This is a genomic window from Synergistaceae bacterium (genome assembly GCA_031267575.1).
Lineage (GTDB): Bacteria > Synergistota > Synergistia > Synergistales > Aminobacteriaceae > JAIRYN01.
Window position 1 is genome coordinate 1 of the sequence record JAIRYN010000034.1, and the last position, 45271, is coordinate 45271.

The window sequence follows — 45271 nt, forward strand, 5'->3', positions numbered from 1 at the left end:
AGAAGTTCGGGGTCGTCCACCTGGTCCGTCTTGTTCATGAACACCACCAGAGCGGGAACGTTGACCTGGCGGGCCAGCAACACGTGCTCGCGGGTCTGGGGCATGGGGCCGTCAGCCGCGCTTACCACCAGGATCGCGCCGTCCATCTGAGCCGCGCCCGTGATCATGTTTTTGATGTAGTCCGCGTGGCCGGGGCAGTCGATATGGGCGTAATGACGCTTATCCGTCTGATACTCCACGTGGGCAATGTTGATCGTGATTCCGCGCTCGCGCTCCTCCGGGGCCTTGTCGATCATATCATAGGCCGTGAAGTCCGCCAGCTTCTGCGTCGCGAGGCATTTCGTAATCGCCGCCGTCAACGTGGTCTTACCGTGATCGATATGCCCGATCGTGCCGATATTCAAATGCGGCTTGTTGCGATCAAATTTTTCCTTCGCCATAGTGTTTTCTCCCTCCTGCCAATATTCTCCCTGAACTACGTCCATCCAATCAGTGATCCGAGTAGACGATCTTCGGTTGCTTCCTCATTTAACATACTCCCACGACTAAAGTCATGGGATTCTAAGATCGACAAAGACAGCCGACTAAAACCGGTCTTACGTCTTCTCCTTTAAGAGTGGATGCCCCCACTCTGAGAATATTTACATCCACATTGATATCCTGGTCGTGTTCCGCCCCGCATCTCACGTTGATAAGCCATAAAAGGAGTTTAACATGAAAATAGACATATGACAAGAAACCAAATACAAAACAAACGCCGCCGTTGACGGCGTTGCGATTCTCATCCAACGGCTGAAGCCATTGGCTTTCTCATCGCTTTATCGTAATTTTAACAAAAAATTTCATCTTTTATCTATACACATATCTATACACAAAATGCCCGGAAAGAAACGCGCCTTTTCCAGACTTCGCTCACTTTTTATCCGAAGGTGATCTTAGCATAAATCATGCTAATCTTAGCATAAATCTTCGAAATTTTGGGATTCTGCTCATCGTTCTTGCGTATCAGTAAGCGATCAACGACGACCATCGCCCGTGCGAGGTGTATAATCCGTAAATCATGACTGAGAATGAATACTGACTGAGAATGAATATTGAGAATGAATATATAGAAGAGCTTCATATTTTGTTTGCTCGGACTACTCTGTGCCTGGTCCGCTTGATTGGGCGGCCATGACTAACAAGCAATGATAAATCGTTGAATTGACTATCAACTTTTCATAGGAGGAAATCATGGCACAAAAGAGAGAAAACATTCTTATTCTTGCTAAAACATACCCTACCCCCAGCGCAAAAAACGTAGAAACAACATGTATTGCTGGGATCAACGAGGATGGAGAAATGCGTAGGCTTTTCCCTGTCCCTTTCAGGTTACTGACGAAAGAGTCTCAATTTCACAAATGGCAATGGATTAATGTGGCAATTGAAAAGAGTTCAACAGACAAAAGAATAGAAAGCTACAAAATCTCTTTTGAAGATATAAGGCCGGGAGTTATCCTCAATACCAAACAAGATTGGGAAAAACGTATCGCGTGGATAAATCGCGTTCCTGTCGTTACAAAATTTTTACCCGATCGTTCTTCTCCACATCTACAAAAAGACCAGTCTCTTGTGTTGTATAAACTCCAAGAGCCAGTAAGACTCGAAATTGTCTCGTCATCTACGGAATGGACCACGGAAGAACTTCGTAAATTAAAGCAAGACGGAAGTTTGTTTTCACGTGAAGAAGCGCTTTTGCCTCCCGCGCTGGAAAAAATCCCCTTTGATTTTTATTATCGTTTCAAAGCAAACACTGCTGACGGAACAGGACATGAGATCAGAATCAAGATTACCGATTGGGAAGCAGGCGCCCTTTATCGCAATTGCTTCCGGTTTTATAGAGAACAATGGCAAAGTCAATTTCAACAAAGATTAGAGAGAGATGAATAACAAAAATCTTATGTTGTTACTTGGCAACATGCACCACTTTCAGGACCAATGGCTTATTATAAGCCTTCTCTATCCCCCTAAGCAAAGCACGGCTCTGGCGCAGCAAATATCGTTACCATTTGACGAGAATTAACAGGATGTAGATTTTGGATAACTGTCTTATATTGCACATCTATCCGCTGTGCGATAAGGAGGCGATGACATTTATTAGGATCGGCCTCAAAGCACATGAAAGCCGACGTAAATTTTTCAGAATAGCGCACAAGAGTTTCTAATGTTTCGAGATTACCTTCTAAATGCTCCTTAAATCTAAAACAATATTGCTGCCAATTACCGTTTTGGCAATATTCTTTTCTGATATCCGCGGGGCACCCTAGTTTCTGGAAATGCTTATATTGTATTCCGAGAGCGCAAAGTCTCTCAGAGAGGAGATTTTTTGAAAACCCAGGCTTCCTCGATAAAGGTTTTTCTCTTACATCCGCCAAAAAATTGATTTTATTTTCTCGTAAGCAAGAAAGAAAAATTTCTAAACTTGTTCCTTCATAACCAATTGTATAAACTTTCATACAATTCACTCTCCAGTGCATATGAGTTAAATATAATATATATCATATCGTATCGTATAAAAAGCAGTATAACAAAATTTACTGACCAATTTAATTTTACTTATAATAAGGAAACATTCCAGTTTTAATTTTGTCTCCCACTCGTGCTGTTTTTAAAATTTTTGCCCTGAGTGACTAATATAAATTCATTAAGATAAAGTGATACATTAAACAATATTCCTGAAATGCCACTTAGGATTTTTTAACCTGTACCATTTTATTTTTATTTATAGATTCTTTTCGTGTCGGGACAATGGGAAGAGGATCGTTTAGCGACCTCAGGTCAACGCGGCACGAGAACGTTGCCACGGCCCAATTGTTTCAGTCACCATCTGGCATTAGATTTGTAACCGCTTTCGTCTTTTTTCATCATCGTTCTGGGGATCGCCATAAGCGCGATTTTCTCCACACTGTGCTGGAACGTCAAAAGTTATAGATCACCGCGTCACCTCCCGCCATTCGTTTCGCGAGATTAGATCCGTTACGCGATGGGCGGCCCTTTCCACGGCTTCGGAGAGAGAGGCGCCCAGCCGCAAGGTCGAAGGTTGGATACCCAGGACGACGATCTCGATGGAATCCATGAATGGCCCCAGCAAAACCGACAGAGGAATACCGTGACTTGAGTCCATGACGGCGTTCAGCTCGCCGACGGAAAACCTGCGAAACTCGCCGGGAGCGAGTCCCATATTCGCGGCGTCCACAATCAGCAGGGTGCGAGGGGAAATCTTGCGCAGCGTCGCCACGTAGTTTTCCGGCATCGTCCCACATACAACGACCCCTGGCATTCCCCGCTCCAATAGAAGTTCCGCCACCTTGCACCCCACCGCGTCGTCTCCCAAAAGCACGTTGCCCACACCCCAAACCCACGGCTTCTCCTCGCTTGACTTCTCCGCCAACTCCTTCATCAACTCCTCCAAACTCATTAAAAGTCGCGCTCCTTTCTCTAAAAATTATTATAACTTCTTCATTAAGTTTTTGTGCTTTTCATACAGGATCGTGTATCATGGGCTCATGAGAAAAGTTGGATGAGAAAGGCTGGATGAGAAAAGCCGGAGTGGAGGAGTGGAACGAGTGCGGGAGTCTTCGCGGATGGTGCGTCATGCCTTGTTGATGATGTTGGGTACTTGTGTCAGCCGTGTGCTGGGGTTGATTCGCGAGGTGGTGACAGCGGCGTTTTTCGGCACATCCGCCCAGCTCGACGCTTTCAACGTCGCCTATACTCTGGCGAACTTGACGCGGCAACTGGTGGCGGAAGGCGCGTTGTCCGCGGCTTTCGTTCCCGTGTTCTCCAAAGTCCTGGCAACAGACCGAAAGCAGGCCATGTCCTTGGCGCGGCAAGCGATGAGCGTCCTTATCCTGACATCCTCGGCCGTAGTGGTCCTTGGCATCATAGTAGCGCCCTTTCTAACTCTCCTCATGGCTCCGGGCTTCGACGGGGAAACCGCGCGTCTGACCACGAGTTTGACACGGTGGATGTTTCCGTTCTTGTTTCTCGTTTCCTTGGCGGCGTTAGCGATGGGGATGTTGAACAGCTTGGGCTCTTTTTTTGTACCCTCTTTGGCGCCCGCCTTCAGTAACTTGGTCTTTATTGTCTCCGCGCCCTTTTTCGCGCTCCGCTTCGGAATTCTTGGACTGGCCTTTTCCGTCCTGGGGGGTGGAAGCGCTCACTTTCTCGTCCAATGGCTGTGGAGTAGACGCGTCGGCGCGTTCCTGATTCCAGAACGTCCCGACTTTTCTAACCCCGACCTTCGGCAAATGATGACTTTGTTTCTCCCTTACGCCGCGGGACTCTCCCTCAACCAGATCAACCCCATAATGAGCCGGATGCTGGGTTCTTTTCTGGAGGAAGGCAGCATTTCTGTCCTTAACTACGCCAACCGAATAGTACAACTGCCTTTGGGGCTCTTTGTCATCGCCGTGTCCCAGGCCGTGCTGCCACAGCTTTCACGCGCTCAGGACCCGGAGGATTTTACCTCGACTCTCGGCGAGGCGCTCCGTTTCGCCCTCTTCATCGTTTTGCCTGCCACCGTGGGACTGATCGCTATTGCTAAGCCCTTCGTACATCTGGTATTTGTTCGGGGCGCGTTCGGTGAACAGGCTTGGCACATGACCTCTTGGGCTTTGACTTTGAGCCTTTTGGGGCTGCCCGGCATGACCTGCTCGACGATCGTGACACGTGGGCTGTACGCGCTTTCCATGTCTCGGGTGGCTTTCGCCACGACGCTTTTCAGCGTCGGTAGTACAGTTGTTTTGTCCTTTTTCTTGATGTTTCCTATGGGATATGGAGGGCTGGCCTTGGCCCCTAGTGTCGCTTTTTCTTTCGCGGGGCTCTTGGGACTTCACTGCATCCGCAAAAAAATAAAACACTCGACGAGCGGTAGCCCTGAGAACGCGGGGTTTTTTCCGTTGATCTCGATAGTGTGGTTGACCAAGATGGTTACCGCGCTGGCTTTGATGGGCTTGGCCTTGGGGTTCTACGGCTTCCTGTTGCCTTATGCGCCTTTCGCGGGACTGGGGACGAGAGCAGGATGGTGTCTGGGGGCGATAGCTGTTGGAAGCGGAGTTTACGGAATCGCGAGCTGGATTCTGAGATTCGAGGAATGGCGCTGGATCAGCGATGCCCTCGCTAGGAAATAATCAAAATAATCTCCAAATCTACAGAATTTGAATGACATTAAAGAACTCTTTTAACTATTCTAACTTTAGTTCTTTTAATTTTATTTACTTCACTATCGGGCCGGATTGTTTTTGGGGAAACGGCGCAAAAATGACATGCAATATGGACAGCATAACTAACCGAACAAGAGGGCCGCCCAAATAATGAGCGGCCCTCTACCCAATTTTTACCCGATTTCAATCATCAACAGTCGATACGAAACTTAACTATACAAACAGAGGTGCCATTACCAGAGCGACAACCGTCATGAGCTTGATAAGAATGTTCAGGCTGGGGCCCGCCGTGTCCTTGAAGGGGTCTCCCACCGTGTCGCCAACCACTGCCGCCGCGTGGTTGGGTGTGCCTTTGCCGCCGCAATTTCCCTCTTCGATGTATTTTTTCGCGTTATCCCAGGCTCCGCCTGCGTTGGCCATGAAAAGCGCCAACATGACTCCTGTGACAATCGCGCCTCCCAGAAAACCTCCCAGCGCCGCTTTGCCCAGGATCAATCCAATAGCCAGCGGGGAAACCAAAGCCAGAATGCCGGGAATAATCATTTCTTTTAGGGCCGCGGCTGTGGAAATAGAGACACATTTTTCGTATTCGGGCTTGGCTGTTCCCTCCATGATGCCCGCGATGTCGCGGAATTGACGGCGCACCTCCGCGATCATAGACTGAGCGGCGCGACCCACGGCTTCGATACAAAAGGCGCAGAGCAAGAAGGGCAGCATTCCACCCAGCAACATTCCCACGATGACCTTGGGGTCCATCAGGTCAATGTGCGATAACTGGGCGGCTTGACTGTAGGCTACAAACAACGCCAAAGCCGTCAAGGCGGCTGAGCCAATAGCCAAACCTTTCCCCATGGCGGCGGTCGTATTGCCGATGGAGTCCAGTTTGTCCGTGATTTTCCGTACATCAGGTGGAAGTTGGCTCATCTGAGCGATGCCTCCCGCGTTGTCGGCAATCGGACCATAGGCATCCACGGAAAGAGCGATGCCCGTGATAGACAGCATTCCCACCGCCGCGCAGGCTACACCGAAAACTCCCGCTAGCCAGTGGCTGATCAAGATGGAAAGGACGATTAAAATTACGGGGCACACCAAAGATTTCATGCCCAAGGAAAAGCCCGCCAAAATAACGGTGGCCGGACCGGTTTCGGAGGCGTTAGCTACGTCTTTGACGGGGGAGTAATCGCTTGACGTGTAGAGTTCCGTGGTGTAGCCGATCAAGACGCCCGCCAGAACTCCTGACGTCACGGCCAGGAAAATATGGAAGGTCTTGGTGAAGAAGCACAACAAACTCAAAACGAAGGTGCCCAAAATCATGATTCCGCCGGCGGCGAAGATCCCCACCCTCAAGGCGAAAGCAGCGTCTCCTTCATGGATACGGTCCAAGATCTTTTTGACGCAACCGATCTTTCCGATATAGTGAAACGTCAAATCGACCCATTTTTCCAAGTAGCGGACCTTGGAGCTGATCAACAGGCAGCCGATGATGGAGGAGAAGATACCCCAACCCGCCAGGAGCATGGGAAAAGCTACACCCCGAATTCCCAAGGCCACGCCTCCGTATAGGTCTGTGCTGATGAGTCCGATAGTCATGGCCGCGATGACGGAATTAACGTAGGACTCGAACAGATCCGCGCTCATGCCCGCCACGTCCCCAACGTTGTCCCCAACGTTGTCCGCGATGACCGCTGGGTTGCGGGGGTCGTCTTCCGGGATGCCCGCCTCGACCTTGCCCACGAGATCCGCGCCCACGTCTGCCGCCTTGGTGTAAATACCGCCCCCAACCCGGGCGAAAAGAGCGATGCTACTGGCTCCCATGCCGAACGCCGCTAAGGAACTCACGCTCAGGAAAAGATACGCTACCGCGATGCCGGCCAGACCTACGCCCACCACCAGCATTCCCACGACACTGCCTCCGGAAAAGGCCATTTCCAGGGCTTCGCCCGGACTACGGGTAGCCGCAAAGGTCGTGCGTCCATTGGTCTGAGTCGCGACGTACATCCCTAGCCAACCTGTGGCCGCACTGCAAAGGGCTCCCAATAAAAAGGCAAAAGCAGGGCCGGCTCCGAAACCCACTTTCCACATCCCCAACAAAAGCACGGTAACGCCGCCGACAAAACACGCCAGCCAAGTGTACTCTTTTTTCAAAAAGGCCATAGCCCCTTTGTGGATGATTTGAGAGAGTTCCATTATTCGTGGGTCATCCACCACAAAGTTCGTTATCTTTTGATGGACCAACCACGCGTAAAGAATCGCCACCACGCCCAGGGCAAAAGTTAACAATACCAATAAAATCGTCACTTCAGAAACCTCCTTAACCTTAACAAATTTTGTTTCGTCAACATTGTTGCTTTTCGCCTTTTTATCAATTGATTTTATGATTATAGCTTAAAATTTTGCCAGAAAAAGCCCTCCGGGCCCCAAGGAGAAAAAATCATTATTTTCTCCGTAAAAATCTCGATAGGGTTTGAGTAAAAAGAGCGTAAATTTTAACATTTAGGATTGATTTAATATAACACTTTTCGCGACCGGTAGATTTTCTTGATCCTTTGCCTTAGCTTCTGATGGAGTTCCGAGTCCATAGGGCGGTCCCGGTAATAACACCCCTCGAAGTTCCGAACAAAGGGCAGGGCTAGGATCCGTAAGTTGGCGTCGTCCACGCGTTCCAGAAACTCCGAAAGCCCCTCGCTTTCGTGGCGACGGTAGCCGTTGCGCCGCATGGCGCGCAAGAAGTCATTTAGAAGAACGATCTCCGGCCGGCGTTTTTTCAGGGTATGGACGAGGATAAAAAGCGCGACGCAGGCCGCGAGAACAGCCAACACTGTGGCGGGAAAAGACAGAGCGGCTCCCAGACGCCGAAATCCATCCTGGGTGGGAGGAAGCGACGCACGCGGGTTGTGAAGAACATCTCTCAAGTTTCGCGCCAGGTCTATTTGCGTATCCCAATTGTAGTTTATCAACTTCGACCACTGGTAATCCAGCAAATCCAGATACATTGAGAAGGTATCGTAGGAGGAAAGAGCGGAGCTCAAGACGGTGCCCGCAGGGGTAGGCTCATGGCGTACCCAAACCTTTTTTTCCGAGTCCCAAGCCTCGACCCATACGTGAGCGTTCTGCTCCTGCACCATGTAATATCCGCCCGCTTCGTTATAGACTCCGCCTCGATATCCTGCCACTAATCGAGCCGGAACCCCTGCCATGCGGAGCATTACACCCATAGCCGCCGCAAAGTACTCGCAGTTGCCCCTTTTATTGACGAAGATGAACTGCTCCAGAGCATTCCCCGTGTTGGGCAACCCTTCGAGGGAATACAAAAACTCCGATGAAGATAGAAAGCCCATCACGGCGGAGACTTTTTCCCGATTGTTCATCCCTTGGATCATGTTCTCTACCAGAGAACGAAGCCGGGGAATGAAACCAACGGGCAACGTCAAATAGCGTCTAGTATCGACCGTAAACGCCGGCCTCATCTGAGATGACACCACCGACATAGCTTTGTACCGCAAGCGTCGGCCTACGTTACGGGAACGGTAGCGAAAAGCCCCGTCTCCGTCCAAGATGGTGTCCACTCCTAGTATGGCGAAGGGTTGGTCTAGGGCGAAAAGAACACCCCGGTTCCCAGCCTCCAGAACGATTTCCTGTTCTATACGAGGCGCGTCTGCCTCCGGGATGAAATTGCCTCTACCGAGGGTATTTCGAGAGGAAACCCACACCCGTCCCTCGAAAATATCCAACACCATACCGCGCCAGTAAGGGTCATTATAGTTCAGGGGCGCCATTTTCGCGCGAAAGGCCAGTTTGTTGTTGGACTGAATATGGGACACGTCTCCCAATTGGACTTGTTCGGAAAACCCCGTGGCGGCGATTCCATAGCGCCCGCGTGTTCCAAAGATAGGAGAATTGATCCGGGGCAGACCGAAGAAAAGGAGCAGACACAGTGGCAACATGGCGAGGAAGATGACCCCTGTACGCGTGAAAAGTTGCCGCAGCTCCCTGACACTCACAAAAGCGCGGGGATCCTTGTCAAGCCAAGTGGAAAGAAGCAGGATCAAAGTGGACGTTAGTCCCATTCCGAAACAGTAGACGATGAAGTCTTTCTCAGCGGAGAGCATCGAGTAGCAGAGCAAGGAAGCCACTCCTAGCAGCACGATCTGAACATAGTCGCGGGGGTGTTTGTCCTCCAGCATTTTAACGGCGACCATTAAGAGAATTGACTCCATAAGGGCCTCGATAAGGAAGTTGAACCGCACGCGGACGAAAATCGCGACTAAAGCGGCCACAGTCGTCAGGTTGATCAAAATACGGGACGGGTGAGGAAGCGCGCTGTGGTCAATGAAAAACGCGACGGCTAACAGGCCCAAAAACCCCCAGGCGTAGAGCGCCCCGATCAGCTCTCGGCCCATGAAAAAAACCAGGATCGCGAAAATAGCCACAGCGAAGTTTAGGACGCTTTTCAGGGGAAAAGACGTGCCGGTGCTTGTTATTCTCGGGGCCATCGTTCTGCTACACATATAACGCCAACCTCGTCAAAAGATTTTTTTTATGGGTGAGTCCCGGATCCGGCAATAGGGTCTCTTGGCGGCTTCGCATCCCGATGGCTAAACCCGACTTCATGGACTCCGTCACCGCGTAGGCGGCCATGGACAATCCGCGCTCCACGTCGTCGGCGGGCAAGTTGTCTAAGTTGATAACCCATCCGCTCTGGGCGGTGGCGCTCTCGTAGATCCGGCTTTGCAGCTTTCCCGTGCGGGCGGAGGATTTCCAGTGGACGCGCTTGATGGGGTCGCCTTCCACGTAGGGACGAACCTCCACAATGTCCGTTTCTTCCGCGGCCGTGGCTGCGGCGCTTTCGCCTTCGTCATCTTGAGGGAGAATATGGACAAAAAGAAGCTCTAGGTCACAGGGGAGAGGGTAGGGGAACACCGTCACCGCGGTCTTGAAGGCAACAGGCCAGTAGCGCACGAAAAAATTGAAAGGATAGACGGAGGACAGCTCCACGTTTTCGACTTTATGGGCTCCTCGGTAGGGGAAAGTGGTGAACAACGACCGGCTTTCGGTTTTCCCTGGCTGAACCACGGGGAAAAAAACGCGCTCTTTGCCCCCCGCCAGAGCCACCTCGATGAGGAAAAGGGGGACAAGACGGCTTTTATTAGAGACGTGCACGGTAACGGCACAGGGAACTTGGGCGTAGATCTCGTCGGGGAAAGATAAAGATACCGACGCGTTGCGGATGTTGCTTCGCCCGGCCAGGCCAGAGGCCAACATATACCCCAACATCACCGCCGTTCCCAGGTACAGCAGGTTGTTGCCGCTATTCACCGCCACGACCCCGACAATTATCGAGATGACGATGTAGATCATTCCCGCTCGGCGCGTCCGGACGACGCGTTTCATACCTGGTCGCCTTTCGGCATTGTCTTCATTAATATTACCTTTATTAATATTGCCTTCATTAATATTACCTTCATTAAAAAATTGCCTTCATACGATGGTTGGTACTTCCGAAAAAATCGCGCTCAGCACCTCGCGCTTAGTAGATCCCGATCCCTGGCGTAACTGTAAACGGTGGAGCAACACATCCTCCGCCATCACCTTTACGTCCTCAGGGATCACATAGTCTCGGTTCTGCATCCAAGCCAGAGTTTTGGCCAATTGCAGGAGCGACATGGCGCCCCGCGTGGAAATTCCGGCCGCAATATTGGGAAAGACGCGGGTTTTTTCGGTTAGGGTCAGCATGTAGTCCAAAATCTTGTCGGAAACCATGACGCTGCGCTCAATGTCCGAGTGGATCCTCAGAATTTCGTCAGGAGAAAACAAGGCCGAGATGTTTGAAAGTTTTTCTTTCTGGCTACCGGCTTTCAGTATTTCACGCTCGGCGGTTCTGGAGGGATAGCCAATGGAAACCTTCATCATGAAGCGGTCCATCTGGGACTCCGGAAGGGGAAAGGTTCCAGAGTGCTCCACGGGGTTTTGGGTGGCGACAATGAAAAAAGGCCGAGGTAACCGGTAGGTTTTTCCGTCGATTGTAACCTGCTCCTCCCCCATAGCCTCCAACAGGGCGCTCTGAGTTTTGGGTGTCGCGCGGTTGATTTCGTCCACCAGTACCAAATTATTGAAAATGGGGCCGGGATGAAACTCAAATTCGCCCTTTTCCGCCTTGAAGATATTGAGTCCCGTGACATCCGTAGGTAAAAGGTCGTTCGTGCATTGGACACGACCGAAACGCAACCCTAGAGTTCGAGCCATGGCGATGGCCAAAGTTGTTTTGCCTAAACCGGGCAAGTCCTCCAATAAGAGGTGTCCATTTGAAAAAAAGCAGGCCATCATTTTTACTAAAACCCCGTCCTTGCCGTGCAACAAAGGCGAAAGATGCGCAAGCGCCTCCTTGATGCGAGGGTTGACCGCGAAAAAAGGAACATTAGACATATTATACTCCTTTGTTGATTTCAGCTTGTACGCGCCTTTTCGGACTGGATTGAGTCAAGCCCTATACATTTACCATCCCGCAAATGGCGCGCGCAGCGACGACTCCGCTGGCGGCGGCTTGAACAATACCACGACTGACCCCGGCTCCGTCTCCCGCCATCCAGAGCCCCTCTATCGAAGGAACCGACAGGTTTTTGTTCAGCTCCAGGCGCAGCGAATAGAGCTTAATCTCCACGCCGTAGAGCAGTGTGTCGCCGTGATTGACGCCTGGCATGATCTGGTTCAGGGCGTCAAGAAACTCCACGATGTCCATAACGTAGCGGTGTGGCAAAACGAGACTCAAGTCACCCGGCTGAGCCGAGACGGTGGGCTCCACCATCCCCCGATCGATGCGGGACTGAGTGGAACGCCGGCCACCCCGCAAGTCGGCCAGGCGCTGCACCAGGATAGCACCCCCCGCCAGCATGTTGGCCAGTTTCGCGATATGGGTGGCGTAGCCGATGGGGTCGCTGAAAGGCTGTGTGAAGTTCTTCGTGACCAGAATCGCGAAGTTCGTATTGCCGGATTTCTTGTTCTTCAGGCTGTGCCCGTTGACCGTCACCAGACGATGGGCCTGATTGAACTCGTGCACCACAAAGCCCGATGGGTTCATGCAAAAAGTGCGACATCGATCATCGAAAGTGGGGGTGTTGTAAAGGCATTTGACCTCGTAAAACTCTTGGGTCAAGGATTCGCACACACTGTCAGGCACTTCCACGCGCACACCGATATCGACGGGCATAGAGGCGATGGGCAACTCGAGCTTACCAATGAGGCTTTCGAGCCAAGGCGCGCCCTCCCGCCCTGGAGTCACCAAAACGTTTTCGCCACGCACCTCCCGGTAGTCCTCGAACCGAACCCCCACGGTTCTTTCGCCGGAGGGGCCGCTTTTGGTCAGAATTTCCTTCACGGTGGACTCCATCTGGATATCACACTTGGTAACTAGGTCCTTGTACATGTTGTTTAGGACCTCTCGGGACGCGTCCGTGCCGATGTGGCGAATGCGCGCGGGCAACACCCGTAGGCCCACTTGGGCGCCTCTGCGAATGGTGTCGTAAACCATCTCCGCCTTGGCCTCGTAGCAATGAGGGTCCGCGCCGAAGCGAACAAAAGCGTCGTCCACGTACTTGATCATCGAAAGCAGCGCGGCCTGGCCAATGTACTCCTCCAAGTTTCCTCCGAATCCGGTGGTGAGAGTCAGCTTACCGTCCGAGGCCGAACCCGCACCCCCCCATCCAGAAACCACGGCGCAGGAGTCGCAGTGAACGCAGCTCTTTACCAGGCCGTTAACCACAGGGCACCGGCGATCACTGATCAGTTTGCCTTTATCCGCGATGAGGACCTTCTTGCCGTTGGCGATCAGCTCCGACGCGGCAAAGATCCCCGCGGGCCCGGCGCCGATAATGATGGCATCATAATGCGAGGTGGACATTTTCATTCCACCGAATTCCTGCCAGGGGGAAACTTGTCGGGGAAAAAGGCTTTGACCTCGTTCAAAAAATGATCCACCCGATGGGGTGTATGGATAAATTTGGGGTCAGAAAGGTCCAGTACCAGAAAATTCGGAATGTCCATCTCCGACTTGACAAAGTCGATAAAAGGAATATAAGCGGAGTACAGAGAACGCCAGTATTCCTCCCCGGCGTCCAGCTCGTCCCCTCGACCGCGCTCGCGGATGCGGCGCATGATTTCCTCAAAAGGGCAATAGACGAGGATCAACAACTGCGGAGCCTTGGTGTACTTAAGGAGGGAATCATAAAGGGTCAGGTAACATCCATATTGGCTGTCTTTGAAATAGCCCTGTTTGTAGTACAGCGTGGCGTAAACCTTGTCGCCGAAAATGCTGCGATCCATGATGTAGCAATTTTCCTCGGAGGCGCACAGGTACTGCGCGAAGCGCGTCACCAAAAAGTTGAGCTGCATAGGAAACGCCCAGTTTCGGTCGTGATGAAAGCGGCTCAATAGATCATACTGGTCGCGAAACTCCTCCGGCATGATCTTGAACCCCAGTCGTTCGCCTAAAAGATTGACGATGGTCGACTTTCCGCTGGCGGTCATTCCCTCTACAATAATCTGAATCTGTCCCATTTACTTCGCGCCGCCTCCAGTTTTATCGCGTTTTTGTTTTATTTTACGCTCGCTCGATTATTTGTTTACTTTGCTTATTTTGTGAATTATCGGGGTCCTCTCGGGCCTGAACGGTCCGGTTCCCGCCCTCTCGTTTGGCTTCTACCATCGCGTCATAGGCCGCGGCCACAAAAGCTGTGATATCCATGGACTTCCGGTACTCCGCGACACCGGCGCTAAAAGTCAAAGACCGGTTTTCTCCGAACACGTTGTGCTCCACCATATCTCGAAGTTTCTTCGCCAATTGGGTGGCCGCGAACAAAGGCAACGACGTCAGTAGAGCGAACTCATCGCCCCCCCAGCGTCCCAGGTAATCCACGTTGCGAATGCGAGTCTTGATGGCTATGACCACCTCTTGAAGGATCCTATCGGCGGCGGCGTAACCGATCTGCTCGTTTGCATATCGAAATCCATCGATATCCAGCACGATCAGTGACAAAGAACCATGGTATCGGACCGTTCGCTCGATCTCCATAGAGATAACACGCTCCATACCTTGACGGTTCAGGACCCCCGTGGAGATATCCGTGGTGGACACCCGCTGAAGCTGCTCTTCTGTGCGGCGTAATCGAGTATTATCCATGCAGCTAACTAGCGTCATGACGTCCGCTTCCCAGCTCATGCGTATCCCACTTAGTCCCAGAGAGAGGACTTCTCCATCTTTGGTGCATACGCGGCACTCCAGTTCTTCGAAAGATTTTCCCTGAAGCGCATGATGCAGCCTTTCTTTCAGCTTCTCGTTTACCGGGTCACTCTCCAGCGCCAGGCTCGCTAACAAATGACCCACCACGTCGTCTCGCTTCAATTTCAGTGTTTTCAAAAAATTAGTGTTGGCCTCAATACAAAAACCCTTGTCGTCCACGACGCAAAACATTCGCGGAATGATGTTCAGAAGTTCGATTTGAGCGGGTTCGAAGCGGTCGGTGGGCCGCGAGATCTCCTTCGCGCCCGATTTTTCTGGATTCACCAGAAACGGAGGGGCTTCCTGCTCTTCGTGCCGCATCATCGACGCGAGATACACAACAGCCCCCGCGACCTCGTTTGAAGGGGTCACCAGAGGCGCTACCGTCACGTTCCATCGGTTGTTGTTCTGGGCGCTTCTTTCCACCAGCACGGTGGTGGCCGTATTTCCCAAGAATGCGTCCTGTATCAGTTCCTGCAACTCCATGTCGAATACCGTTTCGAGGCTGACAGGATAAGGGAAACCCATCACGCATTCATGACCCAGGAAACGTTTGGCGATTTCCCGATACCCGCGGGTAGAGTAGAGCAAGGTTCCTTTTTTGTCCACAGCAAAACAAAGCAGTCCCGGGCAACTGTTCAAAATCCGTATGGCATAGGCAGGACTGTCCTCGGCCTCCGGGTAAGAGGCGGATACTTCCTCCGCCTTTCCCTTCATCAAATTGGTGATGTCGAACGCGATGATCTGTATTGAAGGCTCGCCCTGGTAAACGGAGGCGAAAAGCTCCATGTCCAACCATCCCCACGTGGCGTCAGCGCGGATGATAGGCAGAACGGCATGGGCGTTTTTCGCTATCGCCTCTTTTAGCATGGACTCCACCTCGCCCTCGTCTCCCGGCGTGGAAAGTGATTGCAACGTCACACCACCTCCCAATTTTACCTGGAATCCGAAGAACTCCTCCGCTCGGCGATTCATGACGCGAAAGGTTCCGTTAGGAGCGAGGAGGACATACAAAAAGACAGTGCTCTCCATAAAAATCAGATAGCGCTGCTCCATTTCGTGCAGGACCTTTTCGGTACGCCTCATCCTCATCAGTTCTCTCTCCAGCTCAACGGAATACTGGCGAAGACTACTATTTTCTCCTTCGACTTCCGTCCGATATTCCTCGGAGTAGAGAGTGTGTTCAGACATAAATATCCTCCCTTTCGGCTCCACCAAGAAACCTCGTTCTCAGAGTCTCTTGGGAAACCACCCTCCCGTACATTGCTTGACGTCGGATATTGTGACAAAACCTTGATGATCAAACAATTTCTGTATGGTCATGACATCGTGCCGGTGACAAAAGATTTCGACCATCAATTTCGGCCCGTCGCGCCCCATTCCGTTGATGACCGTCGCGCCAAGGCCCATATGACGCACTTCAGCAATCGCCGACCGACTGCCCTCGTTGTCGTCCAAGATCACTTTCGCCAAAATAAAAGAATTCAACAATCGCTCTTCCATCCAGGATCCAACGTAAGTGCCGGTGGCAAACCCTCCGCAGTAAAAAAGCAGTTCTACGTAAGTCAAACCTTTGCCACCGCCCAAAAGATAACTCAAAGCCAGCATATAGACCATAACCTCGAAAAAGCCAATGCAGCACGCGATGAAACGCCGTCCTTTTACAAGAAATAGGATGCGCACAATGTTGCAACTAACGTCAATAATGCGCGCGAAAAAGATTAGGAAAAGCCCCAGTATATTTAGCGCCATTCACACCACTCTCCCCGCTTGTCAGTGACTTGCATTTCATTTTGTACATTCTTTCTTTATGGTAACACACAAACGAGCTGTTCGGGCGCTTCGTTTCTTCCCGTGGGACTTACTCTAACTTTATGGCTTTTACATTTACAAATTCACTGTATCCCGTTGTTTGGGCTCGAACGCCTTCTCCATAAAGGGCTTCAACAAGTCGATAGGGATGGGAAAGAAGGTGGTGGAGTTTCGCTCTCCCGCGATTTCTCGAATCGTCTGAAGATAACGCAGTTGGAGCGTGACGGGGGAAACCTCCATCTGTTTAGCGGCTTCGGACAGTTTCGTTGCGGCCTGAAGTTCGCCCTCAGCGGCGATGATCTTAGCTCGGCGTTCGCGTTCGGCCTCGGCTTGACGGGCCATGGCGCGTTTCATTCCCTCGGGAAGCTCCAGCTCCTTCACCTCCACGGCACTGACTTTGATACCCCAGGGGTCAGTGCGTTCGTCAATGATTTTTTGGAGTTCGTGGTTGATCTTCTCACGGGAAGACAGCACTTCGTCCAGCTCAACGGAGCCCACCACCGAGCGCAAGGTGGTTTGGGCCAACTGACTGGTGGCCATGACGTAGTTCTCGACCTCTACGACGGAATGTGAGGGATCCATGACCCTGAAATAAACCACGGCGTTCACCTTGATGGGGACGTTGTCCTTCGTGATAACCTCTTGGACGGGGACGTCCATTGTCAGGATACGCAGATCGACGTTCATGACGCGGTCGATCATGGGGATGATGAAGACGATACCGGGGCCACGGCTTCCTGCTAGACGCCCCAGGCGGAAAACGACGAGTCTTTTGTACTCCGGCACGATCTTTACCGCGGAGGAAAACACCAATAGCGCGATGAAAATCACGCCGAACCAACTACCGATGTTGGAAAGTATTTCGAATACGTCAATCATAACAATCTCTCCTTATATTATTCCGGCTCCCGGCCGAAAAAATTATAGATGCGACCTTAAAGAAAAGCGCAACAGGCTACGCCCTTATAACTTTAACGGATTGGTGTTTTTTTCTCAAGTGTGAAAGTATGTTAAAAGTGTGAATTGGCGTCTGCCTTCATTAAACTTCATCCGTTCGTTTCTCGATTCCGACGTATCCGATTTTGAGTTTGAATATTTCATCTTAATATCCCTCCTAAAATTAAGAGCTTTACTCTATAATACAAGAATAGTCTAGTCTTCAAAAGAGACTTAAGTTGTCTCTTAACTTTAAAAGAATTTCAAGGAGACTCGTTCGATGCAAATTCTTGTAGCTCTTTTTCTCGACACACTGTTGGGTGACCCCAAGTTCATGCCTCATCCAGTAGCCGGCGTGGGGGCGATGATTCGTTTCTGGGAAGGGCGTTTTTACCCCGGACCTGACAAAAGACAAGGAGGAAGGTTTCTATGCCTTGCCGTTTTGCTCACGACGGTGGTGATCGTGGGGTTGATTTTGTTATGCGCCTCACTGAACCGATGGCTTTACGAGTTAACGACCCTTTACCTTCTTTACACGGCCTTGGCCTGGCGTTCGTTGAAGGACCACACTCTACCCGTAGTCCTGGCGTTATCGAGGGGAGACTTGGAGACCGCAAGAGGAGCGCTTTCCCTTATTGTGGGACGTGACACGGAAAACCTGAATGAGAAGGACGTGACCCGGGCCGCGGTGGAGACCTTGGGGGAGAACTTCATCGACGGGATTTTTTCAGTCTTGTTTTTTATGACCTTGGGAGCTCTGTGCGGCGGGAGAGCAGGAGCGGTTTTGGCGGCGTGGATTTTCAAGGCGGCGAGCACTCTAGACTCCACGGTGGGGTACGACGACGAAAAGTATCGAGACTTTGGGCGCGCCAGCGCGCGGCTCGACGATCTCTTGAACTTCATTCCCGCGCGTCTGGGAAGTTTAACCGTTCTGGCGGCGGGGACGTGCCTGGGGTATTCTTTCTCTCAGGGGTTTAAGATTTTTCTACGCGACCGTAAAAAACACCTGAGCCCCAACAGTGGCCATGGGGAAAGCGCCTTCGCTGGGCTTCTGGGCATACGGTTGGGAGGAGGGGCTTTTTACGGCGGAGAGTTCGAGGAAAGGCCCGTAATCGGTGACGCCGACTTTCGTGAGCCTGAAGCCGCGGACATTCTCAAAGCTTACGGGATTCTCGACGCGTCGGTGGCACTTTCCGCTTTGGCGGTGTATTTTTTCCTTCGCTGACCTCCTTCATGTCCCTTTTGGAACGGTCTCACGGCGCGAACCCCGAAAAACTCTACCAGGCGATGGGTTTTCCTATGCCGGAGAGGATTTTGGACTTCAGTACAAACACCAATGCCCTCCCTTGGGAAGGAGATTTGAGTATCGACCTTCGTCGATGTTTGGCCTCCTATCCCGACGACGAGGCCACGGAGCTGCGGCGGACAATCGCGGAACACGAACGCCCCTTCGTTGAAGACTGCTCTTCCGAAAACGTTTTGGTTGTGAACGGGTCCAACGAAGCCGTCTATCTTATCGCCTCGTTTCTCGGAGGCAAAAAGGCGGCTCTCTGGCAGCCGGTTTACGGGGAATACGCCCGTGCCCTCTCTGCCTACGGGGCGAAGGTCCAAGGCGTGTTTAACGGCGTGTTTAACGCGGAAAATCTGCCGAATCTACCAGAGGGTACGGAGGCATTCTTTTTGTGCAATCCCTGCAACCCCACGGGGGGATACGTAGAACGCGAGGCGCTGGAAAACCTGCTCCAGCGTTACCCCCATACCCTCTTTGTGGTGGACGAGGCCTATGCCGACTTTCTGAGGGGTGAGCACCGCAGGCTCGATTTTGTTCGGAATCAAAACCTGATCGTCCTTCGTTCGTTGACGAAAATTTTTCACCTATGCGGCGCGCGCGTCGGCTATGTTCTGGCCTGCGAAGCGCGTATCGCGCGACTAAAGGCGCGGCAACCCACTTGGAGCGTCAATGCCATAGCCCAGGCAGCAACCTTAACCTTTATGCAAGACAAAGAGTTTACCCGCAAGACACGAAACTTCTACGCTGCAGAAACGCCCCGCTTCATCGCAAAAATCGAAAAGGCGGGGTTTCTGGTCTTACCCACCCGAACCCACTTTTTCCTCATTCAAGTAGATGAGGACCGTCCACTAATCGTTTTTCTCCTGAAGCGAGGTCTGGTGGTGCGCCACACACGGAATTTCCCCGGACTTGACGGAAGGTACATCCGAGTGAGCACTCGCGCTCCGGAGGAAAACGATATCCTTATCCGCGCCTTATCCGACTTCAACAATCACAATCGGAATCGGGCGGACTGAGTCGAGCGGACTGAGTCGAGTTGAAGAACCTGCTATTCTACTCCTGCTGGGTGGAACTTGAAAAGCTCCTTATAGTTCTCCCAGAAAAGCGCGACTTCCTCGGTACTCCAGTCCCACGTATCCAGAACGATATCCTCGGTACGATGCTCGCGGCGCATTCGGTTGTGCCACGTCCGGTCTTTTTTATATCGTCTGTAGGTGTGGCGGTTGGCGGGTAGGTTTCGCTCCACGCGCCAAAGGGTATAGCCCGCCTCGTATTTCCAACCGGCAGGCAGGGCATTTTTGTTGTAAGCGAGATTCTTTTCATACTGTTTTCGGCTTTGCTGAGACTGAGCCGCCCACACCCTTTCCCCAAGACAGTCCAAAGACAGCAGCAGCAAAACGAGAATCGCAAATTTTTTTTTCACATTCGCTCAGCTCCTTCAGCTCGTTTTTTTCTCGCCAGTTTTTTGATGTACATGGCTTCATCCGCCAGATTGATGGTTTCCAACAGACTGCACGCGGTTCCGGGATAGATCGCGAGACCGAAATCCATGACTATCTCAATCAGAGGCGCATCCGGGTTGGAGTCGTCGCTATAGACCTTCTGCTGTTTCAACTCCACCTCGATCCTGTTGAGCACCACTTCCGCGTCTTGAAGCGTCACGTTCGACAACAAAATGATAAACTCGTCGCCTCCATAGCGTCCTACGCTGTCGCTGAGGCGCAGACTTTTTTTAATGGCCGAGACCGTCTTCACCAGGACCTCGTCCCCTTTGATGTGCCCGTAATTGTCGTTGATCTGTTTAAAGCTCCCCATGTCTCCGATGACTAGACAAGCGTTGCCGCCATAACGGGCGATGCGGTCGCTTTCCTCCTGAAGGCGGCGGATCATATAGCGACGGTTCCATATTCCCGTCAGTGGGTCGATGAAAGCCTCTTCCTCGCGTGTGGCCATAAGGTCGTAGAGCATCCAGAAACTCGAAACGTAATCGGTCAGTAACTGGTACATTTTGAGTTCCCTGGGCAGTATCCCTGACGGCTTGTGGAGATCCAGAGCTCCGATGCTACGCGCTTGAAAGACGAGAGGGGAAACATACCGCGTCTCCACGCCCTTTTCGTTGTAAACCATCTGCGAGGCTTTGTCGCGAATCGCCTCCATCACCAGGTCGCTGTTGGGAATGTGGATGTGTTCTTTTTCGTAATAAGCCAAGCGCTTCAATTTCTGAGAGTCCTTGCCGTTTTCGTCGAAAAGATAGATGGCACAGGCGGAATCCTTGACCATGTTTTCCAAGTACTTCAGAACCTCGTCCAGAAGATGTTTCCGATTTTGCGTCTGAAGCATAGAGTAAATGAGGCCATGGAGGCGCTGAAGCTGTTGAGCGTCGGTATCCAACTCCGTGCGGTCGAACTGTTCCTCGAAATAGATTCCGATATTGCCTCCTAGAATGCTCATCAAGGTCACGTCTTGGTGCGTAAAGGCGTTTGAAGATTCGTTTTCCAGGCCCATGACACCCCATGTCTTTCCTTTGTAAGCCAACGGAACGGCCAACACGGAACGAGCTTCGCCGAAATGTCGCTCCTCCCTGGCAAGTGGCGTCCGATCAACATAAGCTCGACCCAAGGGTCCTTCTCCCGCCAGGATCTTGGTCAGTTCCGCGTCGACCCTGTCCGCGTCAAGGGGTTCGTCGCAGAGGAACCAAGTTTTCTCTAAAAAAGACGGCACAATCAGCTTCAAGTGGGAAAAGGAGATCACCTTGGGCAAGTTTTCCCTCAGCGCTTCGAAGAGCTGTTCCACTCCCTCGAACTGATTGAATTGCTGTAGAAAGTCGAACAGCCAGTGTTGGTTCTCCGAAAGAAGTTTGAACTCGGCGGCGCGCTTTTTCTGCAAGGTAATATCGATGCCCGAAAAAACATAATTTAAGATGTTGCCATCAAAATCAATGAGAGGCGAAATCCCATATTTCAAAGTAACGCGCCGCCCGTCGCGGTGGGTAAAATCCTCCTCTAGGTGAGAAAATCGGTCGCCGTCGCTCTCGCATTCCGCCAAAAATTCTTCCATGGCGACCTTGCCCACTACTTCGCGATGGCCGTCCGAGAGGGATAACACGGGAACCTCATGAAGCTCTTTAGAGCTATAGCCAAGCATATCGTAAAAAGCCTGGTTCGCGTCTAGCAGTCTCCCTTTGTTGTCGGTGATGGCCATACCCTCCGGAGCGCTTCGGAAAATCATCTCGAGACGGCGTTCTGAGCTCTGCAGAGCCTCCATGGTTCGTTTATAGTCGTCGATGTCCAGCATCGCCCCAATGAGCCTGACGATTTTACCCCGAAAGCGTACAGCAACGTGACTCCGTGCGACAAACCACCTCCATTCGCCCTGAACGCTCTGCATTCGGAGCTCCACATTGAATGTTTCATTCAATGTTTCATTCAAATTGAAGGTTTCGTCCAAATCCAAAGTGCCGTCGGAACGTAAGTGATTCGTGACCTTTTTGAAAAAATCCACGTCGTCAGGGTGAATTAAGGAGACGAAATCCTCATAGGTCTCCGCATCACGGCCAAAGATGAAACGTCCCTCAGGAAGTAGGCGAAAACGCCGATTTACGAGGTCCCATATCCAAGAGCAGCCTCCTGTGGTTTTCGTCATGATTGTCAGAAGAGCTTCCCAATGCCGTGCTTTTTCTCGCTCTTTGACGAACAAAACAAACTGGATCAGGGCCGCCGCGCCGAATATGAAAAACAGGGAAAGGGTCGCCGCGTCCAGTCGCAAAAACCACCACGCTACCCCAGCGACAAAAATCCACAGCGCCGCGTACAACCCTATTTGCAACACGCTGTTTCTTGTCACCTGGCGCCTGTCCACCGAAATCAAAGCGTTTTCTTCGTTCGTCACGGTCTACTACTTTTCGTATTCTTTCAGTACCGCGGCATACTCCGTCTCGCAACCCTTACGAATATCATAAACATATTCTTCACCGCGGCCTTTTTTCTTGATTGACCCTGTTCCCATAAGATTCGCACATCCTTTCCCCAACGCACCGTTTGCTCGCAATCGCGTGTGCCTCTGCTATTTTTTGCCTATGACATCCACTTTTATCGCTTGATAAGCGACTTTGCCGCTTGGGGCAATGTCCACGCGAATATAGTGGTGAAACGACGCGGGTGTTCCCTTATCATAAAGGCCTCCTCCCCCTCCGCCCGTAATGATGTAGGGGGTTTTCCCCCACTTGCCGGTATAAAAGGAGTGAATATGTCCCGTGAAAATCATGGTGACGTCGTACCTATCAAAGAGGGCATTCAAGCGTTCCACGTCATGGGGGCGTTCGCTCATGTCGTGAGGTTTTTTTCGGTTGGAACGCGGGTCGCGCAGAGGGCGATGCATCATCACGAAACGCCTCGCAAAGCTCTGAGACCTTTCGAGGGTCTTTTCCAGCCAAGAAAACTGGGTCTCGTTCAAGGACGTGTCCTGTCCGTTATCCAGCACGATAAAACACGTGCTTCTGATCGCGAAGGAATAATAATGGGGTGAGCCGAAAAGGTGAGAATAATTGGCCGCGTTTTTGGACTTGAAGTGATCGTGGTTGCTGGCGCAGGTCAGAAAGGGCAAATCCAGACCGCGGACGTGACGGAAAAAAGTGCTTTCGTACTCTTCCGGGGTAGCGTAGTTCACTAGGTCTCCCAAGTTGAAAACGAAAAGCAGGTTCTCTTCCTTCAGGATAGCGGGCAGAACCTGAGGAAACTTGGAATTTGGACCCTGAGTGTCGCCCACCACCACGAAAGAAAAAAACTCCTCGTGCCGGTTCTGAAGAACCCGCGCCAGATTATCGTCGTTCCAGCCCGCCCAAGCGGAAGATGCCTCCAGAAGCAGCAAAAACAGCAGCGTCGCGCAGATCGTTTTTATCTTGTTGATATTGTTTGTTATATTTTTTATATTTCTTATATTTATCTTACAGATCATAGGACGCATCCTCCGGTCTTGTTCCGAAATTTTCTTGTTACTCGCATGGATAAATCTTCCTCGACAGATCTAATTGGTTCAACAGATCTAATTGGTTCCACAGATTGTCGAGCAATTGCTACAGATCCAATTGGTTCAGCAGATTGTCGAGCAACTGCTTTTTGAACTGCTCTTGAGCGTCTAAATCATCGTCGCCTCCGCCCGGACCGGTGGGAATCCTGAGGTTGAATCGAATTTTTCTTTCGCTTTCCTTGCGCTGGGTGGTCGTGTCGTTGCGTAAAGGTAGATATTCCTCAATGGATTTATCGATGGTGAGGTTCAAAAGTTGCAACTCCTTCCAGCTCCCCTTGAGTTGGAAAGTGACGTCTTGGAAATCCCGCTCGGAGTAACCTACCAATTTGCTCACCGCCTGGCGTAGCAACTGGCCATTTCCCGCAAGGGACCCTGTCATGAACTGCAAAACTCCTTTCAGAGCTCCCAGCACCGTATTGAGAGCCTGAACGTCGAAGCGTCCTTTGCAAATCAGAGCCAAGTCCTTGCCCAACAGGCCCAGAGGACCGTTGATCGAGAAATATTTGTAAAGCGGGGCTCCAGGTTTGGCCGTGGCCTGAGTACCTGGATTCAACCATAGGTCGTTGCCGTCCCAAAAAAACGATCCCCGTATTTCCTCGAAAGAGATACGTCCGTCTTTGGTTATATTTTTGAGTATGTCAAACTCGTGGATGTACCCCTCGCTGGACCGGAAATCTCCATTGGCGAAGACCATCATCAAGGGTCCGTAATTGCCTTTCAACTGGACGTTGACGTCGGCACTGCCCACAATGGCCCCTTGCGCCATAAAGGGGTGGGCTGCCTGGCCAATATTCAGCCCGGAGATCTTTGCCGTTGCTTTCCATTGCTGATCCGGCATGTTGACATCGGCATTGATGTCGATTTTTCCGCCATAAGCGACACCCGTGCCCTCCCGCACCGACGCCCGTCCCTCCGAGACCCGAATGGGGAGGAAGATGTCCCGCAACTCCACGCCGGCCACCGAAAAGACCGGAAGCGTCAGCATGACATTGGCGACCGCCGGACCCCTGTTTCTTCGTCCGTTCATACGACCCGTAACGCGGGCCTTGACGTTTCCCGCGAACTGTCCTTTCAGGGAGGGCATTTTGGCCGACACCAACTGATCCAGGTCCAGAATACTGCTCTCAGCGGCATAGCCCCAACCTTCTTTATTGCGCTCCATGTGTCCCTTGAGTGTCAAGGCCAAATCCCCCAAGCGCCCCGACGCGTCCATGTCGAATTTGCCCCTGGCGGGAGAGATGATTGTCAGCATCAGGTGGTCCACCAATGTTTCCTGGATGGTTAGGGGAGAGGTAACCTCCAAGGCCAGCTCCGGCCGTAGGGGTGATCCCCGAAGCGACAGGAATCCATCCAGATATCCCCCGACCCCTCCGTCCAGGCCAAATTGGGCAAGCAGAGACCGGATTTCGATCCCTTTTACCTTCATACCGATTTGCAGTCTTCCACGTCGCCCGAAAGTGAGATTGCCATTTCCCTCCAGGGCGCCTTCGTTGATTTTCGCCTTTACGCTGCGTACTCTCACATTTCGGGTCGTACCCGTTACGTCGAGGTAAAGATCACGCACGTCGGTAGAGGCCACCATGATCGCGTTCGATCGGAGGGTGGCCGAAAGCGCGGCGTTGCTAACGGCGCCCGATACCTTGAGAGTGCCCTCTACTTTTCCTGTCACGTCCATATCCCAATCCTGGGCGATGCTTTCCAGATCCAGGTTCGTCAACGCGCCCGATAGGTTTAAATAAGGTTCTCCATTCTTGGACAGATCGACATCGCCGCGGAAAGACAAGGACCCGCCCGGTACCTGTAGCGTCGTCTCAGGAAGGTAAACCTTGTTGTTTTCGTATGTTCCCGACAACTTCACGTGCCTGAGGGGCACTCCCGCCACCTTGTTTTCGTTGCTTATGAGCGTAACCATGACCCGAGGTGATGTAAGTGTTCCCTGAACTTCCAACGTCACGTCACAGAGTCCTTCAACCTGACTCAACTCCGGGATGGATTGTGGATTGAAGCCTTTAAGGTTTCCCGCGAAGCGAAGCTCGGAGGTGGTCAGATCAGCGGCGCCCGAAAAATCCAAGAGGGCTTTGTCGATCCGAGCTTTCAGATCTTCCAGGACAACGGTACCTTTTTCGTAACGCATAGAGGCTGACAGAGCGTCGAAACGCCTCCCAAAAAGGGTAAAAGCCTGGGATCGCGCCTCGCCTCTCACGGCAAGATCGTTACCGAGGCTCACGATGTGAGCGTCCGCGTCCAAAGTTCCGGAGAGGTCCAAGGGAGCGAGGGCGGGAAATGCGGTCGCCACTAGGTTGGATTTCATTTCTTTGAGGGTGAACTTCAGGGTTGAGTGCCAGAGTGCGTTTGACGCGCTCCGGAGAACTTCGCCCGCCCCAAAGACTTTTCCCCCAAAGACCTCTCCGGTGCAGTCCACCGCCAAGTTCCAATTCGGAGAAAGGACAAGGTTTGCCCGCAGCCCTTTGACGACCTCCTTGCCTTCCACTTTCAATTCAGGCAAACGCATGAAGACCTTGCCCGCCACGGCTCCTCCTTGGTCGGCCGAGGTCCAGAAATCCACCATTCCCCCTTCGCCCTCCAAGCTCACCCCTGGCGATAGAAGGCGTTCCAGTTTTTTCATGGAGGCATTTCGGACGCTTCCCCGGGCGAAAAAGCGATCTGTCACCGGATTTGGTCGCAAGTCGGCGGAGACCTTCAGCTCGATATCGCCCGCTCCGCTTTCCAGCTTGGCCTGCGAGACGGAGAAATCCCCGGCTTTGTACCGCCAAGGTACGGAGGCTTCCACCGGAAAACCCGCGACTTGCCCGTCCTTTAAACGCAGTGTGCCCCAAGCGCCCAGGTTTTCACCTGCCCCCATCACATCGATTTGCCCATCGATCTCGCCGCGTCCCTCTACTTGAGAAAAAACCGCCAATAACTCGTTGAGTTTCACAGACTGGAGAGAACCCTTCACCTTGAAGGGCGCCGTCAGTTTACCCGCGAAAAAAGCTCGCCCCGTCGTCCCCACTGACACATCTATGGAAAGGGCCTCGAGAGACTCGAAGGCCAATGTTCCGCGAAGTCGTACAGGGAGACCTCCCAGGTCGGCGGAAAGCATAATGGAGCCATCTTGAGTCAGGAAGCCCTCCTCCACGCCCACGGCGGCGAAAGGGGTATCGAAAGTGATGTCGTGTAACAGAACCTGGATCGGACGGATTGAACTTGACCCCTCGCTTTTCTCTCCTCCGTAGTGAGCGGCCAAAGTTGAAAGATCCTCCACCTTCGCCTTCACTCCGTCGATTTCCAGGTCCGAAAGCCAAAGCGCTCCCTGCAGCAGGTCTTTCCAAGAGGGGCGCAGCATAATACGCCTGGCACTCAATAAGGAGGTGTCTCCCGAAATCAGTTCGACGCCATTCAATGTAAGCCCGGAATACAAAGACCCGTCCACTTTCGCTACCCTCAGGATGGGAACGATATTTTCACCGTAACGGTGTACTAAAGGCTCGACCAAAAGGGGGCCAATCGGGCCCCAAACAGCCCCAATCAGGCAAAAGAAAAAGACTCCTGAGAAGGCAATACAGGTCCACCACAACGTTTTTTGCAAGAACCTCAAAAATTCCAACCTCGATTCTCTGGCTCTCTCATATAGAGCAAAGTTTACAACAACAACATCACATACAACCGTACTTAGAAAGCATCGGCGCTTGTTTGATCTCAGAATGGCTCGATTATACAAGATTTACGAGCGAAAGCATAAAAAGATTACTGAAAGGTCGCTAGTGGATAAGTGGATAAGTGGATAAGTGGATAGTGTGGACGACCTTCAAATTCCAAAAAACCAAGAGGCGAAAACCCTTTCTCGTCTTGGACGATAAGGATTTTATTTTCCGCGTAATCGCGACGTTATAGAGACATATGATCGCGCGTCTCTACAAAGCGTGACGCTCGTGTTAAAATTTCAAAATGCTTGTTAAAAATAAGACGATCACTTTTGTTTTGGCATTGACAGCAGATATCGCCACAAAATATTGGGCCTTGTCCGTTCTTGCCGTGGCGAGTGAGAAAATGACGTTTTCTACTCTGCTTTCTTTGAGGTTGCGTTTCAATCAAGGGATTTCTTTTTCTTTGCTGGTTCGGCATCCCCGGGGCGCGTGGCTGGTGGCTGTTGTCAGTGTCGTTTTTTTGGGAATGTTGTGCGTGAAAAATGCGACGGTCCGTTCCTCCTCTGGTATGTCCTTTGGTATGTTCTTTGGTATGTCCTTGTTGTGGGCTGGGGGTTTAGGGAATTTGGCCGATCGTGTCTTTTATGGATATGTTGTGGATTAGATTTACATGGGCATATTCGTGAACTTGGCCGATTTTTGGCTATGCTTGGGTTCTGTTTTATTGTTAAAGCATTGTTGGAATAGACGCCTCGACTCTTGAGTGACATACGGTAAAATAAATGTCGAAAACTTGATTGGGGAGGGATTTAAATGAGGGTTGCCGTAGGGTGGATTCTTTTTTCATGGTTGTTGACGGCGAGCGTCGCTGATTCGGCTTCGTCTGAGACGGCGCCGTCCATGGTGAAGCCTTTGGCGACGACGAACGCACCAGTGGTTTCCATTGAATTACCGGCGTCCTTGGCGTCCTCTTGGGAGAGACTTTCCTCGACCCTAACGGACGCCTTGAACCTCCAGGACAAACAGGAGACCTTGCCGGAATCCTCCTACTTCGGCGCGGACAAAATCAGCAACACGAAAAAAATCAACGCGCTTTTGGACAAGGTCGTCGAGATTTTGGTTCAGGGCGACGCTAGCGATCTGCGTAGGCAGGCGATTGCGTTACGTGAGACAGGGCTGCCCGCTTTGCGCCGAGAAGTGGATGACCTCCGTAACAAGCGTATTTCCGCTCCAGAGACCTCCAAAGTGCCCTGGGTCAAAACGCGCTCCCAAATAGAAGCGCGCATCGCGGAGCTGGATGTGGAGATCAAAGAGAAAGAGCGGCTTGCGATGGATATCGACAGCAAGATCGCCGAAGCGTTGAGAAACATGGGCCTCGATTTGGACGACAAACAAATCGACATCCTGCTGACCTCCGTCACTGGTGACGATCTTTTTCAAAACACGGTGGTCTTCGCGAATGTCAAACACGTGGTGGAAAAGCTCGCGGAGCTTTCTCGGGAAGACCGGGACAACTTGGAGATCAGCCGGCGTTATATCGGTATGTACCTGGTGTTGAACGACGTTTTGATTGCCACTCAAGAGGGACTGATCGAGAAAATCAATATGGACTACAAACCACGATTGGCCGAGTTGAAGGCCGAGGCCGAAAAACTTCGCGCGGAAGCCTTAGGACGCGCAAAACAAGGACAGTACTCGAAGACCCAAAAAGAGGCATTTGAGGTCAACGCCAAGGCCAACGCCATGACGGCGCGAGTGGCAGAGCTTTACGCGGAGCTCCTAGAAGGACAACGCAAAAATTTCAAGGTGACCTTGATGGACCTGCAACGCAACCGCGACGTGGCGGAGAGTACCTACAAGACTGTCCGGAGTACGGGCGACCTGAGAAACCTAATCCGCGCGGGGCTCGATTTGTTTGACTCCATCCATCCTCTTTCCATGCCTCAGCTTCAATCTTTTGAAAACGAGGCCATCCGCAAGGAGTTCGAAGAAATCAACAAACGTCTGAGAAAATGAAAATACGCTATCTTTCGTTAAGAGATCTGTAATTATTATTAGAGGTCGCTGTATTATACAGCGACCTCTAATGCCGGTGGACAGCCGGCTCACAACACAGGGAGGTGTTGCGAAATTATATTAACACGCATTTTATATAAGGTATACTATAATAAATCTTAGGATATGACGTAAAAATTGCTTAAAAATATTATAATGAAGCTATAATTAAAATAAAATAAATAAGAATGATATTTGAAACAGTATTAAAACTTACTTTGTTTTACATCTATCCGTGTCGCTATGTCGGTTGTTTGTTTTTGAGTAAATATTTTATCGTTTTGAAGCGAAAGATATCCCTGACGCTGACGGCGGATCCCTTCTATATGTTTTATGCGCATGCTTTATGCGCATGCTTTATGCGCGATGTGTAAATGAAGTTAGTGGTCGCCTTGTTTTTGTCCCTGGTATTCCCTCTCTGAAGTTTTTATTTTTACGATAAAGCGATCCTCATCCAACAGCTGAAGCCGTTGGATGAGGATCGCAACACCACCGTTGGCGGTGTTTGTTTTGTATTTGGTTTCTTGCCATATGTCTACTTTCATGTTAAACTCCTTTTATGGCTTATCAACGTGAGATGCGGGGCGGAACACGACCAGGATATTAATGCGGTTGTAAATATTCTAAGAGTGGGAGCATCCACTCTTAGTGGGGGCATCCACTCTTAAAGGAAAAGACGTAAGACCGGTTTCAGTCGGCTGTTTTTGTCGATCTTATAATCCCATGACTTTAGTCGTGGGAGTATGTCAAGTAAGGAGTTTGTGCGTAAGGAGTTTGTGCGATGAAGGGTATCATGATTCAAGGAACCAGCAGCGACGCGGGTAAAAGTTTTTTGGTGACGGGGTTGTGTCGCGTTTTCTCGGACAGAGGTTACAGGGTTTGCCCTTTCAAATCTCAAAATATGTCGAATAACTCTTACGTGACAAAAGACGGTCTGGAGATGGGCAGAGCCCAGGCCGTGCAGGCCGAGGCGGCGCGCCTCGACCCCCAGGTTTTTATGAATCCCATTCTTTTAAAACCCCGCAACGATGCCACCTCCGCAATTGTCTTGATGGGGCAAGAATGTACAGACGCACGCGCTGATTACTACCGAGCCTTCACGATGAACGAAGGGCTCTCGACGGTTCGGGCGGCGCTGGCTCACATCGAGAAAAATTTTGAAGCGGTGCTGATCGAGGGAGCAGGCAGCCCGGTCGAGATTAACTTGAATGCTACGGAGATCGTCAATATGCGCGTGGCTCGCGAGGCGGACGTGCCCGTTATCTTGACGGCGGACGTGGACAGAGGCGGGGCCCTAGCCGCTTTGGTGGGAACCCTCGATCTTCTGGAGGCAGACCGCGATCGCGTCAAGGGCATCATCTTCAACAAATTCAGGGGAAACCTGTCGCTTTTCGAGCCCGCGGTCCGCTGGACGGAGGAACGTACCGGAGTCAAAGTTCTGGGCGTGATGCCTTGGACTCCGGCGCGCATTGCCAGTGAGGACTCTTTGTCGATTCGCTGGAACGCGCGCTCGCCGAAGGGTTTTCTCGATAATGAGATAGATAATGGGATAAATAACAGGATAAATAACAGGATAGATAACAGGATAGATAACAGGATAGGAAGCGAAGGTTTGGTAATTGGCGTCATTCGCCTGCCCTATATCTCGAACCACACGGATCTGGAGGCATTCGAGGCGGAACCCGATGTGGAGTTGATCGAGGTAGACACGCATACATCCCTCCGTCGAGTTGACGCGGTGATCCTTCCGGGGACCAAGAGTACGGTGCTGGACATGAAAGTACTGCGTGACTCAGGACTTGCCGGACGGCTCCTGGATTTTCACCAAAGAGGCGGGTATCTTTTCGGCCTATGCGGCGGATACCAAATGTTGGGGCAATACATCGACGACCGCTATTTGCGGGACAACGACACACTGAAGGAAATCGAGGGGTTGGGCCTGCTTCCCGTCGTTACGACTTTTGGGGAGAAGAAAACCACCCGTCGCCGCGAAGGATGGACGATTCACCCCCTGTTCACCTCGAACGCTGCCAGGGTTGAAGGGTATGAAATCCACTTTGGGGAAACGCGCTCAGTGGGGGAGGGCAGAGGAGACGGTCTTTCGGAAAAGGAGCGTTTTTATCCCCTATTCGTCTTAAACGGCTACGAAGACGGCATGGCTGACCGAGAACTCCGCGTGGCGGGAACATACCTACATAATGCCTTTCACAACGATATTTTCAGGGCTTTCTGGTTAAATGCTCTGCGAAAAAGCAAGGGTTTGCCTGAGCGTTCTGTCACTGACACCACCGCGGCGAACGAAGAGGCATACGACGTTTTGGCGGCGCGGATGCGAGAGCACATCGACATAGATTATATTTTCACGTTGTCCGGCCTCCTCGATAGAAAGGAGCAATGAGATGAAAGTTTTTAAGGACGCGGAGAAGTTTGACGGCTACCTACTACCCTCTACCCACTACCCACTACCCTCTACCCACTACCTTCCACTCTCCACAGCTCTTATGTCTATACAGCTCTTATGTCCATCATTACCGCTAAAGTCGTCGGACTTCACGGCCACGAAAGAAGCGCGGAGCTGAAAGAAGGATGAACAATTTTTCGCGTGTTCGGAATCTTCGCCTTCGCGTGGGCATCGTGGGCTACGGTAACCTGGGCCGGGCCGCGGTACACCTTTTGGACATGAAGCGTGAAAGCTGGAAGACTGAGGGCTTGGAATTGGACCTGACCTGTGTGCTTGGCAGGAGAGGCGGTCTCTTAGTTCCCGGTGGGTTGAGCTGCGGAGCGTTGGCGGAACACGGAGAGACCGGCGCGCCTCTTGATTGTTTTCCTGGTTTCGATAAAGGGGTAAACGTCGAGGAAATCCTGAGAGGGCATCAGATCGACCTTCTCGTGGAGTTCACTCCCACGAATAAAGAGACGGGAGAGCCGGGTTTGACCCACATTCGTCAGGCGCTAAAGAACGGTATTCACGTGACAACGGGCAACAAGGGGCCTGTGCTAGTGGCTTGGAAAGAGCTTTCGCAGTTGGCGTGGGAACAAGGCGTTCTTCTGGGTATCGGTTGTACCACGGGAGGAGCATTGCCTTCTCTCATCGCTGGGCGGGAGGCGATGGCGGGCTCTGAAATTTCCTTGGTGGAAGGCGTTTTGAACGGGACGACCAATTTCATTTTGAGCCGCATGGAGAGAGATGGAATCGACTACGAGGTGGCGTTGAAAGAGGCGCAAAGAAATGGAATCGCGGAGGCGGATCCGCGTATGGACGTGGAGGGATGGGACACCGCCGTGAAGCTGACGATTTTGACGAAGGTGGTGATGAAGGGAGATCTGGAGCTGAAAGACGTCTCCGTGACAGGCATAACGGGTCTTACGCGCCAGGAGATCCAACACGCCCAAGAGACGGGGCACAGGATCAAGCTAATCGGCAGGGCGTGGCGCAACGGAAAAAAGGTGCGCGCCTCGGTGGCTCCGGAGCAAGTGGAGGCCGCGCATCCCTTTTACGCCGTGGCGGAGAAGGATAAGTGCGTGCGTTACGTCTCGGACACGCTGGGAGACCTTTTCATATCGGGCGGGGCCTCCGGTCCATTGTCTGCGGCCGCCTCCGCCATGCGCGATGTTCTTTGCGCCTGGAGAACGGGGCTTTTGGCGCGGTAGGTCGAAGCGGGGTGATAGTTTTCATTTTCGTTTATGCCGTTCATGCCATTCCGCGAATCGTGCTCCTAACTCGAAGGCTTTCCGGCAGTCTTCGGGGAAGATCGTTTTGCGCCGAAGCCTCTTCTTGTTTTCATCGAACATTGGCGTTTCATATTGCGAGTAGTCGTTGAACTGGAGCGTGTCCGTCGCCAAAAGTGATTCGCAATGGCCAAATACACGTGCCATAAGGCTCTCCATAGCTTTGAAAGTGGTCGTGTATCCCGCAGGATCGAGCGCTTCTTGCGGCACGTTCATCGTGAGGATCCATCCCGTCGAAAGTTTTCCTTTGAAGAGCGAGCTGTGCTCCGTGTTGTACTCCAAGTACTGGAAGACCAAGCGTTCGAGAAAAGAACGCATTTCCCCCGTCACCGCGCCTATGTAAATCGGCGAACCCAAAATGAGCGCATCAGCGACCTCGATTTTGTCGAAAAGAGGTCTCAGATCGTCGTTCACGACACACCTGCCACGGCTTGCCCCACCTTTCGTTTTACAGGCAAAACAACTGACGCAGCCTTTGTAGTTCAGATCGTACAGATGCGCGATCTCGGTATTCGCCCCTTTGGACTTTGCCCCGTCAATAGCGTGTTGTAACAAGGTCGCGGTGTTCCACTGCTTCCTTGGACTTCCGTTGATAGCAATTACTTTCATACACAGCACCCCCAAAAATTTTAAGACTATTGTTTGTTCCATGTTCTGTAAAGCCCCGTCCTTTAGGGTGGAAATATAAGTGGAAATATAATATAAGAAACATCCGCTAAAGACGGATACGGGTTAGTTCTGTCTTATGTTACAATATTTACGCAGATATGGGGTAAAATGTTGCGGCATTGAACGTAGCAGTATCCACTCTTAGAGAAGAAGACGTAAGACTGGCTCCGGCCAGCAATCTTTGTCGATCCCAGAATCTTCTCGCTTTAGCGAGGGGAATATGTCAAGATAGCATGTGGAAACGCTACGCCGAAGAAATTTCGCTCATCTCCAGGGCGTCGGACAGGTTTTTCCGAGGCGTTTTTTGTTTGTTTCTTCTGCTGCTCATGTCACTACCACAAATCCAACTTGCGATTTTGGGATGTCTTGAGGAGCTTGACATTTGGGATATTATCGATATTATGTTATTGATAATGGAATACCGAAGATATCAATGTCTTCGCGGGCATCGAAAATCCTAGTGATCCGAGGTGTGAATATGCAAGGCGTGTCGAAAGGATCTCCGAGCATATCGCGACAGGCGATAGGAAGATTTCCATACTATTTAAAAGTTTTGAACGGATTGAATCAAGAGTGTATCGAGTGTGTTTCCGCCTCGACAATTGCGGCTTCCCTTCAGTTCTATGAGGTTCAGGTGAGAAAAGACCTGGCCGCCGTCAGCCGTTCCGCAGGAAAACCGGGAGTCGGGTTTCCGATTAAAGATCTAATCACCGACATCAAACATGCTCTTCGATATGACAACTTCGATGAGGCCGTACTCGTCGGGGTTGGACATCTAGGTAAAGCTTTGCTTTCTTACCAAGGCTTCGGTGATTATGGTTTTGACATTGTCGCGGCTTTCGATACGAATCCTGCTCTCCAAAACACGGAGTTCAATGGAAAGACCATTTTTCCACTCGAAAAATTGAATAATCTTTGCAAGCGGCTCGGCGTAAAAATCGGTATTATCGCGACCCCCGCTAACGCGGCGGGAGAAGTGTGCAACCTTCTTGTCGCCAGCGGTCTTCTTGCCATATGGAACTTCGCCCCGGTTTACTTAAATGTTCCCCCGCACGTTCTCGTTCAAAATGAAAATATGGCGGCTTCCTTGGCTCTCCTGTTCAAACACCTGTCCGAAAGAGACAAGGAGTGAGGCACTTGAACACGCAGTACCTGAGGTACGCCGTCGAAATCGAGCGCATGGGTTCTATCTCCAGAGCTGCGGAAAAACTTTACATGAATCAACCCCATCTGAGTAAAACGATACGCGAGTTCGAAGAAGCGTTGGGCATCGCCATATTCAAACGGACGTCTAAGGGAATGGTGCCAACTAAAAAGGGCTTAGAATTTCTGGCTTACGCGAAAAGTATCCTCGCTCAGGTAGATATGATGGAGAATCTGATGCGCAGGGAAAGCCCGCGAAAAACGGTTTTCAATATCGCCGTGCCGAGAGCGAGTTATATCGCTTACGCTTTTACAGAATTTATAAAAGACCTTCCCGTTAATAGAACATTGACGATTGACTACAGAGAGACCAACTCCATTCGCGCTGCCCGTGACGTCGCGGATGGTGAAAATGACCTCGGCATCGTTCGCTTTCCCGTGAAGTACGAGAACTATTTCATTGATTTTCTGCGGGAAAAGGACCTGAACTTCGAGCCGATTTCCCATTTTGAATATCTGCTGTTGTTTTCGAGTGCTCATCCACTTGCTGAAGAGAGACATCTCGACCCTCTGAAGTTGGAAGAATATATTGAGATTGTGCATGGGGATGCCAACGTTCCTTCTCTCGTGAAAAGCAAAAAATTCTCCGATGGAGAAAGGGAAAAAAAAGAAATCGCCGTTTATGAACGAGGCAGTCAACTGGAGCTCTTGAGGCGTGTTCCCTTGACCTATATGTGGGTCTCCCCCATGCCGGAAGAGGTTTTATCGGCCTTCAGTCTGATTCAGCGCAGGTGTGACATACCGAAAAACTACCAGAGGGACCTCCTCATTTACAGAAATGGTCATCGTTTTACTAATGAAGAGATGAAATTCATTTCGCATCTGAAGGAGATTGTAAAAGAAATTTTGTTTTTTCAAATAGAACACATGAAGGCTTCCTGATTTATGACGTTTTAAATGATTTTATTTAGGTTATCGAATTCGAGAGTGACTACACGCAGAAAGGGCACCGATGAGGTTTTTTTCAAAATTTGTTGAGGCGCAGCTCGATCTTTGTGAGGACTTGCTCGATGAGAATGCAACAGCACCAGTAAATTATGGATACCACAATGTATGTTTCAAAAAATCGAAAGGAACGCGAACTGGTGATCTTGGCTTGAGCCATGATATCGACCACAGAGATACTGAAGACCAGGCTTGTTTCTTTCAGCATGGAAATGAAGTTGTTGCCCAACGGTGGAAGGGCGACGACAAAGGTCTGTGGCAGGATGACGCGCCGCAGCGCGGTCCATGTACTCATGTTCACGCTGTGGCACGCCTCCATCTGCCCCTTATCTACCGACAGTAGCGCACTGCGTATGATCTCGGACATGTACGCCCCGCTGTTGAGAGACAACGCGATCACGGCGAACACTAGCCTAGGCACCGCGTTCACCGAAATATTCGTCCCGAACCGGGAGTTTATCGCGTTGAGAAAAATCGGCAGGCCGTAGTATACGAGTAGCAGCTGGACGAGTGCCGGAGTGCCTCGGATGAAAGAAATATACACCTTGCAGAGCTTCGATGCGATTTTTATGTCGAAATAACGGATCAATGCCACTCCGGAGCCGATAACGACACCGATGGCAAACGAGGTGATCGATAAAAAAAGAGTGATAGGCAGGAATTTAATAATTTCCGGCACGGTAGAGAGCATAAACTGAACGTCAAAAGTTTTCCCCATGAATCCTGACTTTATCCGTTTTCTCACTGGAGTAATCCGCGCCGAGATATTTTTTGGAGAGTTCGGCAAGCGTCCCATTTTTGAGCAGAGTTTCAAGCGCGGGGTCGACCAATTTTTTAAGTCGCTCGCCATTAGTATTTTTCGCGAAAAGAACGAACGTGGGCTCTCTTTCTTTCTCCTTCCACGGAACCGAATCAATGGGGATATTTTGTTCTTTGGCAAGCAGATTGATAGCGACAGCGCTGCCCAATAGCGCGTCTGCGCGCCCGGTCACGAGTTCCAGCAGCATTTTGGAAAAGTCGCCGTCGGAATAGGAGATCGTAATGAGATTCCCGTTTTCAGCGTTATACTTTTCAAGCCAGGCCGTGTAAGTACTCCCCAAGCTCGCAGTGACAGTTTTTCCGTGTAAGTCTTGGGTACTTCTGATATCGGTGCGTCCGCTTTTGAAAGCGATGACATTGGTGGAATACATGTAAGGAAGCTCGGAGAAAAGGTATTTTACCTCGCGCTCAGCGTTTTTGTTCAGGTTGGTGGCAATGATGTCATATCTGCCCGACTCAAGCGCGACAAAAATCGCGGTCCACTCTGTGGGTTCAAAGACGAATTTGACGTCAGGAAGCAGTTCGTCCGCGGCTTTCATCACGGCAACGTTGAATCCATCCGCGTTGCCGTCCTTATCCACATAATTGAAAGGCGCGTAAGCTCCCTCGGTTCCCACGGTCACCTTTTCGACAGCGCATACCTCCCAGGGCGTCATCAGCAAGCACGTTATCCCCAGCAAGAACAGCACATATTTATCCGAATTTTTCATATCATTGATCCTCTTTTCATTGATCCTCTTTATTATATATTGATTATATATTGATTATATCAGTTATCTTTTGATCGCAAGAACACGGGGAGCAGCTATCAAAAACCAGACCGCGAACTCCTCCGGCGTTTTTCGCAGACGAGATGACAATTCGCCGAACTCGATCCACTTGGTCTCCATAATCTCATCCTCGTTCGCGCTCAATGCGCCGGAGTAGTCGGCAGCGAACACGTGATCGTACTCATGTTCATACAGGCAATCGTTGAACTTGTGCTCGTACACGAAGGAAAACAGCTCGACGGGCTTTATACCACGAACGCCGATCTCCTGCTCCAATCGACGAACCACGGCGAGTTCTGTCGACTCGTCCTCTCTTGGGTGAGAACAACAGGCGTTGGCCCACAGGCCGCCAGAGTGGTATTTGCCCATCGCCCTTTGCTGTACCAGCATATATCCGTTATGATGAATAAACACCGAAAAAGCGCGATGTAGCTTCGGAGTCCTGTGAGCCTCCATTTTCTCCGCCGAGCCGATGGGCCGGTCAAACTCATCGACCAAAATAATTCTCTCCGTCATGCCCCTTCACCCTCTAGAAAATGCACAATTCTCTCCGCCTCTTCTTCCGCGTTGCCGCTCCCGTTCACGACGAGTTCGGGATGTTCCGGGCGTTCGTATGGCGCGTTGATGCCGGTAAAATTGGGAATCTCCCCGATTCTCGCTTTTTTGTAAAGACCTTTCGGGTCGCGCTGTTCGCAGGCTTCCAGCGACGTATCGACGAACACCTCGATAAATTCTCCGGGAGCGAACAGGGAGCGCGCGTATTCCCTGTCTTTTTGGAAAGGTGAGATAAACGCCACCAACACGATAAGGCCAGCGTCAATCATCAATTTCGCCACTTCGGCCACGCGGCGGATGTTCTCCACCCTGTCTTCCTCGGTGAAGCCCAGGTCTTTGTTGAGCCCGTGCCTCACATTGTCGCCGTCCAGCACACAAGAACGCAATCCCATCGAAAAGAGCTTTTTGTCAACCAGATTCGCCACCGTCGATTTGCCGGAACCTGAAAGCCCCGTGAACCAAAGCACGCGAGGGGTTTGCCCCATCAGACGTGCTCTAGCCTCTTTCGTGATCTCGAACAAGTGCCATGTCACGTTTGCGGCCCTCCGCAAGGAATATCGAATCATTCCCGCGCCAACCGTGTCATTCGTGACGCGATCAATAAGGATGAAACCACCTAATTCCCTGTTTTCCGTGTAAGGTTCGTACACAATCGGTGTTCCGGTTTTGATGTTGCCTATTCCGATTTCGTTCATAGCGAGGGTTTTGGCCGGTTCTATCGACAATGTTTCGACGCTTGTCTTGCCGCGTATTTCCGTCACGGTGGCCAACACCGTCCGGTTCGATATCTTCAAAAGGTATTCGCGTCCGGGGAACAACCTGTTTTCGCTCATCCAGACTACGACCGCGCGGAAATGGTCCGTAACATCTGAAACAACCCGCGCGTCCGATAAAAAGTTGCCGCGGCTTATGTCCGTTTCTTTCGTAAGAGATATCTCCGCAGCTTCACCCTTTTTAGCCGCGTTTCGTTCTTTGCCGCTCACGATAAGCGACTTAACCGTATTTTTTTGACCCGACGGCAGAACGACAACATCGTCGCCCGTGCGTATCGTGCCCTCCGCGATTATGCCGCAGTAACCCCTAAAGCTCGCGCCGGGCCGGTTGACCCACTGAACCGCCATCCTAAATGGTTTTACCTTTTCTTTTAGCTTTTCTTTTAGCTTTTCTTTTTCGCCGCCCGGTTCGAGGGTTTCCAAATACTCCGCCAGCGTCGGACCACTGTACCACGGCGTATCGTCCTTACGCGCGAAAACGTTGTTCCCTTTTAGGGCAGAAAGCGGAATACAGGTCACGAAGAGTTCTCCCGTGTCGTGTTCCAGTTTTTTAATTTTTACCATTAAGCTCTCGTAGTCCTTCGATATTTCGTCGAAAATATCCCTCGACCATCCGACCAAATCCATCTTGTTCACCGCGAGCGCGATGTGGCGAATACCTAACAATACCGCGATGTACGTGTGCCTCACGGTCTGCGGCAAGATGCCGTTGCGCGCGTCAAGTAGAACAACGGCGGCCTCGCTGTTTGAAGCGCCGGTCACCATGTTTCTCGTGTACTGTTCGTGTCCCGGCACGTCTGCCACGATGAACTTCCTGTTTTTCGTTTCGAAATACCTATACGCCACGTCTATGTCTATGGTTATCCCCTGCTCACGTTCCGCCAAAAAGCCCTCCATAAGAAGCGAGAAATCCAGTTCGCCGTCCATGTTTTTCTTCCAGCTTTCGCGGTGGAGGGAAGAGAGTTGATCATCAAAGAGACAGCCCGAATCATAAAGCAGCCTTCCTATCAGCGTGCTCTTTCCATCATCGACGCTACCGCAGGTTAAAAATTTCAGTTGCGTTTTATTTTCATGTGTTTTCTTTTTAGATTCGGAAAATGGCATTTTTAAAAATACCCCTCCTGTTTTTTCTTCTCCATGGAACCGTCCTGGTCGTTGTCGATTAACCGGCCATGACGCTCCGAAAAACGCAATTGCCGTAACTCGTTGAAGACGTCCCGCGCGATAGCGGCGTTCGATTCGACAGCTCCTGTGAGCGGGTAGCAGCCCAGAGTCCTGAAATACACCATCCGAAACTCCGGCCGTTCGTCCGGAACAAGTTTCATCCTGTCGTCGTCGATCATAATCCACGTGCCCTTGCGTTTCACTACCGGGCGCACGCTGGCGAAATAGAGCGGAACTATCGGAATATCTTCATCGACGATGTACTCCCACACATCATACTCCGTCCAGTTGGAGAGCGGGAACACACGCATGGTCTCCCCTGGCCCGAGGCGAGTAAGGGATTTATGCCTTCTTTGACGGCCTTTTCGTTCGTATAAGTGATCAGGCGCAACCCCAGTGTCTTTTCACTGTGGCGTCCCTGAAAGCGATCATCTCTTTGAATTTCCACTCTTTGAATTTCCACGTCGTGTCTATATGCATAAGAGGCAACGGCGGCTTCGGTGGGTAAAAAGTCTTTATGGTGAGGCGAAGCATGACCGACGAACCCTTATCTATGGATTGACTTACCGTTCTGCCCAACTTATGCAAACCTGAATAAATCCGATCAAATATGATCAGGAGCAAGTTTACTGTTGGCTTCCTGCTTCATCGAGGCCAGTTTCACCATCATCTCGCGACGACATAAAAACCGCAACATGAAGAAAACCCCTTATTAATTTATAATGATGATAAGCAATGAATGCCCGGAGGAACGTCATCCCCAATGTTTGGGTCTGCCCATGTTTTTGCTCGTTAATGAAAAGCTAAATCTCGCAGATCCGAGTACAATTTTTGGATATCGTCGGGCAGAACGTCCTCGCCAGAGTCAGGAAAGCGCGCCGACGCGGGTTCGTTCCAAAAAGAGGCAATATTGCGCCGCAGTGTTTCCAGATCGATAGGTCGTCCGAGCCAGTTCAGTAGCTTGGCGAACGAATCAAGGGGTTCAAGGCAGAAGCGGTTGAAGTCGAAAATAAACGCGTCCATCCCCTCGGAGTTTTCGATAAAGCGTCGACTGTATTTGCCCCAGATACATAGGCCCTCGTCAAAATCCGTTCCGTAGCGCTTGCTCATTGAAGCCGCGACCTCGGCGGGATGCCGTAAACAGAAAACCACCCGGCGAAGTTCCAGCCACACGTCCCGCCACGCCGCCAAAGTTAGGCAGAAGAGCGGGTCTTTGCAAAGTTCTCCGTCGAACTCTTTCAAAAAGATCTGAAAATATTTTTGCCTTTTGGTGGCGAGCGCCATGATCTCGTCGCGCGGAGGTGGTGTAAAGATTCCCCAAAAAGGGCTGATCTCGATTAGAAGCCGTTCGTTGACCGCGAAAAGCAAGTCGTGTTCAAAATGCCCCCTGGGGTTCATGGGCGTCGAGTTGCGCAGAACGCGGATATTGCGCCCCAGATCGAAACCGCAGAGCTCCAACAGGCCCGTGACGCAGCTTGTGCCGCTTCTCATCGGACCGGTAACGATGGTTGTTTCCCTCATGATTTTGCCTTTCCGTCCATAAGCGCAAGTGTCGCCCACGCGGAGCTCACGCCGCCCAGGTCCCGTGTGAAAAACAAAGTTCGCTCCCCGTCCTCCTCGAACCAGTAAGCGAGAATGGGCTCGCCTGCCCAGCCACCCGGCCCCTTGATTCTTCGCAGCCAGTCCCGACCCGGGTCAAGAGAGGAGGAGGAAGGCGACGCGACGGTCAGCGCCAGCAACGCGGCGGAAGTTTCGATGACGGAACCGCCCCACGCTCCCTCGTTTCCCTGGCCGCTTTGCAAGCGATAGACGGCCCGCGCCTCGACCTCCTTCAGAAGCTGGGAATCGTAGGGGGAACCTTCGAGGGAGGTAAAGAAACGCAGCGCGTACCAAATGGGGATTGTTTGTGAGGGAAACCACTTTCCGGGCCATCCACCGCTCACTTGCTGGTTTCGCAGCAGATAATCGCGGCAGAGAGTAATTTCCTCCGCATAACGTTCAGGATCTATCCGCGTCAGCAACCATGCACAGAAGGCCGTTGCTGGGCAGTCCACGCCCCGCCAATAAGGCGCGCGCCCAGGCGCGTCGGCGGGAAGCGTGCCGAATCCCCCTTGTTCACGGTCAAAAAACACGTCGACGAGCCTACGGCAACTTTCCCGCAAACACGTTCTATGCCTGCCGGTCGACAGCAAACCCTCCATAACGAGGGCACTATCCAAAGATGTAACGCCATAATCCCTCTGATAGCCCCATAAACCGTCGACGGCCTCTTCCAGCAGATAACGCTCGGTTTCCCACGATTCTCCTTCGAGGAAAGACGTCTCGCCCTTTCCGGCCTTTTCTGCTTGAAGCAGAAGGCCATAATAAGCCACTGTACCATCGCGGAAAGTTTCGGTGAGTTGAGGGCCATTGCCGCCCATGCGGAGAACCGTGGTCTCGGCTAGAGGCATACGGCCAAAATCCACCGAAATCGGGCCGAAATCGTCTTTCAGGCAAAAAGCCGCCGCCCTGCGACCCGACGCTATCGCGGGCCACATGCCGTAAGGCAGCGCCGCGCCGTCCCACTCTGTATAATCCCCGGCCAAGACGACTCCTGGCATGGGACAAAGCCATGTCGCGGAAAAACCGCGATAAGTCGACTCCTCGATAATGGGGCCGACTTCCGCCCAGCGCCGCGATTCCAGCAGAGAACAGTTCTTGACGGTAAATTCACCGACACTTGTCGCTTGCAGTTCCTCAATCATCATCCGCGTCAAATCCGCGTCGCTCATGCCTTCAGATGCCGCCATGCTTTCGCCCACAATGTAGCCTGTGACGACGACTTCGTTTTCGTTAGAAACGCCAGAAACGCCTGGAAGCTGATGGAAAATAAAGGTGTTGAAATGGCCCTGAGTGGAAACCAGATAGGACAATGCGCGCCGATTTTCGACACGACAGTGGAGAACGACGGCGATTCCTCCACCGTAGCGGACGCGGCCGAGAAAATCGGAGGAGACGTTTTTGAATTCACTACATAATTTTTTAGCCTCAGTCGCTGGGACTGCTAGGATAATCTTTTGCGCGACGGCTTCTTCTTTCGCGCCGTTTCCGTTACGCCACAGAACTTTAACGGACTTGGAGCTTTGCCCTCCCACCGAAAGACCTCGCTCAAGAGCCTCGGATTCTTGAGAATCTTTTTTGGGGACTAACTCGTACACGCGGCAAGCCGTTCGGATTTCTGCCCCGCCGCTCGCGGCTGTTAGGTTTGCGGCCATAGCCTGAATCATCGCTCCGTTTCCTCGCTGGAAATAATCTGCCCTGTGACGGAGGAGACAATCCCTGCGGCGGGTCGGAACAGCCTCGGTGGGTGTTCCGGGGTGGATGACGCGAAAGAAAGCCTTCATCGCCGCCCCCAGGTCTTCACCGATCATCGCCTCCTGTGGATTCGGCGAGGCGAGGAAAGACGATAGGCAGATCTGTTGCCGCGGCGCCGAGTTCAGCGAGCGAACGCAATCGACCACCGAGTCGCCGGTATGGAGCCGTCCCCGGTGAAACAAACCCACGGGATTATCGTTCTCGTAGTGAGAACCCGCGTCCACGGGAAAGTCAAACCATTTGGGATTGAAAGCGAAAATCGACCCCGTTTCGTAAACGATTCTATCCCGTTTCCCCGTGCGCACTTTACCGCCCAAACGGCCATCCGCTTCCAAGAGCAAAACTTTTTTTCTGGGTTTTCCCGTTTTCACGTTCAAAGAAACTTCGCAGGCGGCGGACAAACCCGCCAATCCGCCTCCCACGATGATCACGTCGTACTGCTCGTATTGTCGCGTCATGTCTCCGTCACCTCCGTCATTGAATATTCCACGCTTGCCTCGCTTGCTTATCGGCGTCGGGTGACACACCCAGAATCGCGTTCCGCGGATTGAACAAGCTCAAAGCTAGACCAGGGCGGCTAACGGCGAGGTAAGCCTTTGCTTGCGTCAAAGTCCCCCGCGACAACGTGAGCTTCAGGTGGTGAATTTTCCTATAGGTATTGAGATAAACGACGCCGCCGGTGATGCGCTTGCGCAGAGGTGACGCAGTGATCCCGACGTAATCCTTCACGCCCTGCGCCTTTTCAGGCAAGCAGAGTCCCGCGCGCGTCAGTGCCTCAAGCAGCGGATGCCATTGCTTAGGGTCATCATCGAGCCATTCCTCGTAACACTCTACGCCAAAGACGTCGTCAACGCCTTCTTCCATCAGGTTGAAGCCGAAATTCAGATCACGGCAGAGCGGGAAAACGACTTCGAAGATCTTCCTCAACGATTCGATTTCGGCGGCGCCGGCCTCGGCCGTTCTAGTAGCGGACCGTAGTCTTGCGAGCCAAGTCAGAATTTTCCCTATGTCCATTCCTGCCTTCGACACGACTTTATCCACGCACAGCCTCATTCCAACGTCGTCCGCCCGGTCCAGCATGAAACCAATCTGAAAAATCCTCGCTCCCTCAGGCAGGTCGTCGAAAAATTTTCGTAGCGCGCGCGCCTGGGAAGCGGGACGCTCGAACAGGGACATGAGCTCCCCGATCAGATCAAAGGTTCTCTCGTTGGACGTTTTCGGTTCGGGGCCGAAGAAAATATTGGGTTGCCGCAAAACCCTTTCCGCGTCCGCTCCAGCCAAATCCATTTCCAGCCAAAGGTTGTGGATATCGCGGTTCCATGGGTGGTCGAGATTGAGCCAATTCCGGGCGAGAACTCGAAGATTTTTCCAGACAGGATAGACCTCGCACAGTTCGTCGATGGCAGAAGAGATTTCACCAGCAAGAAGAGCAGGACCGCAAGCCTCCTTCTTGATTTCAAACAAGATGTCGGAAAGGGGCTCCGGTTCGCCGAGACGGCACTCGAAACCCCAGAAGCTGGACAACTGTATCGGAAGGCGCGCGGCGACGCAGCGCATTTGCGCCCGGCATTCCTCTCCGAACAGACTTTCCGGCAGGGACGGCTCAATGTCATCCAAGACGTCGGTCAACGAAGGGACCGACGTCATAGCGGGCGCAACACGATTCGCGGGGCAATTCATTCATAAAGCCCTCATTTTAATATACGTGATGGACTTCTGAGCCCCTCACCATCTTGGACTAGAGAAAATCCCACTTTCTTTGTTTCCGTTTTTACCAACGAGAGAGAGCCTTACCAATGGATATAATCACTGCTCCCCCGACGGCGGCACCAACGACAAGGGCAGCGGTCGATGTAACGATGCCACCCGCCACTTTTTCTAGTTCTTCTTCACTTAATTCGTCTTTCTTGTCCACTCCTACTTCCTTTGTCAGAGCTTCCGCGTCTTCTTTGGAGAACTCCAGGCCCAACGTTTTCGCATAGGTAATCTGACCGTCTAGATCTCCTATGCCGATTTCTTTCGCCTTTTTGCGGACTTCCTCATTCTCTA

The 45271-nt window shown here is 51.6% G+C and carries 38 protein-coding genes; 10 read left to right on the plus strand and 28 right to left on the minus strand.

Going from position 1 to position 45271, the window contains the following annotated elements:
- On the minus strand, window positions 1–440 hold a 440-nt coding region (locus LBJ36_04780), incomplete at its 3' end, for a GTP-binding protein (protein MDR1378346.1).
- A gap of 793 nt (window positions 441–1233) precedes the next feature.
- Between LBJ36_04780 and LBJ36_04785 the strand changes: the two genes are divergently transcribed.
- Window positions 1234–1929: a hypothetical protein gene (locus LBJ36_04785; protein MDR1378347.1), complete on the plus strand. Its 696-nt coding sequence runs from the start codon at window positions 1234–1236 to the stop codon at window positions 1927–1929.
- 77 nt (window positions 1930–2006) lie between these two features.
- Here the strand turns inward: LBJ36_04785 and LBJ36_04790 are convergent, their stop codons facing one another.
- Both LBJ36_04790 and LBJ36_04795 read right to left on the minus strand, forming a co-directional pair.
- The gene (locus tag LBJ36_04790; protein MDR1378348.1) at window positions 2007–2495 is read right to left on the minus strand and encodes a DUF488 domain-containing protein; all 489 of its coding nucleotides are present in this window, start codon (window positions 2493–2495) and stop codon (window positions 2007–2009) included.
- Window positions 2496–2971: 476 nt separating this feature from the next.
- Window positions 2972–3457 (minus strand): hydrogenase maturation protease, encoded by a 486-nt coding sequence (locus LBJ36_04795; GenBank protein ID MDR1378349.1) that lies wholly within the window; start codon window positions 3455–3457, stop codon window positions 2972–2974.
- A gap of 148 nt (window positions 3458–3605) precedes the next feature.
- Here LBJ36_04795 and murJ point away from each other — a divergent pair, with 148 nt between their 5' ends.
- Window positions 3606–5171 carry a murein biosynthesis integral membrane protein MurJ gene (gene murJ / locus LBJ36_04800; GenBank protein MDR1378350.1) on the plus strand — a complete coding sequence of 522 codons (1566 nt, stop codon included), beginning with the start codon at window positions 3606–3608 and terminating at the stop codon, window positions 5169–5171.
- 246 nt (window positions 5172–5417) lie between these two features.
- Here murJ and LBJ36_04805 read toward each other — a convergent pair whose 3' ends face one another.
- The 9 genes from LBJ36_04805 to LBJ36_04845 all read right to left on the minus strand — a co-directional run bounded on the left by LBJ36_04805 (window position 5418) and on the right by LBJ36_04845 (window position 17166).
- Window positions 5418–7502 carry a sodium-translocating pyrophosphatase gene (locus LBJ36_04805; GenBank protein MDR1378351.1) on the minus strand — a complete coding sequence of 695 codons (2085 nt, stop codon included), beginning with the start codon at window positions 7500–7502 and terminating at the stop codon, window positions 5418–5420.
- Between the two features lie 206 nt (window positions 7503–7708).
- Window positions 7709–9697, minus strand: a complete 1989-nt coding sequence (locus tag LBJ36_04810) for a DUF3488 and transglutaminase-like domain-containing protein (protein MDR1378352.1) — start codon at window positions 9695–9697, stop codon at window positions 7709–7711.
- Between the two features lie 7 nt (window positions 9698–9704).
- Window positions 9705–10595, minus strand: a complete 891-nt coding sequence (locus LBJ36_04815) for a DUF58 domain-containing protein (protein MDR1378353.1) — start codon at window positions 10593–10595, stop codon at window positions 9705–9707.
- Window positions 10596–10682: 87 nt separating this feature from the next.
- Window positions 10683–11627, minus strand: coding sequence for a MoxR family ATPase (locus LBJ36_04820; GenBank protein ID MDR1378354.1), 945 nt, complete (start codon window positions 11625–11627; stop codon window positions 10683–10685).
- Window positions 11628–11688: 61 nt separating this feature from the next.
- On the minus strand, window positions 11689–13098 hold the full coding sequence (locus LBJ36_04825; protein MDR1378355.1) for an FAD-dependent oxidoreductase: 1410 nt from the start codon (window positions 13096–13098) through the stop codon (window positions 11689–11691).
- A 2-nt stretch (window positions 13099–13100) separates the two neighbouring features.
- Window positions 13101–13754, minus strand: a complete 654-nt coding sequence (locus LBJ36_04830) for a deoxynucleoside kinase (GenBank protein ID MDR1378356.1) — start codon at window positions 13752–13754, stop codon at window positions 13101–13103.
- Between the two features lie 43 nt (window positions 13755–13797).
- Window positions 13798–15666, minus strand: coding sequence for a GGDEF domain-containing protein (locus LBJ36_04835; GenBank protein ID MDR1378357.1), 1869 nt, complete (start codon window positions 15664–15666; stop codon window positions 13798–13800).
- 39 nt (window positions 15667–15705) lie between these two features.
- Window positions 15706–16227, minus strand: coding sequence for a DUF5698 domain-containing protein (locus LBJ36_04840; GenBank protein ID MDR1378358.1), 522 nt, complete (start codon window positions 16225–16227; stop codon window positions 15706–15708).
- Between the two features lie 135 nt (window positions 16228–16362).
- Window positions 16363–17166, minus strand: coding sequence for a slipin family protein (locus LBJ36_04845; protein MDR1378359.1), 804 nt, complete (start codon window positions 17164–17166; stop codon window positions 16363–16365).
- 337 nt (window positions 17167–17503) lie between these two features.
- On the opposite strand from LBJ36_04845, the gene cbiB reads away from it, so the two are divergent.
- Complete coding sequence (gene cbiB, locus LBJ36_04850; GenBank protein ID MDR1378360.1) at window positions 17504–18448, plus strand: adenosylcobinamide-phosphate synthase CbiB; 945 nt, start codon at window positions 17504–17506, stop codon at window positions 18446–18448.
- 8 nt (window positions 18449–18456) lie between these two features.
- The gene (locus LBJ36_04855; protein MDR1378361.1) at window positions 18457–19530 is read left to right on the plus strand and encodes a pyridoxal phosphate-dependent class II aminotransferase; all 1074 of its coding nucleotides are present in this window, start codon (window positions 18457–18459) and stop codon (window positions 19528–19530) included.
- Between the two features lie 32 nt (window positions 19531–19562).
- Here LBJ36_04855 and LBJ36_04860 read toward each other — a convergent pair whose 3' ends face one another.
- From LBJ36_04860 to LBJ36_04875, 4 genes are all read right to left on the minus strand, one after another.
- Window positions 19563–19937, minus strand: coding sequence for a hypothetical protein (locus tag LBJ36_04860; GenBank protein ID MDR1378362.1), 375 nt, complete (start codon window positions 19935–19937; stop codon window positions 19563–19565).
- Complete coding sequence (locus LBJ36_04865; protein ID MDR1378363.1) at window positions 19934–22402, minus strand: diguanylate cyclase; 2469 nt, start codon at window positions 22400–22402, stop codon at window positions 19934–19936. The genes LBJ36_04860 and LBJ36_04865 overlap by 4 nt, the downstream gene beginning before the upstream one ends.
- Before the next feature lie 174 nt (window positions 22403–22576).
- A complete protein-coding gene (locus LBJ36_04870) occupies window positions 22577–23467 on the minus strand; it encodes a metallophosphoesterase (GenBank protein MDR1378364.1) in 891 nt (296 codons plus the stop codon).
- A gap of 118 nt (window positions 23468–23585) precedes the next feature.
- Complete coding sequence (locus LBJ36_04875) at window positions 23586–27128, minus strand: hypothetical protein (GenBank protein MDR1378365.1); 3543 nt, start codon at window positions 27126–27128, stop codon at window positions 23586–23588.
- 359 nt (window positions 27129–27487) lie between these two features.
- Between LBJ36_04875 and LBJ36_04880 the strand changes: the two genes are divergently transcribed.
- Window positions 27488–27850: a signal peptidase II gene (locus LBJ36_04880; GenBank protein ID MDR1378366.1), complete on the plus strand. Its 363-nt coding sequence runs from the start codon at window positions 27488–27490 to the stop codon at window positions 27848–27850.
- Window positions 27851–27999: 149 nt separating this feature from the next.
- On the plus strand, window positions 28000–29202 hold the full coding sequence (locus tag LBJ36_04885; GenBank protein MDR1378367.1) for a hypothetical protein: 1203 nt from the start codon (window positions 28000–28002) through the stop codon (window positions 29200–29202).
- 419 nt (window positions 29203–29621) lie between these two features.
- Here the strand turns inward: LBJ36_04885 and LBJ36_04890 are convergent, their stop codons facing one another.
- The gene (locus tag LBJ36_04890) at window positions 29622–29786 is read right to left on the minus strand and encodes a hypothetical protein (GenBank protein ID MDR1378368.1); all 165 of its coding nucleotides are present in this window, start codon (window positions 29784–29786) and stop codon (window positions 29622–29624) included.
- Window positions 29787–30022: 236 nt separating this feature from the next.
- Here LBJ36_04890 and LBJ36_04895 point away from each other — a divergent pair, with 236 nt between their 5' ends.
- Window positions 30023–31639, plus strand: coding sequence for a cobyric acid synthase (locus LBJ36_04895; protein ID MDR1378369.1), 1617 nt, complete (start codon window positions 30023–30025; stop codon window positions 31637–31639).
- A gap of 188 nt (window positions 31640–31827) precedes the next feature.
- Window positions 31828–32892: a homoserine dehydrogenase gene (locus LBJ36_04900; GenBank protein MDR1378370.1), complete on the plus strand. Its 1065-nt coding sequence runs from the start codon at window positions 31828–31830 to the stop codon at window positions 32890–32892.
- A 21-nt stretch (window positions 32893–32913) separates the two neighbouring features.
- Here LBJ36_04900 and LBJ36_04905 read toward each other — a convergent pair whose 3' ends face one another.
- A complete protein-coding gene (locus LBJ36_04905) occupies window positions 32914–33579 on the minus strand; it encodes a flavodoxin family protein (protein ID MDR1378371.1) in 666 nt (221 codons plus the stop codon).
- Window positions 33580–34117: 538 nt separating this feature from the next.
- Here LBJ36_04905 and LBJ36_04910 point away from each other — a divergent pair.
- Together LBJ36_04910 and LBJ36_04915 are read left to right on the plus strand one after the other, a co-directional pair.
- The gene (locus tag LBJ36_04910) at window positions 34118–34771 is read left to right on the plus strand and encodes a redox-sensing transcriptional repressor Rex (protein ID MDR1378372.1); all 654 of its coding nucleotides are present in this window, start codon (window positions 34118–34120) and stop codon (window positions 34769–34771) included.
- A gap of 5 nt (window positions 34772–34776) precedes the next feature.
- Window positions 34777–35724 (plus strand): LysR family transcriptional regulator, encoded by a 948-nt coding sequence (locus LBJ36_04915; protein ID MDR1378373.1) that lies wholly within the window; start codon window positions 34777–34779, stop codon window positions 35722–35724.
- Between the two features lie 82 nt (window positions 35725–35806).
- Here LBJ36_04915 and LBJ36_04920 read toward each other — a convergent pair whose 3' ends face one another.
- The 10 genes from LBJ36_04920 to LBJ36_04965 form a co-directional block, all read right to left on the minus strand.
- Window positions 35807–36505, minus strand: a complete 699-nt coding sequence (locus tag LBJ36_04920) for an amino acid ABC transporter permease (GenBank protein MDR1378374.1) — start codon at window positions 36503–36505, stop codon at window positions 35807–35809.
- A complete protein-coding gene (locus tag LBJ36_04925) occupies window positions 36489–37316 on the minus strand; it encodes a transporter substrate-binding domain-containing protein (GenBank protein MDR1378375.1) in 828 nt (275 codons plus the stop codon). The genes LBJ36_04920 and LBJ36_04925 overlap by 17 nt, the downstream gene beginning before the upstream one ends.
- A gap of 63 nt (window positions 37317–37379) precedes the next feature.
- The gene (gene idi / locus LBJ36_04930; GenBank protein MDR1378376.1) at window positions 37380–37892 is read right to left on the minus strand and encodes an isopentenyl-diphosphate Delta-isomerase; all 513 of its coding nucleotides are present in this window, start codon (window positions 37890–37892) and stop codon (window positions 37380–37382) included.
- Window positions 37889–39808: an adenylyl-sulfate kinase gene (gene cysC / locus LBJ36_04935; protein MDR1378377.1), complete on the minus strand. Its 1920-nt coding sequence runs from the start codon at window positions 39806–39808 to the stop codon at window positions 37889–37891. Before cysC ends, idi begins: the two co-directional genes overlap by 4 nt.
- 2 nt (window positions 39809–39810) lie before the next feature.
- A complete protein-coding gene (locus LBJ36_04940) occupies window positions 39811–40179 on the minus strand; it encodes a phosphoadenosine phosphosulfate reductase family protein (protein ID MDR1378378.1) in 369 nt (122 codons plus the stop codon).
- Window positions 40180–40249: 70 nt separating this feature from the next.
- Window positions 40250–40447 (minus strand): phosphoadenosine phosphosulfate reductase family protein, encoded by a 198-nt coding sequence (locus LBJ36_04945; protein MDR1378379.1) that lies wholly within the window; start codon window positions 40445–40447, stop codon window positions 40250–40252.
- A gap of 213 nt (window positions 40448–40660) precedes the next feature.
- The gene (locus LBJ36_04950; protein MDR1378380.1) at window positions 40661–41389 is read right to left on the minus strand and encodes a hypothetical protein; all 729 of its coding nucleotides are present in this window, start codon (window positions 41387–41389) and stop codon (window positions 40661–40663) included.
- On the minus strand, window positions 41386–43680 hold the full coding sequence (locus tag LBJ36_04955; protein ID MDR1378381.1) for an FAD-dependent oxidoreductase: 2295 nt from the start codon (window positions 43678–43680) through the stop codon (window positions 41386–41388). The genes LBJ36_04950 and LBJ36_04955 overlap by 4 nt, the downstream gene beginning before the upstream one ends.
- Before the next feature lie 16 nt (window positions 43681–43696).
- Window positions 43697–44902 (minus strand): hypothetical protein, encoded by a 1206-nt coding sequence (locus LBJ36_04960; GenBank protein MDR1378382.1) that lies wholly within the window; start codon window positions 44900–44902, stop codon window positions 43697–43699.
- A gap of 91 nt (window positions 44903–44993) precedes the next feature.
- On the minus strand, window positions 44994–45271 hold a 278-nt coding region (locus LBJ36_04965; protein ID MDR1378383.1), incomplete at its 5' end, for a Blp family class II bacteriocin.

Excerpts from the sequence above, each read along its gene's own strand:
- LBJ36_04785 (MDR1378347.1), top strand. The coding sequence starts at position 1,234 with ATGGCACAAAAGAGAGAAAACATTCTTATTCTTGCTAAAACATACCCT.
- LBJ36_04790 (MDR1378348.1), bottom strand. The coding sequence starts at position 2,495 with ATGAAAGTTTATACAATTGGTTATGAAGGAACAAGTTTAGAAATTTTT.
- LBJ36_04795 (MDR1378349.1), bottom strand. The coding sequence starts at position 3,457 with ATGAGTTTGGAGGAGTTGATGAAGGAGTTGGCGGAGAAGTCAAGCGAG.
- LBJ36_04810 (MDR1378352.1), bottom strand. The coding sequence starts at position 9,697 with ATGGCCCCGAGAATAACAAGCACCGGCACGTCTTTTCCCCTGAAAAGC.
- LBJ36_04815 (MDR1378353.1), bottom strand. The coding sequence starts at position 10,595 with ATGAAACGCGTCGTCCGGACGCGCCGAGCGGGAATGATCTACATCGTC.
- LBJ36_04820 (MDR1378354.1), bottom strand. The coding sequence starts at position 11,627 with ATGTCTAATGTTCCTTTTTTCGCGGTCAACCCTCGCATCAAGGAGGCG.
- LBJ36_04825 (MDR1378355.1), bottom strand. The coding sequence starts at position 13,098 with ATGTCCACCTCGCATTATGATGCCATCATTATCGGCGCCGGGCCCGCG.
- LBJ36_04830 (MDR1378356.1), bottom strand. The coding sequence starts at position 13,754 with ATGGGACAGATTCAGATTATTGTAGAGGGAATGACCGCCAGCGGAAAG.
- LBJ36_04835 (MDR1378357.1), bottom strand. The coding sequence starts at position 15,666 with ATGTCTGAACACACTCTCTACTCCGAGGAATATCGGACGGAAGTCGAA.
- LBJ36_04840 (MDR1378358.1), bottom strand. The coding sequence starts at position 16,227 with ATGGCGCTAAATATACTGGGGCTTTTCCTAATCTTTTTCGCGCGCATT.
- LBJ36_04845 (MDR1378359.1), bottom strand. The coding sequence starts at position 17,166 with ATGATTGACGTATTCGAAATACTTTCCAACATCGGTAGTTGGTTCGGC.
- cbiB (MDR1378360.1), top strand. The coding sequence starts at position 17,504 with ATGCAAATTCTTGTAGCTCTTTTTCTCGACACACTGTTGGGTGACCCC.
- LBJ36_04855 (MDR1378361.1), top strand. The coding sequence starts at position 18,457 with ATGTCCCTTTTGGAACGGTCTCACGGCGCGAACCCCGAAAAACTCTAC.
- LBJ36_04870 (MDR1378364.1), bottom strand. The coding sequence starts at position 23,467 with ATGATCTGTAAGATAAATATAAGAAATATAAAAAATATAACAAACAAT.
- LBJ36_04880 (MDR1378366.1), top strand. The coding sequence starts at position 27,488 with ATGCTTGTTAAAAATAAGACGATCACTTTTGTTTTGGCATTGACAGCA.
- LBJ36_04885 (MDR1378367.1), top strand. The coding sequence starts at position 28,000 with ATGAGGGTTGCCGTAGGGTGGATTCTTTTTTCATGGTTGTTGACGGCG.
- LBJ36_04890 (MDR1378368.1), bottom strand. The coding sequence starts at position 29,786 with ATGAAAGTAGACATATGGCAAGAAACCAAATACAAAACAAACACCGCC.
- LBJ36_04895 (MDR1378369.1), top strand. The coding sequence starts at position 30,023 with ATGAAGGGTATCATGATTCAAGGAACCAGCAGCGACGCGGGTAAAAGT.
- LBJ36_04900 (MDR1378370.1), top strand. The coding sequence starts at position 31,828 with ATGAACAATTTTTCGCGTGTTCGGAATCTTCGCCTTCGCGTGGGCATC.
- LBJ36_04905 (MDR1378371.1), bottom strand. The coding sequence starts at position 33,579 with ATGAAAGTAATTGCTATCAACGGAAGTCCAAGGAAGCAGTGGAACACC.
- LBJ36_04910 (MDR1378372.1), top strand. The coding sequence starts at position 34,118 with ATGCAAGGCGTGTCGAAAGGATCTCCGAGCATATCGCGACAGGCGATA.
- LBJ36_04920 (MDR1378374.1), bottom strand. The coding sequence starts at position 36,505 with ATGGGGAAAACTTTTGACGTTCAGTTTATGCTCTCTACCGTGCCGGAA.
- LBJ36_04925 (MDR1378375.1), bottom strand. The coding sequence starts at position 37,316 with ATGAAAAATTCGGATAAATATGTGCTGTTCTTGCTGGGGATAACGTGC.
- idi (MDR1378376.1), bottom strand. The coding sequence starts at position 37,892 with ATGACGGAGAGAATTATTTTGGTCGATGAGTTTGACCGGCCCATCGGC.
- cysC (MDR1378377.1), bottom strand. The coding sequence starts at position 39,808 with ATGCCATTTTCCGAATCTAAAAAGAAAACACATGAAAATAAAACGCAA.
- LBJ36_04940 (MDR1378378.1), bottom strand. The coding sequence starts at position 40,179 with ATGCGTGTGTTCCCGCTCTCCAACTGGACGGAGTATGATGTGTGGGAG.
- LBJ36_04950 (MDR1378380.1), bottom strand. The coding sequence starts at position 41,389 with ATGAGGGAAACAACCATCGTTACCGGTCCGATGAGAAGCGGCACAAGC.
- LBJ36_04955 (MDR1378381.1), bottom strand. The coding sequence starts at position 43,680 with ATGACGCGACAATACGAGCAGTACGACGTGATCATCGTGGGAGGCGGA.
- LBJ36_04960 (MDR1378382.1), bottom strand. The coding sequence starts at position 44,902 with ATGAATTGCCCCGCGAATCGTGTTGCGCCCGCTATGACGTCGGTCCCT.